Below are 57,671 nucleotides of genomic sequence, written 5' to 3' on the forward strand. Positions count from 1 at the left end.
GTTACCAGACTCAACGGTTTTGATTCGGCAGAATATCCGAGTCTTCCTCAAATAGATGAAGCCAGTCACATAAAAATCCCCTGTACTGAATTAATGGAATTGATCAAACAGACTGCTTTCGCCGTATCAAAAAGTGAATCCAGACCTGTCTTAACAGGGGTCCATATGTCATTTGAAGATGGCCGTCTGACATGTGTTGCAACGAATTCCCATCGCCTCGCATTAAGAAAAATGACATTCGACTCGAATGCAAAAGGTTCATTCATCGTTCCCAGTACAAGCCTGAATGAACTGCTGAAATTGATCCAGCATGAAACGGGATTCATCCATATCTTTGTAAGTGACCGTTATATGGTATTCAAATCAGATACTGCCTCTCTCTATTCACGGTTGATCGAGGGGAATTATCCAAACGTTTCAGGCTTGATCCCCAGGGACGCGAAGACAATCATGACCCTTGAGACAAAGAGACTTCTAAAAGGGATCGATCGTGCCTGCCTTTTCGCAAGTGAATGGAAGAACAACAATGTGCACTTAGAAATCAATGGCGGTACGAAACTGAAGATTTCTTCCAACTCTTCAGAAATCGGCCGGATAGAAGAAGCGCAAACCATAAAGGGCATCGAGGGTGAGAGGGAATTAAGCATCTCGCTGGATGGGAATTTCCTGATGGATGCTTTAAAGGCAATAAAGGAGGACGAAATCAAATTGAGTTTCGGTGGTTCGATGAAACCCGTTTTGATCGAGCCTGTTGACCATTCATCTTGTCTGCACCTCATTTCGCCGGTTCGGTCGTATTAACATCTATGTGAAACGAAGTCTAAGATCAGGAGGGACCCATGTGATTCAAACAAAAACAGTACATATTTTAAATGGAACAGAAATGTATAAGAAGTTCAAAGAAAAACAATTTCTAGAACTGGACTCTATGATTCCCTTTAACGAGGCCATGTGCTATGGGAATACCTGCGAGGACATATTTTCCGATGAATTTACCGCAATACGTGCAAGCGTGCATCATGTAACGACGGCAGAATATGCTGAAATCACCCTGCAGCCACTGCAGCCTCTCTTTAGTGAATACGTGGATCGTATAGAACTTTGGTTTGATGAGGATATGTTCTGCCAAATCAATCTTCTCACCGTGCTTGCTTGGTTAGACCAAACGGGTTTTAAAGGTGGGATTGATCTCCATCTTGTCAATGACCATTTTCAACCCGTAAGTCATTACAGCCTGACGGCAAAAGGGTTTGATTCACTCTATAAGCAAGTATTGATTGAAAAAACGGCTCCGAAGGAAGTTCATCCAGCTCCATTAAAAAAGGGAATTGACCTATATTTGAATTACCTCATGGAAGATAGTGACCTTATGCTGTACATTCAAAAGCACGAAGCCGTCCCGACAAAAGAACTTGTGACGCTAATGATTGAACATTTCAAGGACTACGGATTGGGAGATACCCAATACATTGAAATCATAGAATCTTATCGTCGGAATCGGTGACAACGTTTAGGGATAAAAGGGAATGTTACTCTTGATTTGTTTGCAACCCATTAAGGCCAGTGCCAGGATTTAAAAAAGAAAAAGTCAATGATAGACTGATAGAAGCAAAATGAAAAGGGTGATCCGAATGAATATTTTATGGGATTTCGATGGAACATTGTTTGATACATATCCAGCGTATACCCGCATCCTCTCTCAAGTAATTGGGGATGAGGCCGATAAACAGGAAGTCTATGATAAGTTAAAAGTGTCATTTTCGCACGCCATTCAGTTTTATGGGATTTCCGAAGAACAGGTAGAAGAAATCGATCGGTTAAAGATGAACATTTCCCCTGAGGATATGAGGCCCTTTAATGGAGTCGAAGAAGTATTAACATTTGCCGATAAAAATGTGATCATGACCCATAAGGACAGGGAGGGGGTTCTGGCCATACTGGACCATTATGGCTGGAGGGACTATTTTGCCGATATCGTCACGATCGATGATGGCTTCCCGCGCAAACCCCATTCGGCTGCTTACAGTCACTTGCATAACAGGAACCCCATCGACCTCGCAATCGGGGACAGGGATTTGGATCTATTGCCGGCAAAGGAGCTAGGGATTGCAACGTGTATGTTCCAAGGTCAATCAGACATAGCTGATTATCATCTGGAGAAATACAGTGATTTCTTCGCTCTTTTTAAAAAGGCATAGTTTTTGTCAGAGGTATGGTGTCTGCCACCCGGTACGTCGGGGGCGGGCACTTTTTTTGTTAGGCGGCAGTGTCTATAGAGGCTCCCCCTTCCCACTTCAGCCCCAATTGCATGAAATTCCACAATTCATCAGGTAATATTTGGTACAATTAATGAGAGGTGATAAAAATGGAAACGAAATGGCTTGAGTGGGCAAAAGAGCTGCAGTCGATTGCGCAGGCAGGGTTGACTTATTCCAAAGATGTGTATGACCTGGAGCGGTTCGAAATGATACGGGAGATCAGTGTCGACATCATGTCGAAGCATACAGATATGGAGCCGTCAGTCATAAGGGATTTGTTTGCAAATGAAACAGGGTATGCCACACCCAAGGTAGATATCCGGGCTGTTGTATTCAAGGATGAAAAAATATTGATGGTGAGAGAAACGACAGACGGCGGCTGGTCGCTGCCTGGCGGTTGGGGAGATATAGGACTGACACCGGGCGAAGTGGCGGTCAAAGAAGTGAAGGAAGAATCAGGGTTTGACGTGAAAGCCGTCAACTTACTGGGGGTGCTTGATAAGAAGTGCCATCCGCACCCGCCGTCTCCTTATCATGTCTATAAGATGTTCATCCTCTGTGAAATCATCGGTGGAGAGGCGAATGAAGGAATCGAAACGAGCGCTGTGGAGTTCTTTGCAGAAAATGAACTGCCATCATTGTCGGTCGAAAGGAATACTGAATCGCAAATACGGATGGCTTTTAAACATTTACATAATCCGGGGGAAGCCGTTTATTTCGATTGATTTATACCAAACTAGTAAAAGGGGGAATCCAAGGTTATGAGTAAGGCACTGATCATCATCGATGTACAGAAAGGTATGTTCCAGGAGGGTGCAGCGGTATATAAGGGAGATAAACTGATTTCTATCATAAAAACAATGATAGAGAGTGCCCGTGCTTCCAATACGCCTATCCTTTATGTGCAGCATAATGCACCAGCAGGAAAACCACTGGAATACGGGAAAGAAGGATGGGAAATACACGCTGAAATCAAACCGCAGCAGGAAGATACCATCATCCAAAAAACGACGCCTGATTCATTCTTGGATACCAGATTGGAAGATGAACTGAGTAAACGGGGCATAAACCATCTATATATTGCAGGAATTCAAACAGAAGCGTGTGTGGACACCACTTGCCGCAGTGCTTTCAGTAAAGGTTACAAAGTGACTCTGATTTCAGATGTCCACAGCACGTGGAACTCCGGTGAACTTACCGCTCAACAAATCATCAATCATCATAATGGAGTATTGAGGTGGTTTGCGGATGTTTACCCGTCGGAAGAAATAGACCTGACGTGAGCAGGTCGGGCACAGAAAGATGAGTTGCTCGAAAGAATCATCGGATCCGGTAACGGAGGGGAACGGGAGTTAAATGCCTCTAATTGATCAGAAGATATAGCTTCTCATTCCAAAGGCTGCGTCATTATACAGAAACACTCATTCTTAAAACCTATTATTACTTTCGGGTAAGGGGGAGGAGCAGGTATGTACGTAAAAACGATGCTCTTTTTGATTGGTCTATCTATTGCGATCTGTTTGTCTGGGTGCAGTGAAGAGGAGGGGGAAACGGTCTGGGATATTTCCGCACCTTTTGAATATGTCGGTTTGCCAATGCATGGAACAGAAGGCAAGTTCGGCATTGTTAAGGTAAACGGTGAATCCTCTGAACCGCCGTTTCCAGTCGGAGAAGGGCGGCACTATGAGGTTTATTTCTTGGATGAATCGGCTGACTACACTGGCAAAACGTATACCATGACGGCCACCCATAAAGAAACAGAAGAGACGATTTACCTTTATGAAGCGGGGATAAGCAATTACAAGAGTGGGGCCAAATTCGTCCTTGGGAGAGAGGGAATGTGGAGGATTGACGTATCCGTAGATGAAGAGCCTTTGACCAGCTTTGTTGTAGAAGTAAAGTAGTAGGGATTGGATTATGCCACGCAAAAAAGGGCAGCTTGTGATGAGTTCAGAAAGGTGTGTCAGGGTTTGCATTGTTGCTGTGAAGAAGGAAAAACGTTTGATATAAAAGTTGAAGGTGATGTCGGCGCCGATCCTTTGTGGTGCTGTCATTGCGGATGTAACTTGGAGATCGGTGATATGCCGCTCACCAAAGAGTTGGAAAGAGAATTATGGGAGTGGGCAATTCAGTATGGCAGATGGATGGATTGGGAATCCGATACGCCGCTTCAAGAAGGTGCCAAGCTGGAGGACGAACATAATAGACAGGGGAAGCATTTGGCCCGGCAAGTGAAGCTTGAGCTGGGTGACGCATATAAAGTGAGGTTCACACCATCGGACTTGGAGGGAGTGTATGCTGATAAGAAAAAATGACTTACCTGCCTCCAATCTAGTAACTCGTTAGAGGAGGGGAAGCATGGTAGGTTGGATTTATTTCATTCTTTGTTTGCCGATTTTTCTGGTCTCATATGTTTATTCTTTTTTTATAGCAAGCAAAATTGCATACTTACCACAATCAGAATGTAAGCCTGAATTTATTTTCACTCCAAAAGATGTTCAATATTGCAGTGATATTTATGCAATTGATGTTTTTCTAATTGCATTGAAGACAAATCCAATTTCATACCTTTGTTTATTAACAGGCATGTATATCATCATCTTTTTGGGATATAAAATCTTTCTGTCGATAAAGAACAAATTATAAGGTAAATGCTTTTTTTTTTTCAGAAAATGGGCAATAGGTTGCAAGCGAAGAATATATAAGAAGCATGCCTTTTATGGAGGGTACGTGCAAAAATCTTAAAGTAGGGGACGAGTCAAAGTGATCAGAGAAATGAAACTTGAAGAGTTACCCATTGCTGCTCAAGTTTATGAAAAATCTTTTATTGCCACACATAAGGATTTCTTGCCAGAAAGCTTTATGGCCACAATATCTTATCAACACGCGAAACATCGATTAGAAAGTATTTTTGCCAGTACAGCGCGTAGACCCTTTTGTTTCGTAGCGGTTATAGACAATAACATCATTGGATTTGCAATCGGCTCATTTGCCATTCATCCACCGCCAGGATTCAAAGGCGAACTCAAAATGCTCTATGTGTTGCCAGAGTATCAAGGAAGAGGGATTGGAAAGCAGTTAGTGAAGTCGGTCGTACAATATTTTGTAGTGAACCATGTTGATTCAATGTTTGCAGGAACATTTAAAGAAAACGTTGCAGCGAGAACATTTTATGAAGGAATCGAGGGTGTGAAAATTAGTGAACAAATCGACCATATTAATGGAGATGATTTCCCTACCGTTAATTATGGATGGCCCTCGATAGAAACCTTGTTCCTTTAAGAGATGCTCAAATTTGCGTCAGCGAAGGGTTAGGGTGAAACAAGGCTAGAAATAGGAAGAGGTTGGAGAAAACGGTTATGTATAAGTGCCCATCCCCTGATTTTAAATCTGGAAAGGATATTCAAATAAAATGTCGAAGAAGTAAATAGATGATTAAAAAATCCTGCTTTTGTCCTAAAGGAGTTCTTATATGATAGAGACCGTTCATCATTTAGTGTTGCATGTGGTATTCATATTGTTTTCGATCCTTCTGTTTCAAATGTTTACAAGAGAATCGGAATGGGACAAGAAAAGGTTTGACCTGAAGTTTCTTTTCATGAATATCGTGATACTCGTGTTTACGATGATATTTCCTGTCGTTTACTCGAGCGGATATGTGTACGATTTTAAAGTGGTCCCGATCATCATTGCTTTTATTTATGGCGGCACCAGAGTGGGGTTCGCTGTGTTTTTGGCCATGCTCACGATTGGCTTGTTTACCGACCATGTCATGTTGAAACTGATCGCAAATTATACGATTTATTGTTTGCTGCTTATCCCTCTGTCTACTTGGTACAGAAAGCTAAAGTGGAAAAACAAACTCCTCCTGATTTCCCTTTTTTATTTCTTCATCCCGGTTACAAGGGCGCTTTTCTTAATTCAAAAAAATGAAACCGGACAGCTTCCATTGATGATAAGCTCCACGGTGATTATTTGGTTGACTCTCATATCCACCATCTATTTGATTGAAAATGGGCTCGAACAGATCAGGATCAAGAAAGAACTTGTCAAAGCGGAGAAATTCAATGTGGTCAGTCAGCTGGCAGCATCCGTCGCACATGAAATCCGGAATCCGATGACGACCGTAAGAGGGTTCATGCAGCTGCTGCAGGGTGAAAGCTTATCGAAGGAACAAAAGAGCTTCATCAATATTTCGATCCAGGAATTAGACCGGGCTCAAGAGGTCATCAATCAATATCTCTCCCTCGCAAAGCCGCAAACGGAAGAATATGAAGTGTTCAGTGTGAGTGATGCCTTAGACGAATCGGTTGAAGTGATGTCGACTTATGCGGTCATGAACAGTATTGAAGTCAAGAAAGACATTGAAGAAAACCTGAGGATAAAAGGATTGAGTTTTGAGGTCAAGCAAGTATTCGTCAACATCCTTAAGAATGCGATCGAAGCAGTAAAGGAAAACGGCGAAATAACGGCAGCGGCCGCCGGGACTAAAGATGGCCAAATTATGATCACCATCAGAGATAATGGGGCAGGCATGCCGCCCGAACAAGTCAAAGTGTTAGGAACACCCTACTATTCCACAAAAGAAAAAGGAACGGGGCTCGGGTTGACGGTCTGCTATCAGATCGTCAAACGGATGAATGGCGACATACGCGTCAAAAGTGAATTGAACGCAGGGACAACATTTACGATTTTGCTGCCTAAGCATACATAGAAAAGAATAGGAAACGATGTAGGGGTCGGAGTTGGGTCATTGGTATTGGTGAAATATGAGCTAAAGCAAATAAAAAATTATTGGATATACCGATCCTGAGCAGGGTGATCAATTTTATAGATCCATTGGATTTTCAAAAGGAGATCTTTATCCGAAATCCACCACTTTATGGAGCTTGAAAAGTGAATGAGTAAGGTATTTTGATGGGGCTTATCCTGACCGGGGTGGGCTCTTTTCTTTACCGATCATGATAGGAACAAGGTACAAGGGAAACAGCAAATCGAAGCTGGCACCCACTTTGTCGCAATCAATAAAAAATGAAACCATTTGCAAACTGAATCGTCTTAGCATTAAACGGGATGGGGTGAGACTTGTGTGAGAAAGATTCAGGATGAGGGCTATTCGGAACATCGCGATGCCTGGCTTGAAATGATCATGGATGAGTATGGCGAGCGTCTGACCAAGATGGCCTATAACTATGTAAAGGACTGGAATCTGGCAGAGGATATTGTTCAGGATGTATTTATAAAATGCTACAGGAATTATGATGAGAGGGATAAAATTCATTCATTTAAGGCTTGGATTTATAGGATGACGATTAACCAATCAAAGGATGTTCTAAAAAGTTCAGCTTTTCGAAAAGTGGTAATGAACTCCAGTCTTTTTACTCTCTTCACATCAAAGGAATCTTTACCTGAAAAGAGTGTGTTGAAGCGCAGCGAGGAAGAGAGTCTCTCCATGTGTGTGCTGTCCTTGCCTGTAAAATACCGTGAAGTGATCACGCTCTATTATTATGAAGAATGTTCGATTGAAGAAATGAAAGAAATGCTTGCAATCAACTCAAACACAATCAAAACGAGGTTGAAAAGAGGAAGGGAAAAGCTGAAAAAGATGATGGAAAGGTGGGAAGATGATGGAGAGAAGGCTTAAGCAGTTGAGGAAAGCAATGGATTCTACGACTCACAGAGGTAAGCACTTTACAGAGTTTCAAAAAAATAAGATTCGGAACGCTGTAAATACGAATATGCAAGCCGAGCCTAGAAGACCCCATTCATTTGTTCTAATCATCGTAACCACTTTAGCCATTTGCTTAGCGGGTTTCTTCATCTCTACTGAGGTGTTCATCAAGCAGGATAACGAACAGATGAACGGAACGTCAGTCAAGGAATGGAAGGTGAATCACGAATATAAGGAAGGGGGGGAGACGGTTTTTAGCATATTCCCTGATCCTGAGTTACAAGCGGGTAAGCCTTACGGATATATCTTTCATTTTAACGAACCATTTTCAACATACAAAGGAAAAGAACTTTCCATATCTGCCGTCCACAAAGGAACTGGTCAGCGCATGCAGGCAGTCCCCCCTCAAGAAATAACCGAGCCATCAGAAGGATACTCAAGTCTGGAACGATTCACCACAAGTTTTCAAGTTCCATACAGCGGCTTATGGCGATATGAAGTGTACCTGGATGGAAAAGTGTACGGTGATGCTGTAGTGAAGGTGTCTGAAAAGGAAGCGGCAAAGAATGTCAGTTTGCCAGAAGATCTCCCGGACTACGTTCAGGAGCATGACGTTGAAAAAATTGACTGGAATCGAAAAGCAGCAGCCTTTGGAAGGAACGTCATCGGAAACGAAAATCAGTCAGGCATCATCGGGGCCGACATGCCGAGCTTGACTCCTCAAAAATGGATGTGGCACTTATGGGGAACGGATGCTTCGGAATTGACCGTGGTCGGTTACCATAAAGAGAGCAAAACCGTCCACCCTATTCTGAATAACGTGGATCGCTGGACTATTGGACTTGGGGGCGAAAATAATGGAGCCGATGTTCACGCACCTTCATCCGTCACGATCCCAGAGAGGGGCGAATGGGCTATTTTACTTTATGCGGATGGGGAATTATTTGATGTGATTGTGTTGGATATCAACCATTGAATCAGTGCAGATGTGTTGGAGGTTGGTGCGGGTCCTAGTATTTTAACAGTCGGACTCGCACTATTTATATATGTGGCGAATGGGAACAAGTGCACGAGAGTTGTTCATATACTGAAAAGTTATCCATTCATGTACAGGACTTGCAGGAATTCAGCTGGAAAAAGGTGAATAACACATATGATGAATCGTAGAGGAGTGGTCCCTTGGACACATCAAATAGACAGGCAATCCGGGAATTAACCGAAAGAAATGATTGGATCGAAGCTTTTCCCGTCATGAAGCAGCTTCGGACAGATTTGACGGAAGAGACTTATTTGGAACTTCTGGAAGCAATGAGGAAAGACGGGTATGTTTTATTCGGATATTATCATGAAAAGAGGCTAGTGAGCCTGGCCGGATTAAGTTGGAGGGTCAACTTCTACAATAAACGTCACGTATTCATTTATGACTTGGTAACGGATTCCGCTCACCGTTCTTCTGGCCATGGTGAAAAATTGCTGGATTTCATCCATCAGTGGGCTGGGGAGAACGGAGCTGAGTATGTCGCGTTGGAATCCGGTGTACACCGAACGGACGCGCATCGTTTCTATGAAGACCGGCTGCATTATGATAAGTGGTGCTATTCATTCAGGAAGACACTGTAAGAGGGAGAGATACATATGTTCAAGTTGGAGTACTTTGGGCGCACTGATTTCGATCAGCTCATCGAGTGGAGCGATTCGCCCTCCTTTTTATTGCAATGGGCAGGCCCCGGATTCCACTATCCGCTGGATCACCAGCAGCTGGAAAGGTATATTGAAAACGCCAATCATGAACAGGCAGACAGGTTGATTTATAAAGTGATTGACACAGGGACCGGCCGCACCATCGGGCATATTTCACTAGGGAAAATCGATCGACGGAACAGGTCGGCACGAATCGGGAAAGTATTGGTCGGTGACCGGGAAACAAGAGGAAAAGGCATCGGCCGGAAGATGATCACGGACATTCTTCATATTGCCTTTGATGAACTGGGATTACATAGAGTCAGCCTTGGCGTATTCGATTTCAACACATCCGCTATCGCCTGTTACGAAAAGGCGGGGTTCAAGAAAGAAGGGCTGCTCCGCGATGCCAGGAAAAATGGCGATGAGTACTGGAGTATGTGGGAAATGGGCGTGTTGGAAGAGGAATGGCGAGGGAAAGTTTAGGCGGTGATTCCCTTACTCTTAGCTTGTGCCAAGGTAGCACTCCCGTGTTACAAACAAAGATTATTCGACAAGTGGAAGGTATTTTTAAAAAGTGGTTTGTATTTCGTGGATTTGGAATGGAAATATGAAAAGTGGTTCGTAAAGTTGAAATCTTGCACGTGTTTTTCGAAAGTGGATTGTATTTTTGTATGATGAACTGAAAGGTTGCAGCATATGATGAATGACCTGTCATGAATCAGTTAAGAAGATGGCCAACATGCATTTTTGAGGTAGAATCCTGGATGAAAAGTTGCAAATGGGGCGAGGAAGTGCCGATTTGGCCATGGGTGGGCCATGGGGACAGGTACGGTGTCCCACGAGATGCCTCAAAAAAGTCTGTCCCCCGGCTGCATATAGAAACGTTTATTTAAAGGAGGCTACAGTGTGAATCGTTATGTGATCCAAATCGGACTGGGTATGGGATTCCTTCTGTTTTCGGTTTTTGCCACTTTATATGAGGGTTCGGGAATAGTCGACAGCCCGTTTGAATGGGAGTATTCGACCCCTTTTTCCGGTGAAGTAGAGAACGCTGGTGATATTTCACCTCTTGATTATTTTGTGTATGCCATCAAGTTTAAGCCAACCTTTCCAATCGTTATGGCCGTAAGCAGCATGTATTTGTTGGTGGTGACAGGAAATCTGTTTATGAATAGAAAGCGATTCTTTACCTTTTACCTGCCTTTTCTAGCAGTTCTTCAGCTTACTTTAGGTTGGTTGATGTCTTCCGCTGTCACCACGGGTACGCAAGTGTTGTCTTATGTTTTCTTATCGAGTGGTGCACTCATTCTAGCAGCCGCCTTACTATATCATTTTACTCCTCCTGGCAAGGGAGTTGTGTCTAATAAGAGGTAGTGTTGTACCGGTCAGGGGGACAGGTCCCGTGACCCGTTTTTAGATGCGCCTTCAATTTCTTTTCGTCCAATTTCATTCTACTTAGCAGCTATCGTTATTTTATAAAAATTCCTAACCGTCCAACCGCCTCGACGGGGGTATTACGGTTGCAGGAATGATTTTATTATCAAAAACGGCCAACTTATTATCAAAAATCAGGATATATTATCAAAAACCATCCTCTTATTATCAAAAATCAAAATATATTATCATAACCTCAAATCCCAGCTTATATATACCCGGTGTTGTATCTGCACGCCGGCCCCGCATCGGAACTTACCCAAAACAGGGTAAGTTCTTTTTTGTAAATATGCCTTGAGCATACAGTATGAATTTGGAATAATTGGTATTGAAAGGATTATTCCGATTCCTTACCGTCATCACTGGAACTAATGATCGCTGTACCTTAATAACTTCCACTAAAAATAACCAATCACTAACAGTAACAGACAGATTAAAAAAGGAGACAAAGATGAAATCAACTACTGACAAACTGGATTACATAACAGACTATATCAATCAGATCATGAATGATCAGCAGGGCACCGGGTTGAGCGTTGCCATTGTGAAAGATTCTGAGATCATCTATTCCAAAGGATTCGGGTATTCAAAGCTTGAACCTGAAATGCAGCCGATAGATGGGGATACACGGATGAGCATTCAAAGTATCTCAAAGAATTTCATGGCCGTTTCCATCATGCAGCTTGTAGAGAAGGACCTGCTGTCATTGGATGATGCGGTCGTTCACTATCTTCCATACTTTAGGACAAAAAATAAACAAGAAAGCGATATGATCACGATCCGCCAGCTTTTATCCCATACGGCAGGTTTCCCTTCGGACGTGGGGATTGCCAATATGACGGCTCCGAATGTAAGGGAAATCTTTTCTGATACTCCAACTGAATTTCAAGAAGCATTGGACTACTACAATCTTACAGAAGAAGAGATTAATAGTATAAGGTTCAGGGAGGATATAACGAAGTGGTTTCAAAAAGTAGAGTTGGAGTATCCGGCAGGGAAGGGATGGAATTACTGCACAGATGCGTATGTCATTCTTGCGGATTTGTTCGAGAAGGTGACAGGGACAGAGTGGGAAGCCAATCTTCAAGAAAAAATTCTTACCCCGTTGAATATGGACCGGACGACAAGTGACCCAATGATCGTTGAAGAAGATCCAAACAGTGCAAAGTACTATATGGGCGAGGATAAAATAGAGACCCCGTTTCCAAAGAATACAATTTCCGCTCCGATCGGCTACCTGTATTCGACGGCAAATGACCTGGCAAAATATATAGCATTTCACTTAGATGAAAAGCCGGATATTCTCAGTTCGGATTTAAAGGAAGACATGCAGCGTCCCGTTCATCTTGTCAGTGAGGAATGGCGGTTCGGAAGTGACGTCAGGAGTTACGGACTTGCATGGTTCACTGACATGTATAAAGGGCTCGGGATCGTTGAACATGGGGGCGGTCAAATGGCTGTCAGGTCCTTGATGACGATGGTACCGGAACTCAATCTGGGGGTGGTTGTTTTGCTCAATTATGACGGGACCACTCACCATGATATCTGTGATAAGGTCATTGATGTTTTCAGTGATTCCTAGGATAAGACGGACGTATGAAAACGCAGGGGTGAATCTCGTGCTACCTTTTTTACGGATAAGAATGAGTTAAATAACCAGTACGGGTTTAAATAGGGGCTGTTTTCTTGAAAAATACTAAACTAAGGCTAGTATGGGTGATTCCCAATGTCTTTTGTTACCTGATGTTCGCAGGGGTATCGGCATTTACAGTCATCCATGCAGAAGGTCTGCAAGAGATCCACAGATTGGGGATATGGGTACTTGCGATGATCCTTCTATTCGCCGTATCTATCTTCGGCAGTTACCGGATCTGGACATGGATCAAAGAGGGGAAAATGTAAAGTGTTTGTTGAAAGACGGTTCTTTGCTGCCTAAGCACAGGGAACCAATCCATACAAAATAAGGGGATAGATCGATGTTGAAAGGATTAAGAATGGTGTTAGCAATCATCGTCGTCACGATGGCAGGTTATGGGTTACTCACGGATCAACATTGGCTGCTGCCATACTTGTTGTTCTTAATGGGCTTGAATCTACTGGTGATGGCATTGGAAGAATTTCAACGGGGAAAAGTGGTTTACGGCTATCTTGGTGTAGGGGGTTCTTTGTTTCTGATGGTCGTACTGTTTTTCCTCTGAATGGTTGTAAATTCTTTCCTCTCAATTCGCTTGGTGGGTGGAGCCCGAATCCGAACCTGAAATGGAGGTTTTTACAGAGATGGACTATGTGAAGGGTTTAAGGAAACTAGTCGGGAACAGGCCATTGATTTTAACTGGGGCAGTGGTCTTAATTTTAAATGAATCCAACGAACTGCTGTTGCAGCACCGAACGGACGGCGGCTGGGGATTGCCCGGCGGACTGATGGAGCTAGGGGAAAGTCTGGAAGATACGGCAAGGAGAGAAGTAAAGGAAGAAACAGGGCTTGTGCTGGGTGAGCTTAAGTTATTGGATGTTTTTTCTGGCCCCGAATATTTCTTTAAAGTATCAAATGGTGATGAGCTCTATTCGGTCACTGCTGTTTATGTCTCGAATGAAGTAAGAGGGACGATTGAGGTGGATGAAAAAGAGTCCGTTGAAGTACGGTATTTTAACATTTATGAATTGCCAGTTGGTTTAACCGATGAGTATAGAAGTTACATCACGCCGTACGTGAAACAGTTGATGGATTAGATTGTGTTCAATATGGCGGCAGGGTTTGGAGGAAGGTTTTAAGGTGGGGAAGGTAAGGGTGGATACACATTAAGATGGATGGTGGACAATCATGCGAATGAGTGAGTTGGTTGATTGACGATGGTGGATGGGACTGGGGATGCAGCTGGGTTTGTAGTTTAGTTTTCCATCTTTTATTAAAGTCAGCATAAAACGAAATCATTCAGCATATATTCATTTTTTTTAGCATAAATCCCAAAAAGTCAGCATAAACCCATTTCGCTTATGCTTCTGAACGGCATCTCTTCATCTGCTGCTCCAAAAGCCGGTACGGATTTCGCTTAACGTGGTCACCCCGCCATTTTCTAATATAAAAAATATCCAATAAAAGGGATTTTGACAGCGTTAGGAGAAATACAAAGTGAACGGTAACAGACAGGAGGTCGAAGAGATGGAATATAAAAGGGTTCATAAACAGTTTAGATTGGCAGGCATGAAAGGCTGCGGGGCTTATGCAGATTTCGGTACGGATGTTCCAAAAGCTGCCCAGAACTTGATGGCGCGCGCTGATGAAATCGAGCATCGTGCCGGTACGGAAATCGCCATTTTTGAGCCAAAAAGGGGTGAGCGTCATCTTGAAGGCAGCTATTATGTAGGCATGATCGTGAACCAGCCTCTTTCAGAAGTGCCAAGCGGAATGGAATTCATCGAATTAAACGGGGAATATGCAACGGCCAGAGGGAACATCAAGGAGGTCGGAAGCCTGCATAACGGATTAATAAAGTGGGCGGTGGACAAGGGGTATAAGCAAAAGATGGACGCTTATATTGTTGAGACGTATCATCCGTTGGAAAATGGTGAGGAGGAAATTGAGGTATATTTGCCGGTCCAGGGGTAGACTCTCGAATGCACCATTCGGCGCCAGCGCCCTGGTAGAGGTGCAGGTGAATACATTCAATTTCTGACGAGTGAAGCTGCCAATTGAGGAACTTTCCCATCGTCTGTTGAAGTTAGTAAGATTCTAAAAGGGTGATGTAATGAAAACTAGCAAGGTTATCCTCATTTTAGTGGGTATCATCGGTTTGTCCGCGTTTTTATATATACCTGGCCTCATAGATAAAAATCAATCAAAACATGCTGCTGAAGAGGTTCTTGATCATGTAATCAATCAACACTATGATAAAGCGTTTGAACATGTTTATTTTTTTGATAGAGCATCTGATACAGAGCCGGAAATTTCTTATGAAGATGCTAAAAAGAAATGGATTGAACGGCTAATAGATTTAAGGGAACAAGGCATTTACCTTGTGGATTACGATCAATTGCGTATTCGGTTGGATGATACGTATCCAAGGGGAAATGTTAATCTGGTTTTCATGGAAAATGGGGAGAGGAAAATCAAAGAAAACGTTAGTTTATGGTTTGCCCCGAGAGAAAATAAGTGGAAATTAGGAAACTTCGATTACCATCATGATGTTGAAGAATGGGAACATGCTTTAAGCGGCAATTTCAACTAAAAGGCGATTCAAACAGAAAATCAAGCCTGAGAGAGATTCGTAGAAGTATCACGAGACTTTTTAAAAAAATGATTCATTAAAGGAAACATCAGGGGGTCTATTATGAATGTGAATACTTACAGATTAATAAAAGTCATCTGTTTAGCCATTATAGCCGGCTCGAGCTTATATATCGGGGCTCAATTAGGCGAGATTAAAGACCATTTATGGGATTTAGTCAGTGTAACGGCTAATCAATGACTTACCCAGAATGGGTGTGATAGCTGAAGAACAGGCAAGCTGGTCTTCAGTTTTTTTTATGAGCCGGGGTCAGAGCCACGAACAAAATGGTGGGGATAACGGGTGAAGCCAAAGAATAGGATGTAAACATGTGATCGAACTTTACAAAGGAGGGATGTGCGTGCTTGAAAGATTTGTAGATCCACTGCCGATCATGAAACAGATTCAACCAACTGCATTTCTGAACAATCAGCCTTATTATGAAGTGACTATGATCCAGACGATGAAAAAGCTTCACCGGGATTTACCGCCAACGAAAATCTGGGGATACAACGGTGAATATCCCGGTCCGACATTTCGAGTGTGGAGAAATCAACCAATACACGTCTTGTGGAAAAATGAACTTCCACTAAAGCACTTCCTTCCGATCGATACGACGGTACACGGTGCTGAAAAAGATAAACCGGAAGTGCGAACCGTCGTCCATCTCCACGGAGGAGTGACACCGGATACCAGTGATGGATACCCTGAGGCATGGTTCACGAGGGGGTTCAAAGAAGTCGGTCCGTATTTCACAAATGAAATCTACACATATCCGAACCAACAGAAAGCCACTTCTCTTTGGTATCATGATCATGCAATGGGCATCACCCGCCTGAACATTTATGCCGGGTTAGCCGGGTTGTATATCATCCATGATGAAGAAGAAATGAACCTAGACCTCCCAAAATTCCCATTCGAAATCCCTTTGATCATTCAAGACCGTTCTTTTCATCGAGATGGCAGTCTCCTCTATCCTTCCCAACCAGAAATACCAGTACCAGGTGTTGATCCATCTGTTATCCCGGATTTTTTTGCTGAAACCATTGTGGTGAATGGGAAGGTATGGCCATATATCGAAGTGGATCCCCGTCTGTATCGCTTGAGAATATTGAATGGCTCGAATGCACGATTTTATCGATTATCCCTTTCAAATGGTGCCCCCTTCATACAAATCGGAACCGATCAAGGACTGTTGGCTTCGCCTGTCGAAGTCCCGCATCTCCTTCTTGCACCTGCTGAGAGAGCGGACGTATTGGTGGATTTACGTTCTTTCCACGGGGAAACCATTACGATGATGAATGATGCCGAGTCCCCATTCCCTCAAGGCACAAAGCCGGATCCAGAAACGGCAGGGTCGGTCATGCAATTTCGTGTCAGTTCTAAACCATCTGCTTTGGCTACCTGCAGCATACCCAACCAGCTGACCCATATTCCAAAATTAAAAGAAAAACAGAGTCACAAGACAAGAAAGCTGCTGCTGAATACCCGATCAGATTCTTATGGGCGCTCCATCCACTTATTGAATGACCGTTTGTGGGTAGAACCCATTTCTGAAGATCCGCGTCTGTGGAGCGTGGAAGTGTGGAGTTTGGTGAATGTGACAAAAGCAACCCACCCGATTCATTTACACATGGTTAGGTTCCAAGTTCTTGATCGGCAGCCCTTTGATGAAGAAAAGTATGAAGAAGAAGGGAAAATCGTACCGACTGGTCCACGGCGTCCCCCTGATCCAAATGAGCAGGGATGGAAAGATACCGTTCGGGCAAATCCGAAAGAAATCACCCGCATCATCGTTCCATTCGGCCCTTATTCGGGATTGTTTGTATGGCATTGTCATATCCTTGAACATGAGGATTATGAAATGATGCGACCTTATTATGTGATCTCATGAAGGGAACAGTCAACTGCCGGCACCCAGAGGGGTAAAATGATCTGATGAATGGTCGACACCAAATATTGAATGTGATTTCCAAAGAGTTTCAGCAAGATGAATGCTTTGGTTGGTACTCTAGCTAACTATTATCACCCTTTGACTCAGTCCAAATAACTGAGTTTTTTGTTCGTAACATCTCTTTAAAAACGGTGCGATTTACGATCAACCTATATCATTATGAAACATCAACTGGTAAAATTAGGTTTATTAAAATGGTAAACTATTAAAAGGATCTTCCACCGCGAGTAACACTGCGTGTAACAGGAACCGATGATACGCCATTAATGATTGGGCAAAGGGACCTGTCCCCATGTCCCTTTGGAGGTGCTGCCATGCTTGATATACAAACGAATTATACATTTAAGACGGTCGAACTGATCAACAAAGGCTGGTCGAACGACAAAAAGTACTTTGTTGAAACAGTGACGGGTGAAAAGCTGCTGCTTCGGACAGCGGATCGTTCAGAGTATGAGATGAAGAAAAGTGAGTTCGAGATGATGAAGCAGTTGACCGGAAAAGGAATCTCCATGTCGAGGCCGATTGATTTTGGGGTGTGTGATAATGGCAACAGTGTGTACACGCTATTTACATGGTGCGAAGGCGAAGATGCCATCATGGTGTTGCCTACATTGACCGAAACCGAGCAGTATGAGCTCGGACTGCATTCGGGTCGTTATCTCCGGGAGATCCATTCGATTCCTGCACCGGTTGATCAGGAAGAGTGGAATACGAAGTTCAATCGCAAAGCGGACGGCAAGATCAAGCAGTACAGGGACTGTCCGATCAAAATTGAGGGCGGTGAAAGAGTCATTGCCTACATAGAGGCGAACAGACATCTTCTGCAAGGGAGGCCGCAATCGTTTCATCACGGAGACTATCACGTGGGGAATATGGTCATTTCGTCTGAGAAGGAACTTTCCGTCATCGATTTCAACCGCCATGACTTCGGTGATCCATGGGAAGAATTCAACCGTATTGTGTGGAGTGCTTCTACAAGTCCGCATTTTGCCACAGGGCAGCTCAATGGCTATTTCAACGGCAGGCCGCCCCAGGAATTCTTCAACCTCCTCGCCTTTTACATAAGCAGCAATATGCTGTCGTCCATTCCTTGGGCCATTCATTTCGGTGGAGAAGAGGTTGAGGTCATGAAGGAGCAGGCAAAGGAAGTGATGAACTGGTTCGACGGTATGAATAATCCCGTGCCGACCTGGTATTTGGAGGACTTTTATATTCAGTACATCAATCAGATTCCATACAAATTGAAGTCACCTTATGACTTCTCATTCATCGAGAAGTACGGGGAGGTTTTCAAGGTGTATGACGATCAGGATTCGGGCAATATCTGTTTCGGGGTCAAGAACGACGAGGGAAGGTATTTTATAAAATTTGCCGGCGCACCGACTGCACGATATGCCGGCAGGGCGGAAGATGCTATAGCCGGGCTCAAAGATGCGGTTCAGGTTTATGAAGATTTAGCGCATCCTCATTTGATCAGGTTGATACGCGCTGAGGAAGCCGGAGGAGGGTTTGCCGCCATCTTTGAATGGACGGATGGAGAGTGCATGGGCAAAATGTACCCGCTGTCCAGAGAGAAGTTCTTGCAGCTGCCGGACAGCAAAAGGCTGGATGTGTTCACGGATATCATCGACTTTCACATCCACGTGATCGGACAGGGGTACGTGGCCATCGATTTCTACGACGGCAGTATCCTGTATGATTTTCAAAAGGAGAAGACCCTCATCTGCGATATCGATCTATATTCCAAACGCCCTTATATCAACTTGATGGGCAGGATGTGGGGCTCATCACGCTTCATGTCGCCGGAAGAGTTCCAACAAGGTGCGGTGATCGATGAGGCAACGAACGTGTATCTGATGGGAGCCACCGCCTTCGCTTTGTTCGGAGGGGAAAAAGACCGTTCGAAGGATAAGTGGCGGTTGAATGACGCCTCCTATCAAGTGGCATTGAAAGCAGTAAGCGAAGACCGGAAAAAGCGTCAGCAGAGGCTGGCGGAATTCAAAAGAGAGTGGGACAGGGGGACAGGGACACTGACCCGGTTGTCGGAATGAGAGTCCGTTCCCCGCTGGGACAGCTGGCCAGGTACGTCGGCCCGTTTGTGGAAATGAGTTCCGCCCCCTGCGAGTTTTAAAGAAAAAGAGGAAGGCGATAAATGTGAAAACTGTACGTTCAACATTGCTTATTTTAGCAGCTGCCATGATCCTGGCAGCCTGCCAATCCGACCGGTCGGAAACGATGGTCCTGTTGGATGAAAAGATCTCAAAAGTGGAGATATCCACATCTAATGGTCTGGGTGGGATGAATGAGGAGGTCCTGTTATATTTCCAAGACAAGGACTCCCTTTCTTTCTTTGAAACGGCCATCACAACCGCACGGAAACAACCAGGAAAGGTTGATTTCACGGAACCCGATTATGACGTGATGGTTGAGTATGAACCGAATAATGAAGGAGACCTCCCTGCACACGGCATTCATTTATGGCTCGGGGATGAAGGGCACAACAGTACCTTCGTATATATAGGTGATGATGCTGTTTATCATGCAACCCCTGAAATCACAAAGAAGTTGAGGGGATTGATTCTTTCGGAGGGGTGAATGGTGTCGGTCATTTGGCTCTATGCTCTAGTGAGGGTGAATAAGAGGTTAATAGGATCGGGTCTGACCTTGGCATGAAGCGTTTCATGCGGCCGGTTGGGCACCGATTTTTTGATAGAAAAATAGAAAGGGGAATTTTTATATGAATCATCATCGCAAAACTCTATTGGGAATAGTAGTCGCAATGTTCGTGATCCTGGCGGCTTGCGGACAATCACCCGAAGGGACCAGTGTTGAAGGAGACAAACAGTCACAAGCCGATACACATAACGATTCAACAGAACATGCTTCCTCTGACGGTGAACTGAAGCAAGAACAAGGAACACAGGATCCTGATAAAAAAGAAGAGACGCCAAGGACGGATGAAGAATCCTCCGCAAATGAATCTTCGATGATGAAAGAAGAATATCTTGAGAAATTACATGATGCTCAAGTAGAAGTGGAAGAGCTCCGGGAAGCGACAACCGATGACAGCACATATGCGTTGAAATACGTAGAAGGGGAGCGCTTCGACATATGGGATGGCCTGCTGAATGACATTTACGGGGTCCTCAAAGAGCAGCTATCCCCGGAAGAAATGGAACAACTGAGAGTTGAACAACGGGAATGGATCAAACACCGTGATGAAACCGCCAAACAGGCATCGCTCAAATACGAAGGCGGCACAATGGAACAACTGGAATATGTCGCGGTCGAGAACAACCTGACAGAAAAAAGATGCTTTGAATTGGTTGAGGAGTATATGGGATGATGGGTCTGGGACAGGTTCGTTGTCCCGTTTTTTTGTGGGACAGGGGGACAGGTTCATTGTCCCGTTTTTTTGTGGATGGGCCATGGTACCTGTCCCCGTGACCCACCCGTGAACCGCCCGTGGATCGGATCTGAACGTTGCAATCAGCGTTTCTTCCTGCGGGTGGGGCACAGATTCTTTACTGAAAAGGGTTTTGACAAATTAAAGGGTTTAGTTGAGGATCCTGGCTTCCATCTCTATCGGTTGAAGATGGAGATTATTCGACAAGTGGAACGTATTTTTAAAAAGTGGTCTGTATTTCGTTGATTTGGAATGAAAAATGGAAAAGTGGTTTGTATTTTAAAAATCTGGAATGAATATCTCAGAAAGTGGATTGAATAGGATAGTGGGGCCAGCTCCCTGGTACGATTTTTGGTGGAACGTACCGGGGGCTGGCCCCTTTTTTGTCTTTTTTTCAAAAAAACTTCCTACCCTGTACATAGATTGTTAATAGTTTCGTCATATTTTCCCTCTAAGATGAAATCAACAGCAAAGATCAGCAGAACAAAAAAATAGAGGAGGAATCAACATGTTTGAACCTAACAACCAAAATGAAGACATGACACATATAGAAACAGACAATAGAGAATCCATGCACAAAGAGGAGATGCAAAGAAGCCCGAAGCCGAAAAAGCCATTCAAGGGTAAGGGCTTCCTATCCTCAGTGAGTGCTGGGATCATCGGTTCTGTCCTGACGCTGACGGTATTGCCGCACACGGATTACTATGAAAATCTCGCCCAGCCAAGCATCGAACAACCGGCGGGTGAAACCGCACAGGCAGGCAATTCGGCTGATTCAGACATCACTCCGACAACAGTTTCGACCGGGACCGGGGGTGATGTGGCGAATATCGTGGAAGATGCTTCCCAATCGATTGTCGGGATCGTGAATTACCAGCAGCAACGTAACGGCTACGCCGGTGATTCTCAAGAAGGACAGGGAGGAACAGGTTCCGGGGTCCTTTTTAAGAAAGAAGGGGACAGTGCGTATATCATCACCAACAACCATGTCATTGAAGGGGCTTCAACAATCGAAGTTTCCCTTTATGATGGTGAAAAAACCAATGCGGAATTGATTGGGGCAGATCCGCTGACAGACCTTGCTGTATTGAAAATCGACGGGAAGTATGCGGACAACCTGTTGGAAGTCGGGGATTCCGGTACATTGCGCGCCGGTGAACAGGTCATCGCCATCGGGAACCCGCTCGGACTTGATTTATCAAGGACCGTGACACAAGGGATTGTCAGTGCGGTCGACCGTACCATTTCAGTAGAGACATCTGCTGGAGAAACGGAGTTGAATGTCATCCAGACCGACGCGGCGATCAATCCGGGTAACAGTGGCGGGGCGCTCTTGAATTCAAAGGGTGAACTGATCGGAATCAACAGCCTGAAGATCTCCAACTCAGGTGTCGAAGGGCTCGGTTTTGCCATCCCGAGCAAAGATTTCATGCCGATTGTCAATGAAATCATAGAGACAGGAAAAGTGGAACGACCGTATATAGGGATCGGCATGACAAACCTTGCCGATGTGCCGCGAAACTATCTGGGGAATCTGCCGGAAGAAGTGGAATCGGGTGTCGTAGTCGCAAGCATTGATCGGACATCAGCGGCAGCCGAAGCCGGGATCAAAGAAGGCGATGTGATTACGGAGCTGAATGGTCAAAAAGTTGAGAGTCCGTCAGATTTGAGAAGGCTGTTGTACGCTGACCTGAAGGTAGGAGACACGATCGATCTGACCATCTACCGGGGGGCTGAGGAAATGACAATCAGTTTGACATTGACTAGTAATGCGATGGTGAATGGATAAAATTGATGTGCTGGGTTGCGGTGCCAGGCACAGACCGGGTGAATGGTGCCAGGCACAAACCGGATGAATGGTGCCAGGAACAGATCGATTGAATTGAGCCAGGCACAGATCGATTGAATTGAGCCAGGCACAAATCGGATGAATTGAGCCAGGCACAGCTCTAACGAACCGTATCTGGTACAAAAATCCGGGAATGTACCAGGTACAGAACGAGTGCATTGTACCAGGTACAAATAATCCCAATGTACCAGGTACAAACCAACCAAATCATAACCGGTAACCCAACCCAAAACAATACTAAAGGAGAGCGAATAAGTGAATAAACAAAAGAGGATCACATTTTGGAGTGTAATAGGAGGCATTGTTGTCATCGGGGCACTGCTTGCTGCGTTTGGTTTTTCGAAGGAGGAAGTGGTGGCGAAAGTCGGCAGCCAGTCGATCAGCAAGGATGACTTGTATTCAGTGCTGGTGGATCAGTACGGAGATGCGGCCCTGGAGACGCTGATTGCGGAGAAGATTGTGGAGCTTGAGAGTGACGAGAAAAAGATTACGGTGAAGGATAGTGAGATTGAGGAGGAATTGCAGTCCATCAAAGATTCCTATGGGGACGAAGAGGCGTTCAATGATGCGTTGGCGTCAAGCGGGGCGAGTCTTGACAGTGTCAAAGCGAATATCAAATCGTTTCTTTTGACGGAAAAATTGCTGGAGGACAGGATCTCGATTTCGGATGATCAGATCAAGGAGTATTTCGAGACGAATAAAGACTCGTTCGCTCAATCGGAGCAGGTAGAAGCCAGTCATATTCTCGTGGAAGAAGAGGCGACGGCACAGGAAGTGAAGGAGAAGCTTGATGATGGAGGGGATTTCGTTGAGCTTGCGAAGGTCTACTCCACTGATACTTCCAATGCTGATTCCGGCGGGGAGCTTGGCTTTTTTGGAAAAGGAGAAATGGTTGAAGAGTTCGAGGAGAAGGCGTTTGCCATGAAGGCAGGGGACATCAGCGAGCCCGTGAAGACGGAGTTCGGCTACCATATCATCAAGGTGACCGATAAAAAAGAAGCGGAAGAAGCGGTTCTTGACGATCATAAAGAAGAAATAAAGGAGATTCTGTTTGAACAGGCGCTTCAGACGGAGTACGGGACTTGGCTGGAGGAAAAGAAAGAGGAGTATAACATCGAAAACCGATTGAAAAGTTAATGAACCGGAAACGGTTTGTTCATAATTTGGCAATATCTTGTGGAGATACTGACACTGCAGGGGCTCGGGTCCCGACTTCACTGTCAGCTACATAAGCGGATTCGATCACTGCAATCAAAAATAGGAGGTACGAAAAATGAATAAGAAAAGAAAGTTAACGTATGTAATGGCAGGTGCATTATCTGTAGGGATCCTAGGGGCTCTTCCAGCCTTGGCTGCTGAAGAGGATTCTGCGAAGACGAACGACTCGGCGGTTGTCAGCAAGGGGGCTGAGTCAGCATTCGGCGGCCATCGCGGCGGCGGGCATGGAAAATTTCATATGGATGAGGAGCAGTTGAAGGAAAAAGCAGAAGAGCTTGGAATCGACACAGCCGATAAGGATTCACGGGAACTGGCCAGAGAGATCAGGGATGCAGAACTCGAAAAAAGAGCGAAGGAATTAGGGATTGAAACGGATGGGAAAGACCATCGTACTGTGATGGAAGAAATCCGCGGAGTAGAGTTAGCCCAGAAAGCGAAGGAATTGGGAATCTCAACTGATGGAAAAGACCAAGAGGAACTGGCTCAAGAGGTAAGAGAAGCGCTGGTGAAACAGAAAGCCAAAGAACTTGGAGTGGAAACCGAGGGCAAGGAAATAGATGAACTTGCAAAAGAAGTCAGAGAAGCAGCTTTGGCAAAGCAGGCAAAGGACCTTGGAATTGACACGGAAGGAAAAGAACATCATGAATTGAGACATGAGGTACTCGAAGCTTCCATCTTAAAAGCGGCCAAAGAGCTGGGCATTGAAACAGAAGGCAAAACCACAAAAGAACTGATGGAAGAAATCATGACCGACCATGCTGATGAAGCGAAGAAACTGGATTTCTTCCCGTTCAATAAGGAAGAGGGTTTGTTTTTCAAAATGGGCGGTAAAGGCCACCACGGTCCGGGACATGGTAAAGGACCTCATCACGGACCTGCGGCTGATGCAGAACAGGGCGATGCCCCGGCAGCTGAATCCCAAAGTGACACATTATAAGACGAGCCTAACGGAAATCCCCGCCAAGCCGCGGGGATTTTTGGCATTGTTTCAATAGAATCGATGGATAAAAACGACTATAATTTAGGTAGAGTGATATTGAAACGTTCGTTGGTAAAAAGACTTTAGCAAAGGTAGAGTAACATTGAAACGCTTGATAAAACTAATTTTGCAAAGATAGAGTGACATTCAACGATTGGTGAAAACGACTATATTAAAGATACAGTGAAATTGAACCGAGCGGGAATACAACGATAATGTGCATGAAGTGAGATTAATCCTAGCGAGAATACGACAATAATTGAAGGAAGAGAATCCGAGAAAGGAAGATGAGGATGAACGTGCTGGTAGTGGAAGACAATGAGAGTGTCACGTCGATGCTTGAGATGTTTTTTATAAAAGAGGGCATTCACGGGGAGTTTGTCCACGATGGGGCTGAAGGGTACAAGCGTTATAAGGAAGGTGACTGGGATGTCATCATCCTCGACTGGATGCTGCCGGGGATGGACGGGGTGACGATATGCAGGAAGATCAGGGAGGAGCGGTCGCAGGTCCCTGTCATCATGTTGACGGCGAAAGACAGTGAGTCCGATCAGGTGCTCGGGCTCGAGCTCGGTGCAGACGATTATGTGACCAAGCCCTTTTCGCCGCTTGCACTGATGGCTAGGATCCGGGCGGTTGCGCGCCGCTATCAGGGGGATAGAAACATCGGTTCCCAGGATGTGGCGACGTCCGACTTCAAGATCAGTAAAGAAACCCGCGAGGTCTTTCTGAATGGCGTTCCCCTGACAAACCTGACTCCTAAAGAATTTGAATTGCTCTATTACCTGTCACGGCATCCGCGCCAGGTGTTCTCGAGGGAGCAGCTTCTCGAACGGGTCTGGGGATATGATTTTTACGGAGATGAGCGGACGGTCGATGTCCATATCAAGCGGCTCAGAAACAAAATCGGCAGCAAGGAAAAGCCTTATCTGCATACGGTTTGGGGCGTAGGCTATAAATTCGATGAAACGGCGGCCGGCGATGAAAATTAGATATCTTTATCAACTGCTGCTCAGCCATACAAGCGTGCTCATCATCGCGTTCTTGATACTCGGCACCCTGTTTTCCCATTATGTCGAGAATCTTGTCTACGAAAATAAAGTCACGGAACTCAGGTCGTATGGGGAGAAAATTCTATCGGACCTCGAAAGGCCTAGTCCGAGAAGGCCCCTCTATCTGGATCAATACGGCAATCTGCTTCAGGCCCGGAACATCGATTTGATCACGTTCAACCGGGAAGGGGAAGTCTCCTTTTCACGGGGCGGGGTGTACCCGCGGATCGAGCTTTCGAAAGAAGAGTGGCAAAAGATCGAACGTGGTGAGACCGTGCCGCTGAAAAAGGATTTCGGCCGCTTTGACCAGGCGGTATCACTCGTCATCATGCCGCGGATCATCAATGATCAACTGGCCGGCGGACTGATCCTCATTTCCCCGATCAGCGGAACGAGGGAAATGCTGACTGAAATCAATAAATATCTTCTTTATATCGTCCTTCTTTCATTGGCGATTTCACTGCTGATCAGCTTGTTGTTATCAAAGCTTCATGTAAAGAGGATTCAGCGGATCAGGGACGCCACTTCTCTTGTGTCATCCGGTCAATACGATGTTCATGTCCCAAGTTCCAATTTCGATGAAATCGGCGACCTTGCCGGGGACTTCAATGAAATGGTGACGAAACTGCGGGCATCCAAAGAGGAAATCGATGCCCTCGAAAACAGGAGAAGACAGTTCATGGCGGATGTGTCACACGAACTGAGAACACCGCTGACAACAATCCGCGGTGTCATCGAGGGGATCAGAAACGACATGATCCCGGAAGAACAGAAAGAGAAGAGTTTCGGTCTCGTAAGCCAGGAAACGAGACGGCTGATCAAACTGGTCAATGAAAACCTCGACTATGAAAAAATCCGTTCCAACCAGATTGCCATCACAAAAGTAACCGTACCGCTCTTGGAAGTACTTGAAGTCATTAAGGAGCAGCTTGATTTTCAGTCGGAAGAACAGGGGAATGACATCAAGATTCTTGCTGATCCTTCTGCCAAGGTACATGCCGACTATGACCGTCTCATCCAGATCCTGATCAACATTACGAAAAACAGCATCCAATTCACCACAGGCGGAACGATCACATTGAGCGGCACGTCTTCGAGTGGTGAAACCGTCATCGAAATCGAAGATACAGGGATCGGCATGGACCCCGAGGAAATCCAGTCGATTTGGCGCAGGTTCTATAAAGCGGACCTGTCGCGGACCAATAACCCATACGGTGAATTCGGGCTTGGGTTATCGATCGTGAAGCAGTTGGTGCTGATGCATGACGGGACGATTGATGTTTTCAGTGAAAAAGGGAGAGGGACCAGATTTGTGATCCGGCTGCCGTTGGAAGCATAGAATAAAGAGAAGTCCCGTCCCGGACTGCAGTGACGTGTTCATGCAGTTCGGGACGGGACTTCTCATATATTGGTCGTATTGGAAATAATCATTTTTTCTGGTAATCGTTTGAATAGAAATTTTCCCAAGTTATTCGGATTGACAATGCCAATCTGGCATGCTTTGCCGCAAATGGAGATGCAGGTCTTTCGAGGGCAGACGTGAACAAAGAGGTTAGGGGTAATAGGCTGGACAGAGAAATGTCTGAATTCACGGGGAAAAAAATAGGACGGCTTCTTCTATTTCTAATAGATAATCCGTCCCTTTTTGTTCTAGAAACTTGGGACATTTTTATGGTGAAACAAAATCAACCCACATCCTTTATAATGGGTAATAAGAAATGATTATTGAAAATAGTGAAAATACAGAACTTAGGATTGTGGAGGATATACGATGAATCATTCTGAGCTGCTAACGGGTTTACTGATCAACCTCCTTGTCATCTTGATCATCATTTTACTGTTAAACTTTAATTTTCTTCCCAAAAATAAAGTACATAAAACTCACATTAAGCCACTTTGGATCTATATAATCAGTGCTCTTCTCATGTTAGTCAGTGTAGGTCTGTCCGTTCAATTGGAAGATGGATTTGTTTATGATTTACGGTTCATCCCTTTTCTATTAGGCGGGGTATATGGCGGGAACCGCGTCTTGCCTTGGATCGCTGCCACGATGATTGCGATCCGGGTGCCGCTGTTAGGGACGGGCTTGATCATTACGGTGATCATGGCAGTTCTCTTTACACTTGTCATTTATTATGCGCGTCCGAGATTGGAACGAAGACCATGGAAGGCGAGGGTATATTGGTATACATTCTTTTCGTTCGTTTTCTCGATTCTTTCCTTGTTGATTCCATCGATGATCTTTGATTTCGGTCATATCGTTTCGTTCTTGATCTATTCGGTCGTCCTGACAGCGTCGACTTTCTTTGTATTTTACTTATTTGAAATCATCCGGACCATTTCCACTCTTCAAATGGAAGCAATCAAATATGAAAAAATGCAGGTGGTCAGTCATTTGGCAGCAAGCATGAGCCATGAGGTGCGAAATCCTTTGACAACCGTAAAGGGATTTCTGCAACTGATCAATGAAGACCCTTCCAATTTTACCGTCAACAGTGAACTTTCGAAGGTGGCCGTCAGTGAAATTGACCGCGCCACAGAGGTGATCAACCAATATTTGAACTTTGCCAGGCCTCACCCTGAAGTTGAAGTGGAAGTAGAGATTAGGGAAGAAGTCAACCGGTCGAAGGAAATCATCATGCCACTTGCCATGAAAAAGGGCATCGATCTTAAGATGAACATCACCCATGACCATTCAATAAAAGGCGATCCGAACAAGCTGCAGCAAGTCCTCATCAACATCATGAAAAACGGGCTGGAAGCCATGGGGACGGGCGGAACATTACGGATCTTCAGCTATCTCGACGGGAAAAACGTATTTATTGTCATAAACGATTCAGGAATCGGAATGTCGAAGGAACAGCTCATGCGCCTCGGGGAGCCTTACTTCTCCATGAAAGGCAAGAATGGGACTGGTCTTGGGATGATGACGGTCTTTCAATTAATCGAAGGAATGAAAGGAACTATCAAGGTCCTGAGCAAGCCCAACAAAGGAACCTCCGTGATCTTGTCCTTCCCGATCCATGAGGGGGAGGTAAGCGAAAGGAATATGAACGGAACAGCCGAAGCCCGTCCCTCACTGCGTTAACGCTTTAGCAGTGCGAGGGGCGGGCCTTGTTTTTAGTTAGGGGGAAGTACAACTTTACATATGGAGGAGGGGGGCTTAGGAACACCGCCTATCCGAACTAAGGAATGGGTATATTTTCGTGTTTATTCTGATTTTTTTAACAATAAGAGGAATTCATGGATGAAATATAGTAATCTATAAAAGCGAGAAAGCGTTTTCTTTTTATGCGGTTCCAGCTGTTGATTGGAGTTGACAGTCCGGCCTTTTGCTGGAAAATCGGTGAATGTGAGACTCCCCACAGAAGGTTACGGTCATCCGGGGAAGGTGCAGTCTTACATGGACTGACGTAGCCTTGAATGAAATTGTGCAGCCGCTTATTGATAAAAAGAAGCGTTTGATTTTTCAGTCAAAATCGAAACCGGTTTCGACGATAGTAATTAGTAAGATTTACAGATTCTAGATTGCAAAACTTCATTGATTCTACCGGTTAGACATTCATTTTGCTCTATTTCGAAGCCGGTTTCGTAATCCGTATCTTGGTGTTGCGAAGGGCATCCCCCTTCTTCACATATACAAACAAAGGAGGAAACAGAGAAATGAGAAACAAAGTGGTGATGGTCATGCTTGTGTTGGTGCTGGCATTGTCTGTGGTACTGCCTGCTGGAGCAAAGGGGACGAGCAGTGCGGATGAGGCAATGTTGAAACGCTGGGAGCAAAGAGGAATCTTCAACGGGGCAGGGAAGATGAAGAAGAATCCTCATGCGGCGTTGTCAAAGTTTGAATTTGCTGTACTCATTCATAGGTTTGTTGGCTTAGGAAATGAAGGGAATTCGCCGAAAAAAGCGGATGTAGTGAAACTGGCGAAAGAAATTGGATATTGGGATGAGGTGTTCGGTGAAGGGGCCGATGCTAATGCTGCGGTGATGAAAGAGGAAGCACTGAAAGTTCTTGATTATGTGCTTCCAGGCAGGGAAACAGCTGCAGGTGAAAATGACAGCGAGCCCCTGAAACTTTTGGGTGCGATCCGTTTGTTTAATGAGAAGGCGGATGGTTTTTATCATAAAGCTGGTGAGTATTCCGGTGAGGACATTGCGGGGAATGCGCTGGTGAATCATGGGGATGTGACGCTCGAAGATGTGAGGATCAAGGGGGATCTTTACGTAACCGGGGGCGCTGCTGAGAAAGGAAATGTACTTTTGAAGAATGTGAAGGTGGACGGGAAAGTCTACATGGATGAGAAGGTGCAGAATCAGGTGAAATCGGAAGGATCAAAGCTTGGACAGGTCACGGTATATCAGGCGGGGACGACCGAGTCTGACTGGACGCTTGTGTGGTCGGATGAGTTCATTTCGAATGAGATCGATCCAGAGAAGTGGACGTATGACATCGGGAACTGGATTGTGGATGAGAACGGCACGGGGATCTCTCCAGGGTGGGGGAATAATGAGCTTGAGTACTATACGGATTCACCGGAGAATTCATTTATCCGTGACGGGAATCTTGTGATCAAGGCGAAGAAGGAGAGAAGGCCGATCACCGATCAGTTCGGTTCGTATGATTATTCTTCTGCCAAGCTGAAGACGAAGGACTTGTTTTCTAAAAAATACGGGAAGTTCGAGGCGCGGATGAAGCTGCCGGAAGGACAGGGATTCTGGCCCGCATTTTGGATGATGCCTGAAGATGATGTGTATGGAAAATGGCCGACTTCAGGGGAAATCGACATTATGGAATCGGCCGGCGGTGATACGAGCAAGATCGGCGGGGCGATCCATTACGGGGAGGAATTTCCGAATAATACGTATACAGCGAAGGATTATCATTTTCCAGAAGGTGAGGATGCGACAGGCTACCATACGTATGGAGTTGAATGGGAACCCGGCGAGATCCGATGGTATGTGGACGGGAAGCTTTATCAGACGTTAAATGATTGGTTTACACAAGGGACGAATCAGGCGGACAAGTACGCATTCCCTGCACCGTTCGACCAGGAATTCTATCTCATCCTGAATCTGGCGGTCGGCGGCTGGTATGGCGGCGATCCTGACCGGACGACTCCTTTCCCGGGGGAGATGGAAGTGGATTATGTTCGTGTGTATGAGCTGACGGGCAGAGAGTATATGGAGCCGGTCGAGCCTGAGCAGGTGAAGGAAGAGCTGCCGGAAGGGGCCAAGTTCCCGCTTGAAGATGGAAATTACATTTATGATGCAGGTTATTCAGAGCCGTTCACGGTGGTAGATGCTTCTGGTGAAACGCTGGACGGGACATACTGGAATTTCGTGACGCTGCCGGACTTCGGCGGAAGCGGGACAATCACGAAGGAAACAATAGACGGCGTTTCTTTTGCCAAAACAGCGGTGACGAACCCCGGAAATGCGTTATGGGCGCTGCAGCTGATCCAGAACGTGTCGATCGCGGAAGGCGGTTTGTATAAGGTTAGCTTTGACGCGAAGTCGGATACCAATCGTACGATGATGTCGAAAGTGTCGGGCGGAGCCGAGAGAGGATACGCCAATTATTCAGGCGAGCAGACGATTCAGCTGACGAATACGGTTCAGTCATATGAGTATACGTTCACGCACCGTCAGGACACGGATATTGCGGCAAGACTCGAGTTCAATATGGGTGCGAACGGGAATGCGCCGGTATGGATCGGAAACGTCCGGGTGGAAGAGATGGAGCCGGTCGATCCGGAAGGTGCTTCGAAAAACCCGCTTCCTGACGGGAACCATATTTATAATGGTACCTTTGATCAGGGCGACATGACGCGGATGAAGTATTGGGATGTTGTCGTGAACGGGACTGCAGCAGCGAGTGCGGATGTGTCGGAAGAAGCACGGGAGCTGCATGTGGGAATTTCAGACGGAGGTTCTTCAGCCGATGACGTCCAGGTGAAGCAGACTGGATTGCAGCTTGATGCGGATGCGGATTATGAATTGACGTTCGATGCTCGTGCTTCTGCGCCTCGGGGAATCGAGGTTGAGTTCCTGAGTGAAGACGGGACGGTTAGTTATTCGGATTCGGTACCGGTTGAGTTGAACGAAGAGATGGCATCGCATACGGTAAGTTTCACGATGCCTGAAGGTCAGAGCGATGAGTTCGGTCAGCTGCTGTTCAAGCTTGGCGGTGCGAGCGGCGATGTGTATCTGGATAATGTGAGGCTTGTGAAGACGTCGATTGATGTGGAGCTGGAGCCTCTGAAGAATGGTGATTTTGTTTCCGGTCTGGAATCTTGGGGTCATTATATCCATACAGATGCCGTTGCGTCCGTAACAGGGGATAATGAAATGCTGAATGTGGATATTCAGAACGCGGGGCAGGAAACCTGGAGTGTGCTGGCGGAGCAGCCGGGACTGGAACTCGGGCAGGGTCTTACCTATGAATTGTCCTTTGACGCCCGTTCGACGGTGGCCCGTAATATGGAAGTGACGCTTGAGAATGCAGGTTACTACCGATACCTGAGTGAGTCGATTGCGGTGGAAAACAACATGAAGAACTATACATTTGACTTTGTCATGAGTGCGAATGATCTAGTGTCTCTGAAGTTCCTCATGGGGAAATTTTCCGGCTCACATGAGATCACCATCGATAACGTGGTGCTCCGTGTGAAGGATACAGGTGCAGGAAACTAGATGAAGAAAGGGGGCTGCCGGTGCGGCTCCCTTTTACATGTAAATGTGAAGGCCCGTCCCAGCATGCGTTAATGCGTTAACGCGCGCCGGGACGGGCCTTCGGGTTGGTGACTTACACCTCCGGCCGCACCCACAGTTTCGAGAAATCCACATACCCGAAATGCTTGAAATCGATATTCATGATGTCCGTTGAAAACGGGATGTATCGTTTTTCGTAGTAGAGGGGGATCATGATCGATTCTTCGATAAGCATCTTCTCGATTTTTAAATTCAAGACGGTCCAATCCTCGAATGGTGTATGAAGGTATGCATCCAGCTGATCCTTCCATTGTCCATTTTCCTCAAATAGATGGTAAAGAGGGGAAAAGCCATTTTTCAAAAAATGATAAAACGAGAAGTCCTGATTGGATTCGAAGATTTCCCCATGCACAAAGAGGTCGACATTCAATGTCTCCGGCTGTTTCGTCAACGTGTCGGCAAAGGAAAACCACTGTAGTTTGACGGGAATCTTCTCCTTTTCAAACAGATCCACAAGCCACTGGGTCGTCTTCGCTGTGTGATTGGCACAGCGGATCACGATCGGTTCTGTGAATGATGGCCTTTCAGCCTCCGTGATAGTAAGTTGATGATCCTGCCCGATGAGGATGCTCTTGGCATTCGGTCTCATCCGCGGGTCGCATTCCCCGATCGTGTGACGGTTCTTCGCAATGATCCAGTGGAGATAATCGCGGACTTCCTTCCTCTGAATCGCTGAGTCCCGGCCCGGGCAAGCATTCATGATCACAATGCCGAATCCGGAGTCACTCTCCACTTCAACAGATGAGGACTGATTCCGCTCGATGTGAGAATGATAGATTCCCTTGAAATCCCGGGGAACCTGGACAAACTCGACGGTATCAAGCAGCGGACGCTCTTGAAAGTGTTCCTTGAATGCCGCAAGGGTCGTCTTAGAATCGCTATTTTCCTCGATGGAAAAGGGGCCGGTCCCGATCATCCGTCCTTTAATATCCTTATAGATGCTCGCACACATCATGGTGAGCATCGGAAGCATATAACTACAACCCCCGGAGTGGCCGATGTCGATGACGAGTGGGGCCTTCACCTCGATGGTTTCAACAGGTGCCCATAGTTCCCGGTAGTGCGGATACGTCCGGAGTTTTTCGAGGCAGGCAGCGACATCCTTTGCCGTCAACATGGAGCCGTCATGAAATTTGATATCCTTTTTTAAATAAAGTCGCAGTTTAGTAGAGGAGATGTCCCAGCTGTGTGCGAGTTCCGGGATGATGTCTCCTTCCTCGGTAATGGAGACGAGCCGGTTGAATACGTTTGCCACCAAGTGGGCGCTGAGCACATCGGCCGCCTCCAACGGATGGATGGAGAAGAAGGGATATCGTTTCGGTACGATCAGCTTATCCTGTGATTCCTGCACAAACCCGAGTTTCGTGTGGAATTTGTTCATCAGTCTCATCTTGCTGTCCGTCGACCAGTCGTACATCAGATACTTGCTGCTTCGTTCGACTGGCTCCTGATCGATGAGCTTCACGGCCTCTTCCTCAAATACTTCCTCGACATCCTTCTTCCATGAAAGTGTCGATACGTTCCCCCGTCCGCGGCCGGGTGTAAAGCTGATCCAGCCTTCTTCATTCCATTTTTTCAAATATCGGGTCGTCTGTTTATGGCTTAACTGAAGCGTTTCAGAGATTTCTTCTACTCGGATGCTTCCTGATGGGTAGTACCTCCAAAGCGTGAGTAATTTATTCTCCATTTGCCTTCTCCTCCTAAAAGGGGACATCGTTTTGAAAAGTGTCTATTTTTTAAAAAATTCGTCTAGTTTACTATACAGTAAATAGAGGAGGGGAACAACATGAAATGGAAGGAATTACCTCAGAATATCAAAGTACGAATGATCACCTCATTCTTTAATCGCGCTGTATCATCCGCCGTCATGCCGTTCATGGCGCTGTTCTTTGCCCAGGAGATGAATAAGATCTGGGCAGGGGCGTTCCTGATCATCACAGTGGTGATCGGATTTTTCATCAACCTGGTCGGCGGCTACATATCTGACCGATTTCCAAGGAAGAAGGTGCTGCTGACAACATCCTGGCTGAACGCATTGTTCTTCCTCATCATGACCGTCAGCTTACTTCCGGAAGATAACATGATCATGCTGTTTGCCGGAGCCTATATCGGGTTCATCATCACGAGCAGCCTCGGCCGTCCGGCGATGCATGCGATCATCATCGATTCGACGACGCCGGAGAACCGGAAAGCCGTCTACGCCCTCGATTACTGGCTCGTCAACCTGTCGATGGCGATCGGTGCAGCACTGGGAGGACTGCTCTACCTGAACCATAAAACAGAACTGTTCATGCTGCTGACCTTCACTTCGACGACCATCCCGATCGCTTATGGCATCTGGCTGCAGGACAAGTTCAAGGACCAGCTTCAGAAACAGCACGAGAATGTGTTCATCGACCTCATCAACAATTACCGGATTGCCTTCAAGGATTCTGCCTTTGTAAAAGTGGTCGCGGGCTCCACCTTCATCTTTGCAGCGGAATTCTCCCTCAACAGCTATATCGGGATCCGTCTTGCCGAGACATTCAAGTCGGTGAACATCGGGAATTTCGAAATCGCCGGGGTCCGGATGCTCAGTATCCTGAACATCGAGAACATGCTTCTCGTCGTATGCTTCACGTTCATTATCAACCGCTATACGGACCGCATGAATAAAAAGAATGCGCTCTTGATCGGCCTCATCCTGTACGGCATCGGATATGCAACGGTTACATCCGCCAACACCTGGTATGTACTGATCGCGTTCAACCTGATTGCGACGCTTGGGGAACTCGTTTACTCCCCGATCAGAAACGCCGAGCAAGCCAACATGATCCCGAGCGACAAACGCGGCTCCTACTCCGCGTTCTCTAACCTGTCCTTCAGCGGAGCGGACCTTGTCGCACGCTCCACCATCATCATCGGTGCCTTTCTCATGCCGACGATGATGAGCGTCTACATCGGCTTCATTGTTATGCTTGGTACGGTTCTGGTATACACTGGCCTGTTTGCACGGGACTGGACAGCCGTCAAGGTGGACGGAACGGTGAGTGCGAGTGGGGGAGAGTAGAATGAGAGGGGACTCCTGGTTTGTCGGGGGTCCTCATTATTTGGTTTTGGAGCGGGATGAGGCGGATTGCTTTTACGCGATATTGAGAAAGTGTGATTTGCTACCTGGAGCCGACAAAAGGCCCACCACACCCAAATCAAAAGAACCGTCCCCTGCAATCATTTGGATAGGAACCAAATAAGGTGTTGACTTCTCTATCTGTAAATATTATCATTACAGTATAAAAGGTATTGCAGTCATTCATCATCTTGAATGAAGTGAAACCTTTTTTATCAAACATAACTGTAAAATAAATTGTTACATTTAAATTATCGTAACATACAATAATCTATATATAACGGCGAAAGCCTCGAAGGAGTGAATAAAATGGTCACACTATACCTTACACCGAGCTGTACTTCCTGCCGGAAAGCGAAAGCATGGTTTGAAGAGCATGGAATTGACTATACGGAACGGAACATCTTGTCGGAACCGCTGACGGTGGATGAGATCAAATCGATCCTGCGCCTTACCGAGGAAGGGACGGAGGAGATCATTTCGAAGAATTCCAAGACGTATAAAGAGTTGGACGTCGATCTTGATGCGCTTCCGCTCAAGCAGCTGTATCAGCTCATCATAGACAATCCGAAAATGCTCAGAAGACCGATCATGCTGGATGAAAAACGGATCCAGGTCGGCTACAATGACGAAGAGATCCGCAGTTTCCTGCCACGCAAGCTTCGTGAGTTTTCTTATCAAGAATTGATGAAAGAGGCGAACTAGGAGACTTGACTGGCTGATCTGTAACCTTTACCATTACGTGCAGATAGAAAACAGGAGGCAGCCCATGAATAGTAATTTTACTCTGGCCATTCACAGTTTAACGTATCTTGCCCTGCAGCATGACCGGATGTCCAAAAGCGACGCAATAGCAGAGAGTGCAGGCGTGCATGCCGTCCGTATCCGTAAAGTCCTGAGCATATTGAAAAAGCATGGGATCATCAAGTCGAAGGAAGGGACCGGCGGGGGATTCATTTTTGCAAAAGAATTAAGTGAAGTGAGCCTCTGGGACATCTACACGCTCACCTCGGAAGGTGCCCTGCAGCCGAAGTGCCCCGAATCGAATGAAGCATGTGTAGTCGGTGCGAATATGCACAAGGTACTGTTCACCATCTTCCTCGGTGCTGAGGAGCATCTTGGCGAATATTTAAAGCAGTATACCATTAAAGACATCGTTGATCTGATTTCAAAAGGGAATTGACATGGAAGGTTTAGGCCTTTCATCTGTCCTAAATGTAATGAAAAATATTTCAGTTTAAAAAGAGGGTGTAAATATGAACACAATCCTGACAACCGGCGATTGGGTAAAAGGCACATCACGCAACGGCGAATTGATCATCGGGTATGTCGAGAACCTCGATCTTCAGGGAGCCACCGTGAGCGCCAAAGTCATCACTAGTGATAACAGGGAAATCGAGGGCCGTTCCATCCCTTTAATGACAAAAGATGTGAAGAAACTGCCCAATTCCAAAATAGCCAATAAAGAACAAATCCGATTCCTGATCGACTTGGCCCTGTCGACAGGGGATGAAGAATGGTTCCTTGCGCTGACGAAGAAGCTGAATGCGATGAGGGAACTTGTAAGAGGGGCTGAATGAGGGAAAGGTGCCTGATTGTTGATACGCTTGATTCAGCGTATCGGGATCAGGCACCTTTTTGGTTGCAAAAACATCATGCCTGTAAATAAAAATGGTTTTGACAAATTAAAAGGTTTTTGGACCTGCACTGCCAGCACCAGAGTCAAAGATTATTCGACAAGTTGCATGTATTTTTGAAAAGTGGAATGAAAATCTCGAATCTGGTTTGAAAATGAGAAAAGGGGAACGTATTTCTGACAAGTTGCATGTATTTTAAAAAAGTGGATCGTATTTTCAATAACTGGCACGATTAAGTTCCCATTGTCTCAGTTGACTGGATGAAAAGTTTAATACATTGCGCCAGAAATGCTGAAGAAACCGCTGGAGGATATTGATTTGAGGAAAATGTATGAATTGTCATTATTTCATGTATTTTTCAGTGGTTTACTAGAAAAAACCCTTTGATTGAACCTCGTATTCACTTATACTTCTAACTCACTCTGAATCTATTCCTTTCCTGCCATCTCCCTACCTCCATTTATCAATAAAGCCCTGCACAGCAAAACTGCAGCAGGGCTTTCTATCATGCTATCAACCTTATTGATCTTCCACCGCTTTGCGGATGGTTTCAATATTCTCTTTCATCAGTGACATATAATCATCATTCGCTTCGATGTCCTCCTCGGTCAATACCGATAAATTGTGAATATGGAGTGGTTTGGCCTTGATTTCGTTTTGAATGATTTTCGCTATTCGAGGTGTGACGTTTTGTTCGAAGATGACATAGTTGAAACCGTGTTCTCTTGCTTTTACGATTATGTTTTTCAGTTCCCTCTGAGATGGTTCGTCCGTAGGGGACAATCCGGCCACAGCCAGCTGTTCGATTCCGTAAGTATCTTCCCAGTATCCGTATGCTGCATGGGAGACAAGGATTTCTGGATGTTCTTTTCCTTCTACAGCTTTACTGAAGTCGTGATGAAGCGTGTCCAGATCTTTCTGTAAATCCTTGTAGTTTTTCTCAAATGTCTCTTTTTCTTCCGGTCGTAATTCAATCAGTGCATCCCGTATGTTGGCTGCAAGCTTTTCAGAACGTTTGGGGTCAAGCCAAACGTGGGGATCATAATCTCCATGGCTGTGCTCTTTATCCTCATCGCCGCTGTGATCCTCTCCGGTATTGGCATCACTTTCGGAAGAATCCTCGCTGTGCCTGTCATGGGTCTCCTCTTCGTGAGAAGCTTCACCGTCGGAAGTAGTTTCCCCTTGTTCATCATGAGCATCATCCCCAGGGGAATCACCACTGAATTCTGCTTTTTCCCGGTTTTCATGTTGATTGTTATCAGAGTCGCTCTCCCCTGTTTCAGCAGCCCCATGCTCATCTTCATGATCATGTGAAGCAGAAATCACATCGACGCCATTTGTCGCTTCCAACATCAATGTTTCTTCATCCTTGAGGGATGCTGCTATCTTGCTGGAATAGGATTCCATCCCAAGTCCGTTGTAGATGAATAAATCGGATTCCGCGATGGCAATCATATCCTTCGGGGTCGGTTCGAAGGTATGGGCATCTGCACCGGGGGGCAGTAGTGTGCTGACTTCCACAACATCTCCTCCGATTCTTTCACCAAAGTACTGAAGTGGATAGAGGGAAGTCGTGATGGTCAAATCCTCCTTTTCCGAAGAAGTGGAAGACGGATTATTCTGGCATGCAGATAAAATGACTAAAGCACCAATTATCATAAATAAGGCTAATCTGTTCATGAGTTACTCTCCTTTTCAATTGTTCATTTGGTAGTCTATCGTAATGATTACGATTTGTAAATCGAAATTATTCCGTTTTGTGAAAATAAACGATCAATCGAGTAGGGAGGAAGTTGTGGGCAGCGCCTGAGTCAACCAGCCCTCTTTTGATTGCCAGGGTCTGCCATTCTACCTATGATCACTGTAAATACGAATGCCGCTGGCTTTCATTTACTTGAAAAATAAATTGACAGGAGTTGGGGAAAGGAATAGTATAAACAGGTAAATCGTAATCGTTACGTTTTATGTGGGTAAGTGAGTGTAAAAGAACGCAGGTGCCGGGTGGGATCCGGAGCCGACAAATCGGATGCCCTGGCTTATGCGGAGAAAATTTTACGCGAGATCACATTGGGATAAAGATATGATCCACTTGCATTTTTTTAGGTTATAAATCGTAATGATTACGAATTAAAAGAATACAGAGGGGTGCCAATGAAGCAGGAAGTCGATTTTATCAAATTCAATCCGACCGAGAATATGACCATCCTTGTGAGGACGCAGCATTCTCATGAAGATTACGGACATATCGCTTCCCGTCTTATGTCTTATGACTGTGTGCATGCAGAGCAGGTCGGATTCATCAAGGAACCCGGTGATGTGTGTGCGGATACCTCGTTATGGATGGCCGGAGGAGAGTTTTGCGGAAATGCGTGCATGTCCCTGGCTGCATTCACTGCTTCAAAAAAGGAGGTGGCTGAAGGTCTTACATTGACGGTGAATATACAGACTTCGGGGTCGGATCGACTTGTCCGGTCCCGGGTGAGACGGGAAATGGAGCGGTACTTTTGCCGCTTAGAGATGCCTCTTCCCGAACGAATCGAGAAGAGGGAGCGGACTGCAGAGTGTCCGATGTCGTTAACAGTGATTACCTATGAGGAAGCTGTCCATCTCGTGGTGGAAGTCGATGAAGTGGATGGAGTCATCCGAAAGCAGGCAGAAATGATAGCATGCAGGGCAAGTGCCGGGTATGATGGGAAGCTTGTTGGCGTGCTGATATACAGACCACAAACGGGGGAGCTTGTCCCACTCATTTATGTCCCAGAACTCGGCAGCATGATATGGGAAAGGGGGTGCGGATCCGGAACCGCTTCGCTCGGAGCGTATCTTGCATGGAAAAAGAAGGGGAGCATCTCGGCAGTGGTGAAGCAGCCTGGCGGGGATATGAACGTGACGTGCGATTGGAAAGAAGGGTCCATCTCGTCGATTGAGATTGAAGGCACCGTTGAAATCGTTGCAGAAGGAAAGGCCTTCATAGATCCGGCACTTCCCTCACTAGCGTGACTACATAGAATCAAGGCCAACAGATAGGGCGGGGCATGGGAATAGTGGTGCCAGGCACAGAAGTGCTGAGTGGTGCCAGGCACAGAAGTGCTGAGTGGTGCCAGGCACAGAAGTGCTGATTGGTGCCAGGCACAGAAGTGCTGATTGGTGCCAGGCACAGAAGTGCTGATTGGTGCCAGGCACAAAAGCGTTGATTGGTGCCAGGCACAGAAGTGTTGATTGGTGCCAGGCACAAAAGTGTTGATTGGTGCCAGGCACAAAAGTGTTGATTGGTGCCAGGCACAAAAGTGCTGATTGGTGCCAGGCACAAAAGTGTTGATTGGTGCCAGGCACAGAAGTGCTGATTGGTGCCAGGCACAAAAGTGTTGATTGGTGCCAGGCACAAAAGTGTTGATTGGTGCCAGGCACAAAAGCGTTGATTGGTGCCAGGCACAAAAGCGTTGATTTGAGCCAGGCACAAAAGCAGTGATTTGAGCCAGGCACAAAAGCAGTGATTTGAGCCAGGCACAAAAGCAGTGATTTGAGCCAGGCACCACACTCCCAATCCGCCAGCCAAACCGCTAAAAGACAATTATCACGCAGCGCGACTTCCTGTAAAAGGACAGACGCCAAGCTAGAAAAACATACAGGAGGGAATAGATTGAAAGCACTCAAAACATTTGAAGGTGAATTATATCTCTTTCTGGAACGATTCGAGCATGCCGTTCAGGGATTTTCTTCTGAAGGCGGTGATGCCGGGGATTTGGAACGGGTGGTGGATGAGTATTCCCGTTTCATACTTAACGTTGAATACATAGAAAGATGGGAACAGCTCGAAAAGTCTGGTGTTCAATCTGTGGTGCATCTGCTGCGGAAGGCTTCCTCTCTGGCTGTTGCGACCCTGGAAAAGCACCGGGCACTCATGCTTTTAAGGGGAGGGACTGGAAAAACGGATTACTTTGAGAATATTGAATCTTGCATTGATAAAGAGTTCGGCCGCTTTCGGGTGACGGAGGAATCGGTTGTCCTTCTGGTCGGATCCGGTTCATTTCCGATGACGCCGCTTGTCATTGCGAAACGCACGGGTGCGAAGGTCATCGGGATCGATATCGATGAAGACGCGGTCATATTGGGACGCAAAGTTGTGGAGAAGCTTGGGGAGGGTCTTGATATCAGACTCGAACAGAAGACTGTTGAAGCTCTTGAAGATTTGAGTGATATAACGCATATCATTTTCAGTTCGACGGTTGAGGTGAAGTATGACATTCTTGACAAGCTGTATGATCTGACCGGTGACGGGGTGGTCGTGTCGATGCGGTACGGCAATGCGCTTAAATCATTGTTCAATTACCCTTCCGAGGAAGTGGATGAAGGGAAATGGGTCATAGCACAGAACTTTTTACGCCCCGATCAGATTTTCGATATCTTCATTTATGAGAAGCGATCGGGGGGAGGGATTCGATGAACAGGCGGGTTTTGATTGCCGGGACGGGACCTGCTTCCGTACAGCTTGCCGTGCTGGCGAAAAACAGGTTGGGCTGTGAGGTTGGGATGGCGGGAAGGGAGTCCGTCCGTTCCCATGATTTTTTCCGGGACCTCGGGGTGCAGCAGGAGCGCTTAACGGTGTCTGCACAAAATAAGAAGAATGAGAGAATAACAGGCTCATGCACAGTGGACCGTGTGTTTCGCGGATTTGAAACGGTTGAAGGCAGGTGGGATATCCTCGTTATGTCAGTCACGACCGATGCATATATGGATGTCCTGAAAGCCATCAAACCTGATGTGTTGAAAAAGGTGCATAGCATTGTCCTGGTTTCTCCTACGTTCGGATCCAGCCGTCTGGTAAAACATTTCATGAGGGAGATCAATGGGGAGACGGAAGTGATCAGTTTTTCCACGTATCTGGGGGATACACGCTGGGTAAAAGGGGAGCCCTCTCCTCACGTGATCACGACGGCGATCAAGAAGAAGCTCTACATTGGTTCCAGCCGGACATCATCCGCTATCGTTCCGTCGATCATGACAGCCGGAAGGGAACTCGGCATTGAGATGGTCAAGATGCGATCCCCATTTGAAGCGGAGACGAGGAATATATCACTGTACGTCCACCCGCCCCTGTTCATGAATGACTTCACGCTGAGGGCCATCTTTGAAGGGGACGGCCCCAATACGTATGTGTATAAACTTTTTCCTGAGGGTCCGATCACTCAGCGATTGATCCGTGATATGCGCTGTCAATGGCAGGAAATAATGGAAATCCTGAAGAAGCTCGACATCGCGCCTCTCAACCTCCTCCGGTTCATGACGGACGATACTTATCCGGTGAGGCTTGAAAGTCTGCCGCGTCAAGACATCGAGACCTTTGAGCAACTTGAGCCGATCCACCAGGAATACTTACTGTACATACGGTATACCTCCTTGTTGATCGATCCATTTTCGACCCCGGACAAGGAAGGAAGATACTTTGATTTCTCTGCGGTTCCAATCCGGCAGATGTTCGTCAACGGGGAAGGGGAACTCGATATCCCGAGGATGCCGAAAGAGGATTACTACCGGCTCAAGATCATCCAGGGAGTTGCCAGGTATTTAAAGGTTGAGTGCCCGACGATCGACAAACTGATGGGGACTTATGAGGCTAAATTGAAACAAGTGGCAGAATCACATCAAGGCGAAAAACAATCCGAAGCATTCCTGGTCCGTGATTTTCGTGAAGATGTCGAACGGATCACGGGAGGGCTTGGTGTGGAGCTTCAAGGAGAACCGGACACTTTCCTGAATGAATCGTGATGGCTGCAGTATAACAATAAATTTTTCAAATAAAGAAATGGGGAGAGACGAATGAACATTCACGTACGATTTACCTTGCTGTCCATGGCACTCCTGATCATGACAGGACTGGCTGGCTGCTCATCAAAAACAGAAGGAGATGCCGGGGAGCACAACGGAAAAAATGAGCTGGTATATGCGACAGCAAAGGATATCAATGACATGAATCCGCATCTGTATGCGGGATCGATGCCCGCACAGGGGAAAGTGTACGAATCATTGGTTGAAAATACGGAAGATGGCATTCAACCGCTGCTTGCCGAATCATGGGAACTATCTGAAGACGGCAAGGTGTATACGTTCCATCTGAGGAAAGGCGTCACTTTTCACGACGGGGAACCGTTCAACGCCGAAGCGGTGAAGAAGAATATCGAAGCCGTTCAGCACAATGCGGAAAAGCACTCTTGGATCAAGCTTTCGTCAAAGATTAAAGGGGTCCGGGCGGTAGACGAGCATACAGTGGAGCTCGTTTTATCAGAGCCGTATGATCCTGCGCTTGTCGAGCTATCGATGACTAGGCCTTATGTGTTCCTGTCACCGAATGATTTCAAAGAAGGGGAAACAAAGAACGGCGTCAATGGCTATCATGGAACCGGTCCCTACACACTGAAGGAACATAAAGTCGATGAGTATGCCAAATTCGAGGCGAATAAGCACTATTGGGATGGAGAGCCCTCCATAAAGAACATCACAGCCAAAGTGCTTCCTGCCGGTGAGACGACTTTCCTTGCGTTTCAAAAAGGGGAAATCAATTTCGCCTTCACTGATGACCGCGGTGCTGACACTTTGAATAAGGAAGCGATGGATGAGTTAGCCGGCAGCGGTGGTTACCAAGTGGTGAAAAGTGATCCGATGAATACGAAAATGATCGTTGCCAACAGCAGTAAAACAGACAATCCTGTCAGTGAGAAAGCCGTCCGTGAAGCCATCTGGTATGCAATCGACCGTGAGACCATCACAGAAGGAATCCTGGACGGGACAGAAACCGAAGCGCATACCCTGTTTTCATCAAACGTGAACTATGCTGATGTCGAGCTTGAAAAACGAGGATTCGATTTAGAAAAAGCAGGAGAGCTTCTCGATGCTGCAGGCTGGAAGGGTGCAAAAGAAGGAAAGGTACGCATGAAAGACGGAGAACCGTTAGCCATGCAGTTATTCTATGACATCAATTCATCTTCACAGAAGACACAGGCTGAATTCATTCAGAGTTCATTAAAAAAAATCGGGGTCCAGCTTGATATCGTTGGGGAAGAATCTACGTCCATTGCCAATAGACGATCCACCGGGGAATATGATCTTCTTTTCAACCAGACATGGGGACTTGCCTATGATCCGCAAAGCACGATCGCTGCTTTCACGTCGGAAGCCTCGTATCTTCATACAACAAAAGGCATTAAACAGGCGAATGAACTGTACGAGAAGATCGACGATGTGATGAGGGCGACGGAAGAAGAAACAAAGAGATCATTGTATGAGGATATCCTCACCATCGTTCACGAAGAAGCTGTCTTCATCCCGATCTCGAATGGAAGCATGACCGTGGTGGCACCGTCCGAGTTACAAGGGTTATCGTTCAAGCAGACACAGTTCGAACTTCCATTTGAGAAGATGACATTCAAAGAGGATGATCACTAAGGGAGCTGTTCCTGTTCATTGTGAATGGTCCTGTTTCTCATCTTAAAATAATTGCGGGGCTAACCCATGTACAGGTGAGTATCAGAAAAGGGGAGTGTTGATATGGTTCACTACATGAAAAAGAGACTGTTGGTTTCCATCCCGGTTCTTTTCATCATTTCCTTCATCACCTTTGTGCTGATGAATCTATCGCCAATGGACCCGGCAAAAGTGGTGATCCAGGCACAGGGGGTCCCGGTCATCACCGAGGAGCTGATCGAACAGACGAGGGAGGAGCTGGGGATGAATCGCCCGTTTCTTATTCAATATGCAGATTGGCTATGGTCCTGCCTGCAGCTGGACTTTGGGACTTCTTTTGTGACGGGGAAGCCTGTATGGTCACTCCTCGGACCGGCGTTTTTCAATACGTTGAAGCTGACTCTAGCCTCCTCCTTCACCGTCATCCTATTTTCCATCCTGCTCGGGGTCACCTGCGCCATACGGGAAGGAAAGGCTGTGGACCGGTCGGTGCGGGGGATATCCTTTTTCTTGACGGCGATGCCCTCTTATCTGCTTGCATCACTGATGATCTGGTATTTTTCTGTCAAGCTGGATCTGTTTCCGACAAATGGAATAGGTTCGTTTGAAAGTTATTTCCTTCCTGTGACCGCCATCACCATCAGCTATGCAGGGATTTATTTCAGGGTGGTCCGGAGCTCGATGATCAGCAATCTTCAAAAAGATTATGTGCTGTACGGCCGTGCCTGCGGACTTAAGGAAAGGCAGATCACGATTAAAATCCTGCGCAACTCCCTGCAAGTGGCGATTTCCGTTTTCTGCATGGCGATTCCCATCATCCTGGGTAGCACCGTCGTCATCGAGAATGTGTTTGCGTGGCCCGGGGTCGGGAGCCTCAGTGTCAAATCGATCGTCAGCCGTGATTTTCCGATCATCCAGGCGTACGTTCTGATCGTGGCCGCGGCGTTCGTCATCTTCAATGTACTATCGGATATGTTGAATGCTCTGTTGAATCCAAGGGTAAGGAATGATTGATAAATGAGACGGTTAAAGAATTTATGCAAAGATCCGTTGGCGGTCGTGTCCATTGGGATCATCATCGTGACGGTCATCTGCGGGGTATTCGCCCCTCTCGTCGCTCCGCATGATCCAGAGGAAGTGAACATGAGCCTGCGCTATGCCCATTCGTCAGTGGAATATCTTCTTGGGAATGATCATTTGGGGCGTGACATTCTCTCTCGCATCATCTATGGAATCCGGCCGAGTGTGCTGTGGGTGCTGGCGGCCCTTGCCGTATCGGTCATGATCGGGGCAGTCATTGGTTTCCTGGCTGGTTATTTCGGTGGGAAGGTGGATGCCTTCCTCATGAGATGCTGCGACATCATGCTGTCCTTCCCGGGTTATGTGATGGCACTTGCAGTCATAGGCGTATTGGGCGTCGGCCTTGAAAACATTCTAATCGCCTTCATCACGATTAAATGGGCATGGTTCGCCAGGATCATCCGCACCTCCGTGAACCAATTTACAGAAGCGGATTATGTGAGATATGCAAAAACGATTGGAAAGGGGCATGTCTTCATCATGGTCAGGCATATCATCCCGGTGACCTTCGCGGACATCGCCGTGATATCGAGCAGTTCGATATCATCGATGATCCTTCAAATTTCAGGTTTCTCCTTTCTGGGCCTTGGGGTCCAGGCGCCTGCGGCCGAATGGGGAATGATGCTGAATGAAGCACGCGAAGTCATGTTCACCAGACCGGAATTACTGCTCGCACCGGGCCTTTCGATCATCATGATCGTCATGGCCTTTAACTTTTTCTCAGATGCCCTTCAGATTGCTTTAGATCCGACCAGGCAGGGGAGGAGTAAGAAAGAAAATATTCAATTACCAAGTAAAAGGGCGGCGGAATCAACATGAACCCGCTAAATCACTATCGTGGATAAGGTGGTCGAATAGAAATGAACGTACTTGAGGTCAGCGGACTTTCCATCCGTGATAAGAAGAAGGATGAACTCTTGGTGAAAGACAGCTCTTTTCTTGTGGGAAAAGGGACGTGCCTTGCCATCGCTGGAGAAAGCGGAAGCGGTAAGTCGCTGTCATGCCGCGCCCTGATGAGGTTGAATCCATCAGGGGTGTGTGTGACAGGTACCATTCTTTATAAAGGGGAGGACATCACAGCGATTTCAAAAGAAGCCATGAGAAAGAAGCGGGGAAAGGATATATATATGATCATGCAGAACGGCATGACCGCATTCGATCCTTCGAGTGTCATCGGTGTGCATTTGAAGCAGGCGGCAGCCCAACATATGGGATGGTCAGCAGCCGAAACGGAACGGACCCTGCATAGGGCCCTTGAAAGTGTGTTACTGAAGAATCCCGGTGAAGTGATGAATCAGTATCCCCATCAGTTGTCAGGCGGTATGCTGCAGCGCGTGATGATCGCTCTCGCTCTCGTCCTTGAACCTGAACTCATCATTGCCGACGAACCGACGACGGCGCTGGATGCCATCACCCAAGATGAAGTCATCAACGAACTTTCCCGTCTGCGGGAGAGGATCGGATGCTCCATGATTTTTGTCTCCCATGACCTTGGGCTCGTCAGGAAAATCGCGGATGAACTGCTGGTCATGAAAGACGGGGAAATAGTGGAAAGAGGGACTGCAGAAACCGTCTTCTGCAGTCCGAAACAGGAATACACAAGGTTGCTTCTTTCAGCCAGACAGGTTCTGAGCGATCATTTCATGAACATCATGGAGGTGCGCTGATATGCTGAGGGTGGAAAATGTGTTCAAATCGTATAAGCGGGGCGGACTCTTTTCCAAAGAGAGGAAGCAGGTCATTAAAGGAGTAAGCTTCCAAAGCTTGGCGGGGGAGTGCCTGGGCATCATCGGGGAGAGCGGGAGCGGCAAGTCGACGTTGGGAAGGCTTCTGATCGGAATCGAGAGACCGGACAGCGGGACGGTTTTACTGGAAGGATCCGATGTGTCAGCACGAAGAGTCCGCATAGGAAAGGTCAGTGCGGTCTTTCAGGACTACAAGTCATCCATCAACCCTTTCTTTACAGTGGAACAAGCGATCATGGAGCCGCTTGAGAAAGGCAGTAGCAAGAACCGGGTGGTGGAGCTGATGAAAGAAGTGGGGCTGCCGTCTTCTTACGGGAAAAAGTATCCCCACGAACTATCAGGGGGGGAAGTTCAGAGGGTCTGTATCGCAAGAGCGGTCGCCAGCGAACCACGCTGCATTCTCCTTGATGAAGCCATCAGTTCCCTGGATGTGACGGTTCAATTGCAAATCTTGAATCTGTTGAAAAAAATGAAGGAACGGCGCGGCATCAGCTACGTGTTCATCACCCATGATATACAGGCTGCCGCCTATATCTGCGACCGGATCATCTTTTTCCGGAACGGCCGGATCGAGGAAATAGCGGAAACCGGGCTGCTGAAGGATGTACGGTCTGATTATGCGAGAAAGCTGCTCGGTGTACTGACCGGGTCAGCCGAAGTGGCAGCAGGCAGAGAATTCTATGATTGTTAGGGGAGCGAAAACACTCCCCATCTGACAGAAGGAGGGAGTAATATGAAGGGAGCTTTATCATGGCCCTTTTTACGATTATACATATTGGTACTATTTTATTTTAGCGCGAACGCCATCTTGAATGTGCTCATCCCGCTGCAGGGAAAAGGGTGGGGGGCGAGCAACACGACGATTGGTCTGGTGATGGGGGCCTACTTGTTTACCACGATGTTCTTCAGGCCATGGGCCGGCCGGATCATCCAGAGGCACGGTCCGGTAAAGGTGCTCCGTATCATCCTTGTCGTGAATGGGTTTGCCCTGGCGATTTATGCAGTCTCGGGTCTTGGCGGATACGTCCTGGCCAGGATGCTTCAGGGTGTATCGACAGCTTTCTTCTCAATGGCGCTCCAAATCGGTATCATCGATGCGCTTCCTGCAAAAGACCGTTCTCAGGGAATTTCCCTATATTCCCTGTTTTCCTATATCCCTGGCATCCTTGGTCCGTTGGCGGCCATTGGAATCTGGAATGACGGAATGGATTCCTTCGGATGGGTGATGATCGGAATCGCAGTGGTGACCGGTTTGGCCGGGTTCAGTGCGAAGATGGACAAGGGGGATGCGTCCGGACAGCAAGACCAGACAGAAGGAGAGAATGTAGTGGTGTCATTCGGGCAATTAGTAAAGAACCCCTTCTTATTTAAATGCAGCGTCCTTATGCTTACATCGTCGATCGTATTCGGTGCCGTCACCACGTTCATCCCGCTCTACTCCCTTCAACTGGATGGCGGCAGTGCCGGAGTCTTCCTCATGCTGCAGGCAGCGGTCGTTGTCTTGTCGAGATTCACCTTGAGAAAACATATCCCCTCAGACGGAAAATGGCACCCTTCATTTGTGATGGGAACACTGCTCCTGCTTTCCCTCTCGGCGCAGAGCATCAGCTATTCAACAACGGGAGGCGCCGCCTTCTTCTATGCGGCTGCAGTCGGCATCGGAGTTTCTCAGGCATTGATTTATCCAACACTGACAACTTATCTCTCCTTCGTCCTTCCTAAAGCGGACCGGAATGTCCTATTGGGGCTGTTCATCGCAACCGCCGATCTCGGTGTGTCGTTGGGAGGGGTCATCATGGGGCCAATAGCCGATCTGACGTCGTACTCGACAATGTATATGGTGTGTGCCGGACTAGGTGCAGGCATGGTGCTGATTTCTTATCGTGGCAGGATGCAGGTTGCATAGCTGGCAGCATCCTGGTCCTGACAATGGCCGGGGGGAATGGGTGATGCTTCAAATTAAGCTGTCGGGGTTATTTAGGGCTGCACGATCAGGGCACCCGACTCAAAGATTATTCGACAAGTTGCATGTATTTTTGAAAAGTGGAATGAAAATCTCGAATCTGGTTTGAAAATGAAAAAAGTGGAATGTATTTCGGAAAAATGGCATGTATTTTCTGAAAGTGGAATGTATTCTCCATGAGCGTCATGATTGTCTGCTAAAAAGGGCTTGCTCATCTTCAGAAGGAATCCAAATCCTATCGACTTTCCATTTTTAACCGTCAAAGGGTCTTAACCCTCACGTTTTTTGCGCAGCAAAGGTCAAATTGGCATATTTCGGGTGAATCCCTTATCAAGGAAATATTCATAAAAATAGATAAAAGAAACACCGCATCTTGGCCAGCGTTCATAAATTGAATCTGGCTATTTTTTATCCTGAAAATAACATTTTATGGTAAACTAAATTCTAGCTGGAAATACATCAAAAATCACACACATACACCCGTACCTCAGTCAGTATAAGGGGCCAAGCGTGTGAACAACATATCCAAAAGGGGAGTCAAACATGGAAAAAGCGGAAAAGAAAAAAGAAAGTCTCACGGCATTCAGTGCTATCGCGGGAGGAGTCGCCGGCTGGACCGGGAACACGTCTTTGAGCATGCTCACCGAGGTGGATATGACACCTTATTATTTCATCTCGATTACTCTTGGTGTGATCATGGGGCTTCTATGGGACATCGCCCATAAGCTGAACAAGGATGTAGAGGCGTGAGTTTGATCATTGCGGCCATCATTCTATTCCTTCTTGGGTACCTGACGCCTGTAAGTGCCTTGTACACACTTCCGGTTTCTCTATTATTTCTCGTGTATGGCATCGTTCGTATAGTAAAAAAAGAAAATGGCCAAGCCCGCGGCGAGTAACTCAACGGGTTTGACCATTTTTTATGTATTTAGAAAGATACCAAGGATACCCCGACGATCAAGATGACCATCAGCACCCCTAAAACGACTACTCTTCTGTTTACCATGCTGTACCCTCCCAAGTTGTATGAAGTTACTCACATCTTATCATAGTTTCATTGTTTATTTGGCGGATGCAATCATATGGAAAGTAGTGGGGCAGAGGTTATCCTGTCCCATTTCTTCTTTTTATTGTCATTAATTGTGGTAAAATAAGGATATTGATTTCGTAGTTTAGAAGAGTAAAAACGTCAGGGGAATGAGCGTATATGAAGAATGTGAAATCTATTTACATACTCCCGATTTTGTTCATTGGGATCCTGCTGGTCGTTTTCGGCCGGACATTCGGTGTCCTGTTCATCACGGCTAATTTCGTGTTCATTCTGCTCATTTTGATTCTTTTAAGAAAATCCGAGGCATCGATGAAGAAGTCATTCCGCTACATGGCAAGGTTTTTCATGGTGGTGTACGGAGTATTCCTGCTCTCGTTCATCGCGGTGGAAGGGTACATCTTTTATGAACTGGAGAAGTCGAAAGAGATTCATAGAGAAGAAGTGGATGTGGTCATCATCTTGGGTGCCGGGCTGAAAGGTGAGATTCCGTCGAAGACCCTGCTTTCAAGATTGGAAGCCGGGGCGGCTTATTTGAAAACGGACAAGGATGTGCCGGTGGTGGTCTCAGGCGGCCAGGGGGAAGGGGAGTCGATCCCGGAGGCAGAAGCGATGGGACGCTATCTTGTGAATCACGGGATTTCCGGGGATCGAATCATTTATGAGAAGAAATCCACGACCACCTATGAAAATCTTCGTAACTCAATGGAAGTTCTTGAGGGGACGGGAATGAAGAACCCGGATGTCCTGATCGTTACCAGCGATTACCATGTCGTGAGGGCGAAGATGATTGCAGCTGAACTGGGAATCGACAGCCAGGGGCTGGCGGGGGATTCCCCTTTCTTTGTCAAAGTGAACTATTTTATCAGGGAGTATTTTGCGATCGTGAAAACGCTAATGGAGAAGCTTATTTCCTAGTTGAAGCCTTGCGAAAGGTGAGTCACTGGATAAGGGGTGTTTATTATTGGAGGAATATATAAGGAATAATGAAGAAATGCTCATCATCATCTACTGCTTCATTATTTTGTGGCTGAATCTCGGCTACCTGAGAGAATACAAGAAAATTAAACGAGGGCTGGATGAAATAGCTTCTGTGGATGAGCTTGAAATCAACCCTTATTCGATGTCCCTCGATTTTATCGTATTGGTCTTCAATTTTTTCCGAAGATGGTTGATCTACATCCTGGCCGTCATGATGACAGGGAATGTGATCGTTCTCATTATTTCAGTCATTTTATTTATTGTCAGTTTATATGATTGCTTGTTTAACTACACATTGGAGAAGTTGAGGAAATCGAATCTTTTAATGATCCTGGCGGTCGCCGATTCCATTTATATTTCGGTTTTTGTTATTTATCTTTTTACGAATTAGTCTAGGCGGGGGGAACAATGATGAAACTAGTATTACTATTCGGTCCGCAAGCCGTCGGTAAAATGACGGTGGGACAGGAATTAGAGAAAGTGACGGGGCTGAAATTATTCCACAATCATATGACGATCGAATTGCTTCAGCCATTCTTCGGATTCACCGAGGAAATGTGGAGATTATCGAATATGATGAGGGAAGAAATCTTTGAAGCGTATGCCAAAAGTGATGGAGAAGGAATGATCTTTACTTTCATGTGGGCCTTTAATGAGCAAGAGGACTGGGACTGGGTTGAGAAAGTGACGAATATCTTCGAATCGAAGGGGGCGGAGGTTTATTTCGTAGAGCTGGAATCCGACCTGGAAGTACGGGTCGAGCGAAATAAAACACCGAACCGGTTAAAGCACAAACCGTCAAAGCGAAACATCGAAGATTCGGAGAAACGCTTGATCGCCTCTATGGACAGACTCCGATTGAATTCAAACGAAGGGGAGATAGACAAAGAGAATTATATGAAGATCAATAATACATATTTGACTCCGGAAGAGGTTGCGAGCCGGATTATGGAAAAGTTTCAGTTGTAGTTCGTCTGATATAAATTAGTTTGAAGAGTGCTTGCATGGAGGGATCACCTTGAAAAAATACACACCATTCATCATGATGTCGCTGCTGATCGCAGCCCTTCTTGAAGCCTGTGTCCATCATGTGGAAGAATTGAAGGTAGACAATGTCGGATTTGCTGAGTCCCTCTTTGTACAAAAAGTAGAGGATTTCACCTCTACAGAAGCGTTGACAAAAACAATCACCGAACCAGCCAAGATTGAGAAGACGTTCCAACGGTTAGAGGGTATCGAAATGAGAGAAATAAGTGGTGAGAAAGTAACTGAAATGATGAAATCGAATGATACATACATGTTCTCTTTGTCAAAGACGGATAAGATGACCACTGGAAAAGTACCTTACGGCTTCACTATCCTAGGGGATGGCACCATTATCTTCACTCATAGTGCTGTGGGGAAAATAAGAGAAAAGCCACTCATTTCTACAAAACTTCATAAAGACATATTCGATTCAATGAAAGAAGAGCTGGATATCATATTTTAAATAGCCTCCTTTTAGTGCCTTGCCCCCGGTGCGATAACGTACCGGGGGCAAGGCTTTTTTACAATACTCTGTCACTCACAAAATCCACACTTCCCCAATGTCCACACCACCCCCTTCTCATATGAATACAATGCTAGTAATTCTACGAACGGGGGTTGATCAATATGGGTGATAGAGAACTGCCTGTGATTTTGGGCGGGCCGATTTTGCGGCGGGTTGATGAGGGACAGGCTTTCATCTGGATTGCGTTAAGTAAGCCCTTCAGCATACAGGCTGAGGTGTGTGAGGTTACCAGGAACGGCCCTCCTGCCGGCTTCGATTACACGGACATCGGATGTTCTACGGAAACCCGGACGGTCAGGGCAGGGAAGCATGTTTATATCAGTTTGATAAGAGTATCTCCCTCGTCCGGGACGTTTCCAGTCGATACACTGATCGGATATAACTTGAGATTCACGGGCAAGAGGGGAGAAACGCTCGATCTCGGGGATTTAGGATTACTGACCTCCAGTCATCCCGAGTCAATCGTTTATGGATACCTGGCCCTCCCGACGTTTACGATTAATGGAGGGACGAAAAGCAAGATTCTATACGGCTCATGCCGAAAACTGCATGGGAAAGGGAAGGATGTGTTCCTAAAAGCCGATCAGGTGATTACCGAGGACCCTGCCGGCAGCGAAAGACCTTCTTCCCTCTTTTTAATGGGAGACCAAATCTATGCGGATGATGTAGCAGACTCTCTCATTCTTCCGATCATGAAGTTAGGGGAAGAGCTGACAGGCTGTAAGGAAGACCTCGGATCAGTGGAGCCCCGGCTGAACCATCCCTCTTTTCAAAAAGGGCTTAACCAGATCAATGGTAGACAGTATATAAGTGATACCTTTTGCAGGTTCACATCAAGAAAAGCCGCCAATCATCTATTTACATTGGGAGAATATATGGCGATGTACTTATTGTCCTGGAGTCCCGAGTTATGGAAAATGCCTCTTTCATATGGATTATTCGAGTCTTTTCATGACTTGGCTGAAGTGGATGAGGTTTATTTTGCCTGTAAGGATAGAAGTTCCAAAGAATACAAGAGGGAGTATAAACGGCTGCAAAAACGCTACCATGAACAGTTGGTAGAAGTATCCAATACAGTCCAAGCGCTCAGCGCCGTCAGAAGGGTACTCGCCAATACACCCACGTATATGATGTTCGATGATCATGATATAACCGATGACTGGAATCTATCCCACGAGTGGAAAGTAAATGTCTGGAATGCGCCGCTCGGAAGGCATGTGATCAGTAACGGCCTTGCTTCGTACTGGTTGTTCCAGGGGTGGGGAAATGAGCCTGATTCCTTCAATCTTTTTGGAAAAATGATGCAAGCTCATCTTGACTCTATTCAACCGGGATCATCAGCCCATACCCAGTGGGTCAATGGTCTATGGAGACATGATTCCTGGCACTTCACTGCCCCTACTCATCCCGCTGCCGTCTTTCTCGATATCCGGACCCAGCGCGGTTATGACGTTGAACCAAAGTCCGTCACCTTATTCGGGAGAATGGAAGAAGTCCCGAAAAGCCCCAACCTGATCAAGGAAGCGGCCTGGGATAAAATTATAGCCACACTTGGTGCGTCGGGTTGGAGGCAGGGCGAGCCATTGATCATGGTGTCACCCACTCCGCTCTACGGTATCGGTCTGATTGAAACGTTTCTGCAGAAATACATGCTTCCCCTCCACACGATCGGTATTCCTGTTCACACCAGCTTCGACTTGGAAGCTTGGAAATACAACGGGAAAGGGTTTAATGAATGTATCCAAAGGTTGTCGGCATTGAAACCCAGTGACTGCATCATCCTCTCGGGTGACCTTCACTCTGCGTCAGCGGTCACATCCGATATTACCTTTTATGAGGATAAAAGAAGCTTCACTATTCATCAATTCACAAGCAGCCCGATCAAGAACATGAGCTACACTGGTATTTGGGGTTCGGTGATGAAGTTCATGATGTGGATGAATGCCAGAAAACGAACCAACCGATCGATTCAGCGCGGGTGTGATGGGGAGTGCAACCTCTTACTCGGGCAGCGAAAAGACGGTAAGCACTCTGATTATATATGGTCGGAGAGTATCCGGTATCGGGCATTGAATGATGGTTCTTTGATTGAGACTGGGAATAATCTCGGTGTGTTTACGTATGATTCGGGGGAGATTCGAAGTTCGCTGATGTAGAAATATGAATATCGTCACATTGAAGCACAAGGACGGTTCTTTTACTTGTAAAGTAACAGAGCGGTCCTTGTGCTTTCTACATTCCTTTATATTGTCATCCTTCTTGTGTCTAAAAGGGTAAATACGCCTACTTCCCCTATTACTTCTAAACTCCTTCGTTTATAATTGCCTTAAGTAGACAAGGGGGATTTCTTTGGGTAGTATCCACAGCTTTTTGATAAACTTGTTTGTGATTGTGATTTCGATTCTTTTTATGCAGTTTTGGATGAATAAACGTGATATCAGCAGCAGGCAGTATGAGTATGTAGTGTTTGTTACGTTTGGTTTTTCAATCATCTTATGTATGCTCTTTCCTTTTAAAATCAGCGAAGGTTTCATTTTTGACCTGCGATTCATTTCCTTTATCCTTGCATGCTTTTATGCGCATCCTATAACGGCAGCAGCATTAGGCGTACTGGTTGCTGTGATCAGGAGCATCCATGGAGGGGATGGGGCTTGGATTCCCATTATCATCCTGCCTATCTTATTCACACTGTGCATGGAATTACGTCCTGTCTTTAACAGAAACAAGATGTACAGTCGGATAGCCATTCTTTCCTTCCTGACCTTCCTGACTTGTATAGCGGTATTAGTATGTATTTATGTTATTTTTCAACATCCTCTTCCCAGGGAGTTTGTTTACTCATTCATCATCATTCATGTTCTGGGCATGATCTTATCCATTTATCTCATTGAATTTTTCCGTTCGCAGAATCTGATTCTGACGAGGCTGATCCGGATGGAAAAAGTCGAAGTGGTCAGTCATCTTGCAGCCAGTATCTCACACGAAATCAGGAATCCGCTGACGTCATCCAGAGGTTTTGTCCAGATGGTACAAGAGTCGCCCGGCCTTCAGGATAAAGATAAAGAATTTCTGAACATTGCGGTACAAGAGATGGACAGAGCAACAGCCATCATCCACGATTATCTGACCTTTGCCAAGCCGGCACCTGATAAAATAGATACCATTTCAACAAAAGAAACGATAGAAAAAGCCATTGGAGTCATACAACCGCTGGCCAATATGAATAACGTCATCATTCACTCACGCTTGTCCACCCATCATGTCGAAGGGAACCAGAGCCTTTTCTTGCAGGCATTGATCAATCTATTGAAAAACAGCATAGAAGCCATGCCTCAAGGAGGAGAAATTCGTGTGACGTCCCATGCTGAAAGCAAAAAAGTCCACATTCTGATTGAGGATGATGGAATCGGGATGACGCCGCTTCAGGTCACTCGGTTAGGTGAACCGTATTTCTCCACCAAAGAAGGGAAAGGTACCGGACTCGGTATGATGGTGGTATTCAGGGTGATTGAAGCGATGAATGGAGCAATACAGATCGATAGCGAGCCGGGGATTGGTACTAAGATCAACGTATGTCTTCCAATCTTTAAGACTTGTTGATAGAACCTAAATCACTGTAGCTTTTTCTAAAACGCACTGGATGTCAAAATGAAATCCATCGTGCGTTTTTTAGTGCTCGATTTTTCACTAGACAGACCGTGTGTATAGTTAATTTAAAAGCATATAAATAAAAAAAGAGAAATGAATCATTCAACTAAATGTATAATTGATAATAGAAAATTATGGGAAGGGGGAATTCACTTGATAACATTATCTCCAATAGGGACTGCTTATAATGAAAGACATGAAATTGAAGATGATCACTGGGGAAAAGTGGTTTCAAAAATTATTTTAGATGATTCTCTTCCAGAAGAATCACTAAATGAAATCGAATCATTTTCCCATTTGGATATTATCTTTTACTTTCATAAGGTTGAAAAAACAAAAATCATTACAGGTGCAAGACACCCTCGGAATGAGGAGAATCTTCCTAAAATCGGGATCTTTAGTCAACGTGGAAAAAATAGACCCAATCAATTAGGATTAACAACTGTAAAGGTGATCAGAAGAGACGGAAGGAATTTATTTGTAGCAGGCCTGGATTGTATCAATGAGACACCCATTTTGGACATAAAGCCAGTAATGAAGGAATTTCTGCCTAAAGAGCCGATCATACAGCCTGAGTGGACACATGACATCATGAAAAATTACTGGGGGTAATAGGGGGGATTTTATGAATGTTTTTTTTATGATTCTGATTTTCTTTCCATTTGTATCAGCTATTCTAGGTGTGCTGGGATTCTTTATTTTTAATAATATTTACGTCACACCGGCACTTGTCTTCATTTCCGGTATGATTGCGATGTATCTACTATTCAATGAGACCTTCTTGATGTGGGTATTTGTTTATACGTTTGTCGCTTTATTATCCGGTGCAATTGTGAAGGCCATCAGGACTAAACTGCAAAAAAATGCATAGAAAAAGTCCCCATCCAGTTTAAGCTGAATGGGGATTCGT

58 protein-coding genes and 1 pseudogene (1 of these 59 only partly in view) are annotated in these 57,671 nt (G+C 46.1%); 57 read left to right on the forward strand and 2 right to left on the reverse strand.

Features of this window, described 5'->3' with window-relative positions:
• From dnaN to ACUXV2_RS02870, 34 genes and pseudogenes are all read left to right on the forward strand, one after another.
• Positions 1–801 carry the 3' portion of a DNA polymerase III subunit beta gene (gene dnaN, locus ACUXV2_RS02705; RefSeq protein ID WP_446245530.1) on the forward strand. 330 nt of this gene lie to the left of the window's left edge, so only the last 801 of its 1,131 coding nucleotides appear in the window; the start codon falls outside the window, past its left edge; its stop codon occupies positions 799–801.
• Between the two features lie 40 nt (positions 802–841).
• On the forward strand, positions 842–1,504 hold the full coding sequence (locus ACUXV2_RS02710; RefSeq protein WP_446245531.1) for an AraC family transcriptional regulator: 663 nt from the start codon (positions 842–844) through the stop codon (positions 1,502–1,504).
• Positions 1,505–1,631: 127 nt separating this feature from the next.
• Entirely contained in the window at positions 1,632–2,198 is a 567-nt protein-coding gene (locus tag ACUXV2_RS02715) for an HAD-IA family hydrolase (RefSeq protein ID WP_446245532.1), read from the forward strand.
• A gap of 167 nt (positions 2,199–2,365) precedes the next feature.
• Positions 2,366–2,983: an NUDIX hydrolase gene (locus tag ACUXV2_RS02720; RefSeq protein ID WP_446245533.1), complete on the forward strand. Its 618-nt coding sequence runs from the start codon at positions 2,366–2,368 to the stop codon at positions 2,981–2,983.
• 36 nt (positions 2,984–3,019) lie between these two features.
• Positions 3,020–3,541 carry a cysteine hydrolase family protein gene (locus ACUXV2_RS02725; protein ID WP_446245534.1) on the forward strand — a complete coding sequence of 174 codons (522 nt, stop codon included), beginning with the start codon at positions 3,020–3,022 and terminating at the stop codon, positions 3,539–3,541.
• 186 nt (positions 3,542–3,727) lie between these two features.
• On the forward strand, positions 3,728–4,162 hold the full coding sequence (locus ACUXV2_RS02730; RefSeq protein ID WP_446245535.1) for a hypothetical protein: 435 nt from the start codon (positions 3,728–3,730) through the stop codon (positions 4,160–4,162).
• Positions 4,163–4,228: 66 nt separating this feature from the next.
• Entirely contained in the window at positions 4,229–4,573 is a 345-nt protein-coding gene (locus ACUXV2_RS02735) for a hypothetical protein (protein ID WP_446245536.1), read from the forward strand.
• A gap of 43 nt (positions 4,574–4,616) precedes the next feature.
• The gene (locus ACUXV2_RS02740) at positions 4,617–4,904 is read left to right on the forward strand and encodes a DUF4306 domain-containing protein (RefSeq protein ID WP_446245537.1); all 288 of its coding nucleotides are present in this window, start codon (positions 4,617–4,619) and stop codon (positions 4,902–4,904) included.
• Positions 4,905–5,021: 117 nt separating this feature from the next.
• Entirely contained in the window at positions 5,022–5,540 is a 519-nt protein-coding gene (locus ACUXV2_RS02745) for an N-acetyltransferase family protein (protein ID WP_446245538.1), read from the forward strand.
• A gap of 190 nt (positions 5,541–5,730) precedes the next feature.
• The gene (locus ACUXV2_RS02750) at positions 5,731–6,972 is read left to right on the forward strand and encodes an ATP-binding protein (protein ID WP_446245539.1); all 1,242 of its coding nucleotides are present in this window, start codon (positions 5,731–5,733) and stop codon (positions 6,970–6,972) included.
• A gap of 375 nt (positions 6,973–7,347) precedes the next feature.
• Positions 7,348–7,902: a sigma-70 family RNA polymerase sigma factor gene (locus ACUXV2_RS02755; protein ID WP_446245540.1), complete on the forward strand. Its 555-nt coding sequence runs from the start codon at positions 7,348–7,350 to the stop codon at positions 7,900–7,902.
• The gene (locus tag ACUXV2_RS02760) at positions 7,886–8,905 is read left to right on the forward strand and encodes a hypothetical protein (RefSeq protein ID WP_446245541.1); all 1,020 of its coding nucleotides are present in this window, start codon (positions 7,886–7,888) and stop codon (positions 8,903–8,905) included. The genes ACUXV2_RS02755 and ACUXV2_RS02760 overlap by 17 nt, the downstream gene beginning before the upstream one ends.
• A 203-nt stretch (positions 8,906–9,108) precedes the next feature.
• On the forward strand, positions 9,109–9,549 hold the full coding sequence (locus ACUXV2_RS02765; RefSeq protein ID WP_446245542.1) for a GNAT family N-acetyltransferase: 441 nt from the start codon (positions 9,109–9,111) through the stop codon (positions 9,547–9,549).
• Between the two features lie 15 nt (positions 9,550–9,564).
• Positions 9,565–10,095: a GNAT family N-acetyltransferase gene (locus tag ACUXV2_RS02770; protein ID WP_446245543.1), complete on the forward strand. Its 531-nt coding sequence runs from the start codon at positions 9,565–9,567 to the stop codon at positions 10,093–10,095.
• 423 nt (positions 10,096–10,518) lie between these two features.
• The gene (locus tag ACUXV2_RS02775; RefSeq protein WP_446245544.1) at positions 10,519–10,986 is read left to right on the forward strand and encodes a YjdJ family protein; all 468 of its coding nucleotides are present in this window, start codon (positions 10,519–10,521) and stop codon (positions 10,984–10,986) included.
• 511 nt (positions 10,987–11,497) lie between these two features.
• Positions 11,498–12,628 carry a serine hydrolase domain-containing protein gene (locus ACUXV2_RS02780; RefSeq protein ID WP_446245545.1) on the forward strand — a complete coding sequence of 377 codons (1,131 nt, stop codon included), beginning with the start codon at positions 11,498–11,500 and terminating at the stop codon, positions 12,626–12,628.
• A 104-nt stretch (positions 12,629–12,732) separates the two neighbouring features.
• Entirely contained in the window at positions 12,733–12,948 is a 216-nt protein-coding gene (locus ACUXV2_RS02785; protein WP_446245546.1) for a hypothetical protein, read from the forward strand.
• Positions 12,949–13,022: 74 nt separating this feature from the next.
• Positions 13,023–13,244, forward strand: coding sequence for a hypothetical protein (locus tag ACUXV2_RS02790; protein ID WP_446245547.1), 222 nt, complete (start codon positions 13,023–13,025; stop codon positions 13,242–13,244).
• Positions 13,245–13,323: 79 nt separating this feature from the next.
• Complete coding sequence (locus tag ACUXV2_RS02795; RefSeq protein ID WP_446245548.1) at positions 13,324–13,776, forward strand: NUDIX hydrolase; 453 nt, start codon at positions 13,324–13,326, stop codon at positions 13,774–13,776.
• A 400-nt stretch (positions 13,777–14,176) separates the two neighbouring features.
• Positions 14,177–14,653, forward strand: coding sequence for an effector binding domain-containing protein (locus tag ACUXV2_RS02800; protein WP_446245549.1), 477 nt, complete (start codon positions 14,177–14,179; stop codon positions 14,651–14,653).
• Positions 14,654–14,792: 139 nt separating this feature from the next.
• Entirely contained in the window at positions 14,793–15,272 is a 480-nt protein-coding gene (locus ACUXV2_RS02805; RefSeq protein WP_446245550.1) for a hypothetical protein, read from the forward strand.
• A gap of 102 nt (positions 15,273–15,374) precedes the next feature.
• Complete coding sequence (locus ACUXV2_RS02810; protein WP_446245551.1) at positions 15,375–15,512, forward strand: hypothetical protein; 138 nt, start codon at positions 15,375–15,377, stop codon at positions 15,510–15,512.
• Positions 15,513–15,705: 193 nt separating this feature from the next.
• The gene (locus tag ACUXV2_RS02815) at positions 15,706–17,205 is read left to right on the forward strand and encodes a multicopper oxidase family protein (protein WP_446246991.1); all 1,500 of its coding nucleotides are present in this window, start codon (positions 15,706–15,708) and stop codon (positions 17,203–17,205) included.
• A gap of 374 nt (positions 17,206–17,579) precedes the next feature.
• A pseudogene (locus tag ACUXV2_RS02820) lies at positions 17,580–18,281 on the forward strand (aminoglycoside phosphotransferase family protein); the annotation flags it as partial.
• A 153-nt stretch (positions 18,282–18,434) separates the two neighbouring features.
• Complete coding sequence (locus ACUXV2_RS02825; protein ID WP_446246992.1) at positions 18,435–19,316, forward strand: serine/threonine protein kinase; 882 nt, start codon at positions 18,435–18,437, stop codon at positions 19,314–19,316.
• 103 nt (positions 19,317–19,419) lie between these two features.
• A complete protein-coding gene (locus tag ACUXV2_RS02830; RefSeq protein ID WP_446245552.1) occupies positions 19,420–19,860 on the forward strand; it encodes a hypothetical protein in 441 nt (146 codons plus the stop codon).
• 142 nt (positions 19,861–20,002) lie between these two features.
• A complete protein-coding gene (locus tag ACUXV2_RS02835; protein ID WP_446245553.1) occupies positions 20,003–20,611 on the forward strand; it encodes a lysozyme inhibitor LprI family protein in 609 nt (202 codons plus the stop codon).
• 568 nt (positions 20,612–21,179) lie between these two features.
• On the forward strand, positions 21,180–22,460 hold the full coding sequence (locus ACUXV2_RS02840; protein WP_446245554.1) for a S1C family serine protease: 1,281 nt from the start codon (positions 21,180–21,182) through the stop codon (positions 22,458–22,460).
• Positions 22,461–22,775: 315 nt separating this feature from the next.
• Positions 22,776–23,657: a foldase protein PrsA gene (locus tag ACUXV2_RS02845; RefSeq protein ID WP_446245555.1), complete on the forward strand. Its 882-nt coding sequence runs from the start codon at positions 22,776–22,778 to the stop codon at positions 23,655–23,657.
• Positions 23,658–23,793: 136 nt separating this feature from the next.
• Entirely contained in the window at positions 23,794–24,675 is an 882-nt protein-coding gene (locus ACUXV2_RS02850) for a hypothetical protein (RefSeq protein WP_446245556.1), read from the forward strand.
• 335 nt (positions 24,676–25,010) lie between these two features.
• Complete coding sequence (locus ACUXV2_RS02855) at positions 25,011–25,709, forward strand: winged helix-turn-helix domain-containing protein (RefSeq protein ID WP_446245557.1); 699 nt, start codon at positions 25,011–25,013, stop codon at positions 25,707–25,709.
• A complete protein-coding gene (locus tag ACUXV2_RS02860) occupies positions 25,699–27,108 on the forward strand; it encodes a sensor histidine kinase (protein WP_446245558.1) in 1,410 nt (469 codons plus the stop codon). Before ACUXV2_RS02855 ends, ACUXV2_RS02860 begins: the two co-directional genes overlap by 11 nt.
• 432 nt (positions 27,109–27,540) lie before the next feature.
• Positions 27,541–28,857, forward strand: a complete 1,317-nt coding sequence (locus tag ACUXV2_RS02865; RefSeq protein ID WP_446245559.1) for an ATP-binding protein — start codon at positions 27,541–27,543, stop codon at positions 28,855–28,857.
• A 575-nt stretch (positions 28,858–29,432) separates the two neighbouring features.
• A complete protein-coding gene (locus tag ACUXV2_RS02870) occupies positions 29,433–32,465 on the forward strand; it encodes a carbohydrate binding domain-containing protein (protein WP_446245560.1) in 3,033 nt (1,010 codons plus the stop codon).
• A gap of 112 nt (positions 32,466–32,577) precedes the next feature.
• Here the strand turns inward: ACUXV2_RS02870 and ACUXV2_RS02875 are convergent, their stop codons facing one another.
• Positions 32,578–34,230 (reverse strand): ABC transporter substrate-binding protein, encoded by a 1,653-nt coding sequence (locus ACUXV2_RS02875; protein ID WP_446245561.1) that lies wholly within the window; start codon positions 34,228–34,230, stop codon positions 32,578–32,580.
• Positions 34,231–34,329: 99 nt separating this feature from the next.
• Between ACUXV2_RS02875 and ACUXV2_RS02880 the strand changes: the two genes are divergently transcribed.
• From ACUXV2_RS02880 to ACUXV2_RS02895, 4 genes are all read left to right on the forward strand, one after another.
• Positions 34,330–35,592, forward strand: coding sequence for an MDR family MFS transporter (locus tag ACUXV2_RS02880; RefSeq protein WP_446245562.1), 1,263 nt, complete (start codon positions 34,330–34,332; stop codon positions 35,590–35,592).
• 366 nt (positions 35,593–35,958) lie between these two features.
• Entirely contained in the window at positions 35,959–36,354 is a 396-nt protein-coding gene (gene spxA / locus ACUXV2_RS02885) for a transcriptional regulator SpxA (RefSeq protein ID WP_446245563.1), read from the forward strand.
• A gap of 64 nt (positions 36,355–36,418) precedes the next feature.
• A complete protein-coding gene (locus ACUXV2_RS02890) occupies positions 36,419–36,832 on the forward strand; it encodes an RrF2 family transcriptional regulator (RefSeq protein ID WP_446245564.1) in 414 nt (137 codons plus the stop codon).
• 73 nt (positions 36,833–36,905) lie between these two features.
• A complete protein-coding gene (locus tag ACUXV2_RS02895; protein ID WP_446245565.1) occupies positions 36,906–37,229 on the forward strand; it encodes an IDEAL domain-containing protein in 324 nt (107 codons plus the stop codon).
• 576 nt (positions 37,230–37,805) lie between these two features.
• Here ACUXV2_RS02895 and ACUXV2_RS02900 read toward each other — a convergent pair.
• On the reverse strand, positions 37,806–38,966 hold the full coding sequence (locus ACUXV2_RS02900) for a metal ABC transporter solute-binding protein, Zn/Mn family (RefSeq protein ID WP_446245566.1): 1,161 nt from the start codon (positions 38,964–38,966) through the stop codon (positions 37,806–37,808).
• 471 nt (positions 38,967–39,437) lie between these two features.
• On the opposite strand from ACUXV2_RS02900, the gene ACUXV2_RS02905 reads away from it, so the two are divergent.
• The 19 genes from ACUXV2_RS02905 (at position 39,438) to ACUXV2_RS02995 (ending at position 57,632) form a co-directional block, all read left to right on the forward strand.
• Positions 39,438–40,286 carry a diaminopimelate epimerase gene (locus tag ACUXV2_RS02905; RefSeq protein WP_446245567.1) on the forward strand — a complete coding sequence of 283 codons (849 nt, stop codon included), beginning with the start codon at positions 39,438–39,440 and terminating at the stop codon, positions 40,284–40,286.
• 640 nt (positions 40,287–40,926) lie between these two features.
• Positions 40,927–41,730, forward strand: coding sequence for a nicotianamine synthase family protein (locus tag ACUXV2_RS02910; protein ID WP_446245568.1), 804 nt, complete (start codon positions 40,927–40,929; stop codon positions 41,728–41,730).
• Complete coding sequence (locus ACUXV2_RS02915; protein ID WP_446245569.1) at positions 41,727–43,052, forward strand: opine metallophore biosynthesis dehydrogenase; 1,326 nt, start codon at positions 41,727–41,729, stop codon at positions 43,050–43,052. Before ACUXV2_RS02910 ends, ACUXV2_RS02915 begins: the two co-directional genes overlap by 4 nt.
• Positions 43,053–43,103: 51 nt before the next feature.
• On the forward strand, positions 43,104–44,726 hold the full coding sequence (cntA, locus tag ACUXV2_RS02920; protein ID WP_446245570.1) for a staphylopine-dependent metal ABC transporter substrate-binding lipoprotein: 1,623 nt from the start codon (positions 43,104–43,106) through the stop codon (positions 44,724–44,726).
• Positions 44,727–44,828: 102 nt separating this feature from the next.
• Positions 44,829–45,758, forward strand: a complete 930-nt coding sequence (gene opp1B, locus ACUXV2_RS02925) for a nickel/cobalt ABC transporter permease (RefSeq protein ID WP_446245571.1) — start codon at positions 44,829–44,831, stop codon at positions 45,756–45,758.
• A gap of 3 nt (positions 45,759–45,761) precedes the next feature.
• The gene (gene cntC, locus ACUXV2_RS02930; protein ID WP_446245572.1) at positions 45,762–46,643 is read left to right on the forward strand and encodes a staphylopine uptake ABC transporter permease subunit CntC; all 882 of its coding nucleotides are present in this window, start codon (positions 45,762–45,764) and stop codon (positions 46,641–46,643) included.
• 41 nt (positions 46,644–46,684) lie between these two features.
• Positions 46,685–47,491: a staphylopine uptake ABC transporter ATP-binding protein CntD gene (gene cntD, locus ACUXV2_RS02935; protein ID WP_446245573.1), complete on the forward strand. Its 807-nt coding sequence runs from the start codon at positions 46,685–46,687 to the stop codon at positions 47,489–47,491.
• A gap of 1 nt (position 47,492) precedes the next feature.
• Positions 47,493–48,260 carry an ABC transporter ATP-binding protein gene (locus ACUXV2_RS02940; RefSeq protein ID WP_446245574.1) on the forward strand — a complete coding sequence of 256 codons (768 nt, stop codon included), beginning with the start codon at positions 47,493–47,495 and terminating at the stop codon, positions 48,258–48,260.
• A gap of 42 nt (positions 48,261–48,302) precedes the next feature.
• Positions 48,303–49,475 (forward strand): staphylopine family metallophore export MFS transporter CntE, encoded by a 1,173-nt coding sequence (cntE, locus tag ACUXV2_RS02945; RefSeq protein ID WP_446245575.1) that lies wholly within the window; start codon positions 48,303–48,305, stop codon positions 49,473–49,475.
• A gap of 600 nt (positions 49,476–50,075) precedes the next feature.
• Positions 50,076–50,282: a hypothetical protein gene (locus tag ACUXV2_RS02950; protein WP_446245576.1), complete on the forward strand. Its 207-nt coding sequence runs from the start codon at positions 50,076–50,078 to the stop codon at positions 50,280–50,282.
• Positions 50,279–50,431 (forward strand): hypothetical protein, encoded by a 153-nt coding sequence (locus tag ACUXV2_RS02955; RefSeq protein ID WP_446245577.1) that lies wholly within the window; start codon positions 50,279–50,281, stop codon positions 50,429–50,431. Before ACUXV2_RS02950 ends, ACUXV2_RS02955 begins: the two co-directional genes overlap by 4 nt.
• A 308-nt stretch (positions 50,432–50,739) precedes the next feature.
• Positions 50,740–51,498: a YdcF family protein gene (locus tag ACUXV2_RS02960; protein WP_446245578.1), complete on the forward strand. Its 759-nt coding sequence runs from the start codon at positions 50,740–50,742 to the stop codon at positions 51,496–51,498.
• A gap of 46 nt (positions 51,499–51,544) precedes the next feature.
• Entirely contained in the window at positions 51,545–51,952 is a 408-nt protein-coding gene (locus ACUXV2_RS02965; protein WP_446245579.1) for a hypothetical protein, read from the forward strand.
• A 20-nt stretch (positions 51,953–51,972) separates the two neighbouring features.
• Positions 51,973–52,530, forward strand: a complete 558-nt coding sequence (locus ACUXV2_RS02970; RefSeq protein ID WP_446245580.1) for a shikimate kinase — start codon at positions 51,973–51,975, stop codon at positions 52,528–52,530.
• 49 nt (positions 52,531–52,579) lie between these two features.
• Positions 52,580–53,050, forward strand: a complete 471-nt coding sequence (locus tag ACUXV2_RS02975; protein WP_446245581.1) for a hypothetical protein — start codon at positions 52,580–52,582, stop codon at positions 53,048–53,050.
• A gap of 164 nt (positions 53,051–53,214) precedes the next feature.
• The gene (locus ACUXV2_RS02980) at positions 53,215–55,269 is read left to right on the forward strand and encodes a hypothetical protein (protein WP_446245582.1); all 2,055 of its coding nucleotides are present in this window, start codon (positions 53,215–53,217) and stop codon (positions 55,267–55,269) included.
• A gap of 193 nt (positions 55,270–55,462) precedes the next feature.
• Positions 55,463–56,713 carry an ATP-binding protein gene (locus ACUXV2_RS02985; RefSeq protein ID WP_446245583.1) on the forward strand — a complete coding sequence of 417 codons (1,251 nt, stop codon included), beginning with the start codon at positions 55,463–55,465 and terminating at the stop codon, positions 56,711–56,713.
• Positions 56,714–56,914: 201 nt separating this feature from the next.
• The gene (locus ACUXV2_RS02990) at positions 56,915–57,373 is read left to right on the forward strand and encodes an SAM-dependent methyltransferase (RefSeq protein ID WP_446245584.1); all 459 of its coding nucleotides are present in this window, start codon (positions 56,915–56,917) and stop codon (positions 57,371–57,373) included.
• Positions 57,374–57,386: 13 nt separating this feature from the next.
• On the forward strand, positions 57,387–57,632 hold the full coding sequence (locus tag ACUXV2_RS02995; protein ID WP_446245585.1) for a DUF2651 family protein: 246 nt from the start codon (positions 57,387–57,389) through the stop codon (positions 57,630–57,632).
• The last annotated feature ends 39 nt before the right edge of the window (positions 57,633–57,671 follow it).

Source organism: Rossellomorea sp. NS-SX7 (assembly GCF_052828565.1).

What these genes read in the sequence shown, in the direction of transcription:
- ACUXV2_RS02940 (WP_446245574.1), top strand. Translation starts at nt 47,493, where the DNA reads ATGCTGAGGGTGGAAAATGTGTTCAAATCGTATAAGCGGGGCGGACTC.
- ACUXV2_RS02760 (WP_446245541.1), top strand. Translation starts at nt 7,886, where the DNA reads ATGGAGAGAAGGCTTAAGCAGTTGAGGAAAGCAATGGATTCTACGACT.
- ACUXV2_RS02720 (WP_446245533.1), top strand. Translation starts at nt 2,366, where the DNA reads ATGGAAACGAAATGGCTTGAGTGGGCAAAAGAGCTGCAGTCGATTGCG.
- ACUXV2_RS02860 (WP_446245558.1), top strand. Translation starts at nt 25,699, where the DNA reads ATGAAAATTAGATATCTTTATCAACTGCTGCTCAGCCATACAAGCGTG.
- cntD (WP_446245573.1), top strand. Translation starts at nt 46,685, where the DNA reads ATGAACGTACTTGAGGTCAGCGGACTTTCCATCCGTGATAAGAAGAAG.
- ACUXV2_RS02835 (WP_446245553.1), top strand. Translation starts at nt 20,003, where the DNA reads ATGAATCATCATCGCAAAACTCTATTGGGAATAGTAGTCGCAATGTTC.
- ACUXV2_RS02740 (WP_446245537.1), top strand. Translation starts at nt 4,617, where the DNA reads ATGGTAGGTTGGATTTATTTCATTCTTTGTTTGCCGATTTTTCTGGTC.
- ACUXV2_RS02900 (WP_446245566.1), bottom strand. Translation starts at nt 38,966, where the DNA reads ATGAACAGATTAGCCTTATTTATGATAATTGGTGCTTTAGTCATTTTA.
- ACUXV2_RS02805 (WP_446245550.1), top strand. Translation starts at nt 14,793, where the DNA reads ATGAAAACTAGCAAGGTTATCCTCATTTTAGTGGGTATCATCGGTTTG.
- cntE (WP_446245575.1), top strand. Translation starts at nt 48,303, where the DNA reads ATGAAGGGAGCTTTATCATGGCCCTTTTTACGATTATACATATTGGTA.
- ACUXV2_RS02995 (WP_446245585.1), top strand. Translation starts at nt 57,387, where the DNA reads ATGAATGTTTTTTTTATGATTCTGATTTTCTTTCCATTTGTATCAGCT.
- ACUXV2_RS02780 (WP_446245545.1), top strand. Translation starts at nt 11,498, where the DNA reads ATGAAATCAACTACTGACAAACTGGATTACATAACAGACTATATCAAT.
- spxA (WP_446245563.1), top strand. Translation starts at nt 35,959, where the DNA reads ATGGTCACACTATACCTTACACCGAGCTGTACTTCCTGCCGGAAAGCG.
- cntA (WP_446245570.1), top strand. Translation starts at nt 43,104, where the DNA reads ATGAACATTCACGTACGATTTACCTTGCTGTCCATGGCACTCCTGATC.
- ACUXV2_RS02725 (WP_446245534.1), top strand. Translation starts at nt 3,020, where the DNA reads ATGAGTAAGGCACTGATCATCATCGATGTACAGAAAGGTATGTTCCAG.
- ACUXV2_RS02950 (WP_446245576.1), top strand. Translation starts at nt 50,076, where the DNA reads ATGGAAAAAGCGGAAAAGAAAAAAGAAAGTCTCACGGCATTCAGTGCT.
- ACUXV2_RS02895 (WP_446245565.1), top strand. Translation starts at nt 36,906, where the DNA reads ATGAACACAATCCTGACAACCGGCGATTGGGTAAAAGGCACATCACGC.
- ACUXV2_RS02715 (WP_446245532.1), top strand. Translation starts at nt 1,632, where the DNA reads ATGAATATTTTATGGGATTTCGATGGAACATTGTTTGATACATATCCA.
- ACUXV2_RS02850 (WP_446245556.1), top strand. Translation starts at nt 23,794, where the DNA reads ATGAATAAGAAAAGAAAGTTAACGTATGTAATGGCAGGTGCATTATCT.
- ACUXV2_RS02880 (WP_446245562.1), top strand. Translation starts at nt 34,330, where the DNA reads ATGAAATGGAAGGAATTACCTCAGAATATCAAAGTACGAATGATCACC.
- ACUXV2_RS02870 (WP_446245560.1), top strand. Translation starts at nt 29,433, where the DNA reads ATGAGAAACAAAGTGGTGATGGTCATGCTTGTGTTGGTGCTGGCATTG.
- ACUXV2_RS02840 (WP_446245554.1), top strand. Translation starts at nt 21,180, where the DNA reads ATGTTTGAACCTAACAACCAAAATGAAGACATGACACATATAGAAACA.
- ACUXV2_RS02810 (WP_446245551.1), top strand. Translation starts at nt 15,375, where the DNA reads ATGAATGTGAATACTTACAGATTAATAAAAGTCATCTGTTTAGCCATT.
- ACUXV2_RS02960 (WP_446245578.1), top strand. Translation starts at nt 50,740, where the DNA reads ATGAAGAATGTGAAATCTATTTACATACTCCCGATTTTGTTCATTGGG.
- opp1B (WP_446245571.1), top strand. Translation starts at nt 44,829, where the DNA reads ATGGTTCACTACATGAAAAAGAGACTGTTGGTTTCCATCCCGGTTCTT.
- ACUXV2_RS02730 (WP_446245535.1), top strand. Translation starts at nt 3,728, where the DNA reads ATGTACGTAAAAACGATGCTCTTTTTGATTGGTCTATCTATTGCGATC.
- ACUXV2_RS02970 (WP_446245580.1), top strand. Translation starts at nt 51,973, where the DNA reads ATGAAACTAGTATTACTATTCGGTCCGCAAGCCGTCGGTAAAATGACG.
- ACUXV2_RS02875 (WP_446245561.1), bottom strand. Translation starts at nt 34,230, where the DNA reads ATGGAGAATAAATTACTCACGCTTTGGAGGTACTACCCATCAGGAAGC.
- ACUXV2_RS02825 (WP_446246992.1), top strand. Translation starts at nt 18,435, where the DNA reads ATGAATAATCCCGTGCCGACCTGGTATTTGGAGGACTTTTATATTCAG.
- ACUXV2_RS02815 (WP_446246991.1), top strand. Translation starts at nt 15,706, where the DNA reads ATGAAACAGATTCAACCAACTGCATTTCTGAACAATCAGCCTTATTAT.
- ACUXV2_RS02980 (WP_446245582.1), top strand. Translation starts at nt 53,215, where the DNA reads ATGGGTGATAGAGAACTGCCTGTGATTTTGGGCGGGCCGATTTTGCGG.
- ACUXV2_RS02790 (WP_446245547.1), top strand. Translation starts at nt 13,023, where the DNA reads ATGTTGAAAGGATTAAGAATGGTGTTAGCAATCATCGTCGTCACGATG.
- ACUXV2_RS02915 (WP_446245569.1), top strand. Translation starts at nt 41,727, where the DNA reads ATGAACAGGCGGGTTTTGATTGCCGGGACGGGACCTGCTTCCGTACAG.
- ACUXV2_RS02770 (WP_446245543.1), top strand. Translation starts at nt 9,565, where the DNA reads ATGTTCAAGTTGGAGTACTTTGGGCGCACTGATTTCGATCAGCTCATC.
- cntC (WP_446245572.1), top strand. Translation starts at nt 45,762, where the DNA reads ATGAGACGGTTAAAGAATTTATGCAAAGATCCGTTGGCGGTCGTGTCC.
- ACUXV2_RS02905 (WP_446245567.1), top strand. Translation starts at nt 39,438, where the DNA reads ATGAAGCAGGAAGTCGATTTTATCAAATTCAATCCGACCGAGAATATG.
- ACUXV2_RS02855 (WP_446245557.1), top strand. Translation starts at nt 25,011, where the DNA reads ATGAACGTGCTGGTAGTGGAAGACAATGAGAGTGTCACGTCGATGCTT.
- ACUXV2_RS02890 (WP_446245564.1), top strand. Translation starts at nt 36,419, where the DNA reads ATGAATAGTAATTTTACTCTGGCCATTCACAGTTTAACGTATCTTGCC.
- ACUXV2_RS02865 (WP_446245559.1), top strand. Translation starts at nt 27,541, where the DNA reads ATGAATCATTCTGAGCTGCTAACGGGTTTACTGATCAACCTCCTTGTC.
- ACUXV2_RS02795 (WP_446245548.1), top strand. Translation starts at nt 13,324, where the DNA reads ATGGACTATGTGAAGGGTTTAAGGAAACTAGTCGGGAACAGGCCATTG.
- ACUXV2_RS02750 (WP_446245539.1), top strand. Translation starts at nt 5,731, where the DNA reads ATGATAGAGACCGTTCATCATTTAGTGTTGCATGTGGTATTCATATTG.